The organism is Uliginosibacterium flavum (assembly GCF_040566545.1).
Classification (GTDB): Bacteria; Pseudomonadota; Gammaproteobacteria; order Burkholderiales; family Rhodocyclaceae; genus Uliginosibacterium; species Uliginosibacterium flavum.
Genome location: NZ_JBEWZI010000012.1, coordinates 56,540 through 112,488, shown reverse-complemented (window position 1 = coordinate 112,488; position 55,949 = coordinate 56,540). Strand labels below are relative to the sequence as shown.

Here is a 55,949-nt window from a genome sequence, read left to right as displayed (position 1 = left end):
CATGCCGATTTACTTCTTTTTCAGGCGTTGTTTGGCCGTCTTGGCTGCATCGCTGTTCGGATAGCTGGCGACCAGCTTTTCCAGCGTGGCTCGCTCGCTCTTGGCGGCGCCGGCTTCTTTTTCAGCATTCGCCTGTCCCAGCAAGGCATCCGGCGCGAGGCTGTCTTCCGGCCAGATGCTGACGAGCTTGGCGAAATATTCCTTGGCACCATCAAAATCCCGTGCCTGATTCAAGGCAGAAGCCGCCCAGAAATGCGCACCAGGCTGGAAGGCACTCTTCGGCCAGGTCTTGATGAACTGCTTGAAGGCCATGACGGCATCAACATGCTTGCCAGCGCGCAAGGTGTTGATCGCGGCTTCGTAATCCTTGGCCTCCTGTGCCGGATCAGCCGCTCGGGCTTCGCTTGGGGCGGATTGCGCAGCGACCGGCGCCTGACTCATTTGAGCCATCAGCGCTTCGAGTTTGCGCAGGCGAGTATCCAGATCGATATAGAAATCCTTCTGACGTTTCTGCGCCTGCTCACTGTCATTGGTGAGCAATTCCACCTGACCGCGCACTTGCGCCAAGTCCTGACGGGTGCGTTCGAGCTGGTTGTTCAATTCCAGTTGAGCGCGCGCGGTGGTCTCGCTTGCCGATTCAACTTTCTGGATGCGTACATCGGTTTCCTGCTTGTTTTGTTCAATGCGGCGCCGCGCCTCTTCATCATCAAACAAAGCGGCGTGAGCGGGGAGGGCCGAGCTGAGCAGCAAGGCGAGGAAGAGGGCATGCAGTTTCAAGATGAATCTCCCGAATGAGTTCATTTGCAGATCAATTCTGTCCTGATCGATTCCCGCTTGCAGAGGAAAGTTCGGGAACGCAATTTCACAACAGTATTGATCTGAAAACGCAATGTAAAAGCAGGCCCGTGATGGGCCCGCTTCATCAAACAAATGACAACAAAGACTTACTTGGCGCCGTAGACCAGATCAGCGCGGCGGTTCTCAGCCCAGGAAGCTTCGTCATGGCCAGTCGCCTTGGGCTTTTCTTCGCCCAGCGAAACGGCTTCGAGTTGCGCATCCTTGACGCCCAGCAGCTTCAGGTTGGTGAAGACGGCTTCGGCACGCTTCTGACCCAGGGCCAGATTGTATTCACGCGAACCGCGCTCGTCGGCATTGCCTTGAATCAGCACCTTGGCGGCCGGGTTAGCCTTCAGATACTTGGAGTGTGCTTCGATCACGGTCACGTAGTCCAACGCGATGTCGTACTTGTCGTATTCGAAGTAGATGCTGCGCTTTTGCAGCAGGGGAATGTTGCTCAGAGCAGCCGGATCCTTGAACGGATCAGCAGTTACCACAGCAGGCTTGACCGGGGTCTTGATGTCGGAAGTTGCTGACTGGGCGGTGCCCGGTACGCCGTTCTTAACGGGCGCCGGTTCATTCGGCGTGGTGGAGCAAGCGGCCAGCAGGCTGGCAAGAGTGGCGACAATAACAAGTGACTTCTTCATGATTTTTCCGGTTCCGAAGGTGATGGGTTAAAAAAGAGGAGGGTGAGCATTATTTTTCAAACGGCCCCCAAGCCGGCTCGCGAACATCGCCAGCCCGGTTGTTAAGCCGGTAGCGAGTGCGGCCGTCGGTGGAGACAACCGATAAAACGCCACGCCCGCCTACCTCGGTTGCATAGAGGATAGTGCGACCGTCAGGCGCAAAACTTGGAGATTCGTCCTTGGCAGAATCGGTGAGGACTTGCGTTTGCTGGCTGGCCAGATCCTGCATGGTGATCTGAAAACGGCCTTCATTGCGCGAGACGTACACCAGTGTCTTACCGTCAGGGGAAACCCGAGGGCTCACATTGTACGCTCCTGCAAAGCTCACGCGTTGTGCCGCACCACCATCAACCGAGACACGATAGATCTGCGGGCTGCCGCCACGATCCGAAGTAAAGTAGATCTGGCTGCCATCGGCCGAAAATCGCGGCTCGGTATCAATGCCGTTGGAACTGGTCAGACGACGCAATCCACTGCCATCGGCATTCACCACATACACCTGCGACAGGCCGTCCTTGGTCAAGGTCATGGCCAGACGGCGACCGTCGGGGGACCAGGACGGGGCAGAGTTGGAACCCTTGTAGTTGGCCAGCACGGAGGTGCGGATGCTGTCGAGCGCACGTACGTAGATGATCGGCTTCTTCTTGTCGAAGCTGACATAGGCCAGATATTTGCCATCCGGCGACCAGGCCGGCGACATGATCGGCTCGGCCGAAATCAGCGCGGGCACCGCGTTTTCACCATCAAAATCGGAAATCAGCAGCTGATAACGCGAGCCCTGTTTTTCTACGTAAGCGATCCGTGTCGAGAAAATACCGGGCTGGCCCGTCAGCTTCTCGAACACCTTGTTGGCAATGTGATGGCCCAGGGCGCGTTGCTGCTCTGGGCGCACCGAGACCTTGAGCACGAACAGCTCACTGCCACGCAACACGTCGTACAAGCGGAAGCGCACCTCGACCAGACCACCCTGACCCGGATTGACGCTACCCACCAGCAGCGCGTCGGCGCCGCGCCCTTTCCAGGCGTTGTGATCGGGCTGCACGCCTTCCACACCAAGCAGACCGCCCGGCTCGACCTGCTTGAACAGGCCGGATAACTCCAGATCCTTGCGCACCACATCGCTGACGCTGCCTTGCATCAAGGCCTCACCTGCGAAGTTGGGAGCGGCAATCGGGATGCGATTGGCGCCGGAGCCGGAGATCTCGACGGTAAGCTGAGCAGAGGCGAACTGGCTGGCAAACGCGAGTCCGGCAATCGCCAGAGCACATGCGACAAAACGATTCAGGTTTTTCATTTTCATAATCTGGTGTTGGTTACTCTTCCAGTGGTTTCACAAGCAGCCGGACTTTTCGTTCAAAGGCATCAGCCTTGGTTGGCATGGGCAAGGGGTCTGATTTCAGGATGGCGCGCTTTACCGCCTCATCCAGATTTGTATTGCCAGAGCCTTTGACCAGCTTGGGCTCACCAATGATGCTTGCACCAGTGCTGCCTGCTATCAGCTCTATTTCAAATTCAATAACGGGGTTCCCCGTCAGGCCGGGAGGTTTGACGATGTTCGTCTTGACCTTCGCACCAATCCTGTCACTCCATTCCGCACGGGCCTTGCCGGTTGAGGCGCCGCTCGCCGCCGCATCCAGCTTGGCACGCAAATCCGTCGATTCCTTGTTGAGCCGGTTCTGCGTATTGACCGCAGTAATCTTGTCGGACTCCTTATTCAACAAGCGCTCCATGTCGCTCAGCTTTGGCTCTGGCTTTTTGTCTGGCACCGGCTTCACTTCAGGCTTTTTCTCCGGTTTCACCTCAGGTTTGGGTGGCGGTGGCAGCGGTTTCGGCTCTTCCTTCTTGACCGGTTTTTTCTTCTCCGGCTCCTTCAAGGCAATATCCGGCTTGGCCAGCGGCGCCGGTTTCACTTCAACCGGCTTGATTTCCACCGGTTTAGGCGGAGGCGGCGCAGGTCTGTCTTCAACAGGCCGAGCCGCGTCCATCGGCGGCAGGCTGGCGACCAGCTCCACACTGATCGGCGCCGGCTCGCGGCGTTGCCACTGCACACCGTAATACAGCACCAGCACTAATCCCGCGTGCATGAGCAGGCTGAACACAGCCGAGGCCCACTTGCCGGTTTCAGGACGCTGCAGCGCGAATTCCATGAGCTTACGACCCTTGCTGCACCAGCAGCCCGACCTTGTTGATGTTGTTTCGTTTCAGCAAATCCATGACTTTCATGACTGCCTCGTACCGCACACTCTTGTCCGCTGCAATGACCACCGGCTTGTCCGGGTTATCTCCCTGCATATTCGTGACGTCTTGCAGCAGGTCCGCCTCTTTAACGGGCGAAGCGCTCTTTTGGGTCTGCCGATCCTCCACGCTCCAGCGATTATCACTCTTGATTGTGATGACTATCGGCGGAACCGGGGCCTGGGAGGCCTTGGCCACGCTCGGCAGGTCAACTGTGGCGTTGGGAATCATCGGCGCGGTGACCATGAAGATCACCAGCAATACCAGCATCACGTCGATGTAAGGCACGACGTTGATCTGGTTCATCAGGCGGCGCTGGCGCATGGCTTATCTCAGCTGACGCTGCAGAATGTTGGAGAACTCTTCGATGAAGCTCTCGAAGCGGATCGACAGGCGATCCACATCATGGATGTAGCGGTTATAGGCCACCACGGCCGGAATGGCTGCAAACAGGCCGATGGCCGTTGCCACCAGTGCCTCCGCAATCCCTGGCGCCACGTTGGCCAACGTGGCGGAACTGACATTGGACAGGCCCCGGAAGGAATTCATGATCCCCCACACCGTACCGAACAGACCCACATATGGGCTGACCGAACCGACCGAAGCGAGAAAGGCCAGATGCGCCTCGATGTCGTCCAGCTCACGCTGATAGGTCGCGCGCATGGCCCGACGTGCGCCATTGATGATGTCGGCAGCCTCCAGGGTTTTCTGACCGTGCAGTTTTGAGAATTCGCGGAAGCCTGATTCGAAGATGCGCGCCAACTGGCCAGCATTGTCGCGATCCTGCGACACATTGCGATAGAGCTGAACCAGATCGATGCCGCTCCAGAACATCTGTTCAAAATCCGCCGTGTGAGCGCGCGCGGCGCGGATCACCACCGCTTTGCGGAAAATCCAGTACCAGGACATGAAAGACACGCCGGCCAGAATGGCCATGACGAACTTGACGACCAGGCTGGCGTCGGCAATCAGGCTAAGGATCGATAGATCTTGATGGTTCATGCATCACTTTCAAAAATACTGCGCAGGGCATCCGGAATCCGCACGGCACGGCGGCGTTTCCAGTCGACACAGGCAATGGTGAAAAGGCCTTCGAACAGACGTTCTTCGCCGCGCATCACGCGCTGCTGGAAGCGCAAGGTGGCGGCGCCTATCGATATCACCGTTGAAATGACCGACAAGGCATCATCAAGTTCCGCGCCTTTCAAATAATCGGCTTCCACGCGACTGACGACGAATACGATATTCTGCTCCGCCAGCAATTGAGGTTGATCGACGCCCAGAGCGCGCAAGCGTTCGGTACGGGCGCGTTCACAAAACCGCAGATAGTTCGCATAGTAAACAACACCCCCCGCGTCGGTATCTTCGTAATAGACGCGGACGGGCCAGACCGACTGACGGGCGGCACCGGTATTGTGAATCGTGGACATCCTGCTATTGTACCGTCCCCGAGGCGCGACACCCCCAGAAGACGCAAGGATTGTGTAAAGTTAGGGGTAAAGGATCTGCGGCCTGTCTGCAGCATCAATCCGCGTAAATTGCATTTATATAACTGATGGAGGACTGTTTCCATGGCGCTGACTGAAGCCGAACTGCTGGCGATGCCCGAGTCGGAATACATGAATACTCAGCAGCTGGCCTTTTTCCGTGATCGCCTGACCTCCATGCGCACGGAACTGCAGCTGAAGGTAGACGAAACCGTCGAACACATGCGCGAACAGGAAACTGTGGCCGACCCGGCCGACCGCGCAACCGTGGAAGAAGAGCACGCACTGGAATTACGTACGCGTGATCGCGAACGGAAATTGCTTAAGAAAATTGACTCGACGCTACTGCGAATTGCTGACGGATCCTATGGTTTCTGTGAAGAGACCGGAGAACCCATCGGCTTGCCACGACTGCTGGCGCGCCCCACGGCGACCATGTCGGTCGAGGCTCAGGGCCGTCGTGAACGCATGCAAAAGATGTTTGCAGACTAGAATCAGGCTTTCCTGTCAGGAAACATCAATTGCCACGCCCGGACGGGAATGGCAGCAGCATGGATTCCCGGCTTGCACTAACTTGCTTCAAGTGATGCCCCGATCACTCCTTGGCCCTTTGGGCTGTGTCTGAACAATATGGCGCTACCTTTTTTCGGCAAGAAACCCGCCCCCGGCGAAAAGGCCGGTGATTCCTCACGCCCTGGAAAATCAGACAAGAGCGAGATGACCACCTCGCTGGAGTTCACTCACATCGGCGCAGGCGGCAATCGCGTACTGGCGACGATCGAAGTGCTGGAAGTTTCGGTTGATGACATTGCCGCCATCGAGGAAGCCGCAGTTCTGTACGCCAACGCCAATGACAGCGGCGCAAAGGCCGTACTGGAAGAGGCTGTGGCCGGTGTCAGCAAGCAGTCGGATCGACTGTGGCGCATGCTTTTCGATCTATATCGCCTGACCGGCGACAAGTCGGCTTTTGACAGCCACGGAGTGCTCTTCGCCCAGCTCTTCGAAAAATCCCCGCCGACCTGGGATGACGCTACTCCCGTAGCCAGCACCGCTGCCGTTACCAAGGACGCGGCCCCGGCCGTCAATCTCTCCGGCAATCTTTCCGGCAATGCACGTACCCAGTTCGAGCAACTGGTACGCATCGGCGCCAAAGTCGGCAAGCTGCGCATTGATCTGTCGCGTCTGCGCGGCATCGACGATGCCGGTTGCTCCTTGCTCAGCGATACGCTGGAAGGCCTCAAAAAAGGCAAAGTAAAAGTTGCCCTGATGGGGGCACAAACCGCGCTGAACCTGCTGGAGCCGAAGCTGAAGGTTGGCGAGCCGACCGATCGCATGTACTGGCTGGCCGCGCTGGCGATGATGCAACAATTGGGCGATCAGAACCGTTTCGAAGACATGGCAGTCAATTTCGCCATCACCTTCGAAGAATCTCCCCCGTCCTGGGATCCGCCAGAAGCCGTACTCAGCTCCGAGCCCATCGAGGAGCTGGTGCTCGAAGAGGCGCCCGCAGCGGCTCCGCGTGACGGATTCGTGCTGGAAGGTGTGGTCGCTGGTGCCCAGCCCGAAATCCTGCGCAAGCTGGCGGTTTACGGCTCTGACCGCAACGCCGTTGAAATCGACGCCAGCAAACTCAAACGTCTGGAATTCGTCAGCGCCGGCTCGCTGTTCAATCAACTCGCCCAGTTCCAGACCCAGGGTAAGCTGACCATGATCCATCATCCCAACGAGATGGTTGCGGCCTTGATGCGCGTGATGGGCATCGATCAGGTCGCCCAGATCGAACACAAGAAGTTTTAATCACAAGTCGCAAGTCGCAAGTCGCAAGTCGCAAGTCGGCGGGAAGTATCCTGCTTCTTTCATCTCACGCCTGACTCCCGCCGACAATGTTCGAGCGCATCATCTCCATCCTGTTTCCGGTCTTTGCCATCACGGCGATCGGCTACTTCGTGTCCCTGCGCCGCAAGCCGGACATGGCGCAAACCAATCAGCTGATCGCCGACGTGTTCGTGCCGGCGCTGGTCTTCGGGGCGCTGGCCGGGCGGGATTTTCACATTTACGAATACCGCTGGATCGCACTGGCGATGCTGCTGGTGACAATTGCTTGCGGGGCAGTCGGCTTCGTTCTGGCGCGGGCGCTCAAGGTCAGTCATCGCGTGCTGGTACCGCCGATGATGTTTTCCAACTCGGTCAATCTGGGCGTGCCAGTAGCGGTGCTGGCCTTTGGTGATCAAGCACTGCAGCCGGCCATCGTGCTCTTTCTGATTTCCAGCCTGCTGCATTATTCCTTCGGCCTGTGGCTGCTGGATCACAAGGCGCGTCTGTCGCAGATGTGGCGCGTGCCCTCGCTGCTTGCCATGCTCGCCGGCCTCGCCGTGTCGCTGCTGGGCATCCAGGTGTGGCAGCCGGCTGTGGCGGCTCTGCGCATGCTCGGCGATATCTGCATTCCGCTGATGCTCTTCGCACTGGGCGTTCGCATGACCGACATCAGCTTCAAGGGCTGGAGCATCGGCGTGATCAGTGGTCTGGTGCGCCCGGTCGCCGGCATGCTGCTGTCTTTCGGCGTAGCCGAATTGCTCGGCCTGACCGGTTTCGAAGAGGCCCTGCTGATCATCTACGGTGCGCTGCCGCCCGCCGTGATGAACTACATCTTTGCCGAACGCTACAACGCCGATCCGGATCGGGTCGCCTCCATCGTGCTGATCGGCAATCTGCTGTCACTGGTGATCCTGCCGGTAGCGCTGATATTGGCTTTGTAGGTCGGCATGCCGGAGAGCCGCACTGGGCTTGCATCTCTGGCATGGCAGGCTGAAAAGGCACGTCGGGAGGGGATCTTCAGGTCACCCCGTCTCAGCCCCCCACCGTCCTTACCCCCGGCAACTTGCTGTCGAGAATCGCCGCGCGCAGCAGATCGATGACCTTGGTGCGCGGGTAGGTGACGCGCCAGGCAATCGCCACGCGACGGCTCGGCTCGGGCGCGGCAAACGGCCGGATCGCGACCAGATCCTGCTTGTCCACCAGCGGATCCGCCGCCGAACTGGGCAGCACGGTAATCCCCAGACCGGAGGCGACCATGTAGCGGATGGTTTCCAGTGAGCTGCCTTCCATGGTTTTCTGCAGGCCGGTGCCATGCGCGCAACGCGGGCAGGCTTCAATCACCTGATCGCGGAAACAATTGCCAGCACCCAGCAGCAACAGCGGCTCTTCCTGCAGCAACAGGGAGGAAATCTCTTTTTCTTTGGTCCACGCATGGCTGGCAGGCAGCACCACGCGGAAGGGCTCGTCATACACCGGCTGGCTGACGATGCCCTGCTCGGTAAACGGCAGGGCGATGATCGCCACATCGATCTCGCCCTTCTTGAGCTGATCGGCCAGCCGATGCGTGTAATTTTCCTGAATCATCAACGGCATGCGCGGTGCGCGCTCGGCCAGTAATGGGATCAGTGCCGGCAGCAGATAGGGCGCGATGGTGTAGATCACGCCGATGCGCAGCGGGCCGCTCATCGCATCGCGCCCGGATTCGGCCAGATCACGAATCTGGCTGGCTTCGCGCATCACACGTTCGGCCTGCGCTACGATCAAACGGCCAATTTCAGTGACTTTTACATCCACTGCACTACGCTCAAAAAGTAGCACGCCGAGCTGTTCCTCAAGCTTCTTGACCGCTACTGACAGGGTCGGCTGGCTGACATGACATTTCTCGGCGGCACGCCCGAAATGGCGCTCCTGTGCAAGAGCGACGATATAACGCAGATCGGTAAGGGTCATCACGAGATCCCGGCCAACACCACCAGGCAAGAGTGCCCGGATAGGTTTTTGTAATTATAGACGCATGCATGCATAGTTATTTGATCCCGGTCGCCCCCACTTGAACTTGTGTACGGACTCCCCATCTTGCATACCTTGAGAGGAATTGGAACCTTGCGCACAAGATCCGGTCACACGCCAGCACAGTCGCAGGAGTTGTAAGCCGCACATAAGCTCCGATCCCCGCCTTATAGTTAGATCATGAGCAGTTCTCAAATGAGCAGCAGAAATGAAGAATATTTTTAACTTCAGGAGAAATGTATGAACCGGTCGTTGATCCGCGTTGCGCTACTTTCCAGCGTAGCCGCCTTTGCATTCACCGGCTGCCTGCAAGAGTCAGGCGTCAACTCATCTCATGCCAGCGGCGTGACGGCGGCGACTGCAGCCGCCGCCACGGCTCGCGTTGCGCTGCCAGACTTCAGTCCGCTGGTCGAGGCTATCGGCCCATCCGTGGTCAACATCAGCGTTACCAGCGTTGAAAAAAGCACCCAGCTGACGTCGCCGTTCGGTGACGAGGACGATCCCTTTGACTTCTTTCGCCGCTTCGGCATTCCCGTCCCCGGGCAAGGCGGCCAGGGCGGTCGCGTCCAGCCGCCGCAACCCCGCGTGCAACAAGGTGTTGGTTCAGGCTTCATCGTCAGTACCGACGGCTATATCCTGACCAATGCGCATGTCGTTGATGAGGCAACTGAAGTAACCGTCAAACTCATCGACAAGCGCGAATTCAAGGCTCGGGTGATTGGCACCGACAAGCGCACCGATGTGGCGCTGATCAAGATCGACGCCAAGGATCTGCCGGCCGTGAAGACAGGTAATCCGGATCTGGCCAAGACCGGTCAATGGGTGCTGGCAATGGGCTCGCCCTTCGGTCTGGAAAACACCGTCACCGCCGGCATCATCTCGGCCAAATCGCGCAAGCTGCCCGATGAAACCTATGTGCCTTTCATCCAGACCGACGTAGCAATCAATCCTGGCAATTCCGGTGGCCCCCTGATCAATCTGGATGGCGAAGTGATCGGCATCAACTCGCAGATCTACTCGCGTTCCGGCGGTTATATGGGCATCTCCTTCTCGATCCCGATCGACGTCGCGCTGAAGGTCAAGGATCAGCTGCAGAAGAGCGGCAAAGTCTCGCGTGGCAAACTCGGTGTGGTCATCCAGACCGTCGACAAGGATCTGGCCCAGTCTTTCGGCCTGGACAAGCCGGCCGGCGCGCTGATCAATTCGCTTGAGCCTGGCGGCCCCGCCGACAAGGCTGGCCTGCAGAATGGCGACATCATCCAGCAGGTAGATGGCGTAGCGGTGGCTGAATCGAGCGATCTGCCGCGCATCATCGGCGAACGCAGCCCCGGCGAGACAGTCAAACTGAAGATTTGGCGCGACAAGGCGCAGCGTGACATCTCCGTCAAGCTCGGCGAGCAGGCCAATGAGCGCGTCGCACTGGGCAAGAATGCCCCGGAAGCCAGCAACAGCGGCAAGCTCGGCCTCGACGTGCGGGCCATCGATGCACGCGAAGCCCGCAAACTCGGCATCAGCGCCGGGCTGGTCGTTGAACAATCCAGCGGCCCGGCAGCCAAGGCAGGCATCCGTCAGGGTGACGTGATTCTCGCTGTCAGCAACCAGCGCGTTACCTCCGTCGAGCAACTCACCAAGGCCGTGGAGGCCGCTGGCAAGACCGTCCCACTGCTGATCCAGCGCGGCGAGATCCAGCAATACGTGGTGGTGCGCATCAACTGAAACTGAATGTGTTTTAGTGTCTCCTCCCTCTTCCGGGCCGCCTTGCGCGGCCCTTTTTTTGTTTTGAATCTTGCCTGCCTGTACATCCGAACCCAGGGAGCCTCTGCTGCCTGCAAAGCAGGCTGCACATGTCCGCCCGCTGCGGGTCTTCAGGCAATGGCGCACAAAAACGCCCTGTCACCGGGGGCGGCGGCAGGGCGCAAGGTGCTACTGGAGGACGAATTCAGGAGGCGCTCTGCCCGCGCAGGATCGAGGCGGCCTTGATGCGATCGACATCGGCCTGTTCGCGGCCTTCGCGCGAACCACGCATGGCGCGGTACCACTGACTCATGGCGACGCGGGCGGCTTCGGGGTCGTTGGCCTGTTCCAGTGCGTCGATCACGTCGATGGCCATCACGCCCAGGGTTTCGCGAGCGCGCGTGGCCATGAAGCCGGAGGCGGATTCCCAGCCGTCCGGCAGGTCCGGATCGGCCGAGGTGTCCATGCGATCACCGTGAGGCACGGGCATCGGATGACTGCCATCTTCGAGCAGGCCGCGCTGGGTAAGATCGCTCAGATCAAGGGCCACATCACGATCCGGCATCATCTGCATCAGGGTGAAGACCGTGCGCTGGCCATCGGCCAGCAGCAACAGGCGGCGCAGGCCGGAGGGCAGGCTGGCGTCGTGACTGGCGATCAGGCGCGCGCCAAAAGACGTCTTGCGCGGCACGAAATCGAGGTTCTCAGAGCTTGGCATTTTTGGGTCCATCCGTAAAAAAGTGTGACGAAAGTCACTTAATTCTGCGGCTCCATGCTGCGATAGCGAATAGATAAATTCGATATGTGCTGCCACGCCCGATCAGTGGTTTAGTCATGCGTAAGGACTAAAGTAAGTCATTGATTTTGCGGAAACCAGACGGAAGGGCAGGTCGATTCAGGGACTGGCTTTGCCCGCCGTAGATCCGACACGCAGATATGAGTCTGGCGGCGGATGGCTGGGATAGAATCCGGCCTCACCTCCCGCCGTTTTCATCCATGCTCTCCCACCTGAACACCCCCCAGCGCGAAGCCGTGAAGTATCTGGACGGCCCCTGTCTGGTGCTGGCCGGCGCAGGCAGCGGCAAGACGCGCGTGATCACCCAGAAGATTGCCTACATGGTGCAGCAGTGCGGGCTGGAGGCGCGCAACATCGCGGCCATCACCTTCACCAACAAGGCCGCGCGCGAGATGGAAGAGCGCGTCAGCAAGCTGCTGGGCAAGGCGGAGGCCAAGGGCCTGACGGTGTGCACCTTTCACGCGCTGGGCGTGCGCATCGTGCGTCAGGAAGCGAAACTGGTCGGGCTCAAGCCGCAGTTTTCGATCCTCGATTCGGCCGACATCCTGCAGATCATCACCGAGCTGTCCGGCAACGCCGACAAGGCCACGGCCAAGGGTATCCAGTGGACGATTTCGGGCTGGAAGAACGCGCTGATCACGCCCGCCGAGGCCGAAAAGCTGGCCAATGACGAGGCCACCGCGCTCGCCGCGAAACTCTATCCGGCCTACGAGAAGACGCTGCGCGCCTATCAGGGCGTGGATTTCGACGATCTGATCGCCCTGCCGGTGCGCCTGTTCGACGCGCATCCGGAGGCGCGTGAGCGCTGGCAGAACAAGCTGCGCTACCTGCTGGTCGATGAATATCAGGACACCAACCGCGCGCAGTACAAGCTGCTCAAGCAGATCACCGGAGATCGTGGCGCCTTCACCGCCGTGGGCGACGATGATCAGGCCATCTACGCCTGGCGCGGCGCTGACGCGGAAAATCTGAACCTGCTGCAGAAGGATTTCCCGAAACTCAAGGTGATCAAGCTGGAGCAGAACTATCGTTCCTCCAACCGCATCCTGAACGCGGCCAACACCCTGATCGCCAACAACGAGAAGCTTTTCGAGAAGAGGCTGTGGAGCGATCACGGCCTCGGCGAACCGATCCACGTGGTGATGGCGCGCGACCCGGTGCACGAAGCCGAGCTGATCGCCATGAAACTTTCGGCGCACAAGTTCGAATACAAATCGCATTTTTCCGACTATGCCATCCTGTATCGCGGCAATCATCAGGCGCGCCTGTTCGAACAGCAGCTACGCAGCCACAACATTCCCTATGTCATTTCCGGCGGGCAGAGCTTTTTCGATCGTGCCGAGATCCGCGATCTGATGAGCTATCTGCGCCTGATTTCCAATGGCGACGACGATCTGGCCTTCATCCGTGCCGTCACCACGCCGCGTCGCGGCATCGGCGCGGCCACGCTGGAGGCGCTGGGTACCTACGCCGGCACGCGCAACGTCAGCCTGTTCGCGGTGTCGCAGGAAGAAGGCGTCGCCGAGCACGTCGCGGCGCGTCAGCTGGAGGGCGTGCGCAGCTTCGGCGCCTACATCACCGCGCTCGCGAATCGTGCCCACAAGGAGCCGGCTGGCGTGTTGCTCGAAGACCTGCTGCGCAGCATCGGCTACGAAGCCTGGCTGATGGAAACCTGCGAAGTGCGCGAGGCGCAGAGCCGCTGGCGCAATGTGCGCGACTTCGTCGACTGGCTTACGCGCAAGGGCGAGCAGGACAACAAGACCCTGCACGAACTGGTGCAGACCATCGCCCTGATCAACCTGCTCGACAAGGGCAACGAGGACGAAGCCGACGCGGTGCAGCTAGCCACCCTGCACGCCAGCAAAGGGCTGGAGTTCGGCCACGTCTTCCTGGTCGGCGTGGAGGAAGGCCTGCTGCCGCACCAGAGCAGCATCGATGCCGACACCATCGAAGAAGAGCGCCGCCTGATGTACGTGGGCGTCACGCGCGCCCAGCGCAGCCTGACCATCACCGCCTGCGAGCGGCGACGCAACGGCGGCGAAATCCGGATGGTGGATATTTCACGCTTCGTCGAAGAGCTGGGCGACGGCACCAAGCGCGTCGGCAAGGATGACGAGCCGATCAGCAAGGAAGAGGCGAAGAACAAGTTCGCCAATCTGCGCGCCATGTTGGGGCCGAAATAGATCAGGGGTCTGAAGAGCCGCACTCGACGGCCCTGTAGAAGCATGCCTGCCTGAAAGGACCGTTCAGCGCGGCTCTTCAGCATCCCAATCCCGCACGCGGGCCGGGTGTCTTGGAAATAACACTGATATGGCATAGCGGCCCCGGACCGGAGGTCGGCCCCTTCGACGGAGCTCAGTCCGACCTACGGGCTGTAGGAGCGAGATCCACGTCGATCCCACAGATCGTAGCGGCCTTGCCCGAAAATTTACGCCTCGGGCAACGGAGATTTACGTTACTTGAGAGGCAGGTGTTGAGAAATTCACTTCGCTGCCACAAATCCCGTTCGTGCTGAGCCTGTCGAAGCATGGGCGTGATTTCAAAACTTCAACTGAGGATTTCAGGCTGATATGCCGGCGCGCTGGATTGTGCTCTGCAATGCAAATCTCTGGCAGACTCTGCCGGGTGTTCCTTTGAACTTCAGTGCTGCTTTCAGACTCAGCCAACCATGAGCAATCAAATCCCCAGCGCCATCGCCCATCTGTCCCGCCTTGTTGACCGCCTCCGCCCCGAAGATCCGGAAGACGTGGCGGCCGCTGCGCGGGCGCTGCAGGCTGAAGCGGCGAGGCTGCGTGCGCAGCCCGAAGCGGCGCAGGCGCTGCGTGAAGCCTTGCGCGCCGTCCTCACCCAGGCGCATCAGATCGCGTTCTATGCCGAGACCGGCGTGCCCTCGGCCCTCGGCTTCTGGCTGGAGTTGAGCCGGCGCATCAATCAGCAGATTCTGCCGCCGGTCATCGATCCGGGCCAGTTGCGCGATCTGATGATGCTGATTTTCCACGCGCCGCAAGACTACCTGTGGGTCTGCGCGCTCAGCGACGAAGCCTGGATCGAACTGATCGCCGCCACCGGGCCGGTCGAGCCGCTGGCGCAGGTGAACAGCCGCGACATCAGCAGCCTGCTGAATGCGATCCGGGCGCTGTCCTATCGCCTGGCCGGCGTGGCACTGGATCGCGAACTGCTGCAGGCCGAGCCGGCGCTGGAGGAGCTCGAATCGCCCTTTCTGGCACAGAACGTCATGCTGATCCAGCTGCTGGAACGCATCCGCGAAGGCGGCTCGATGTTCGATGCCACCGAAGTGCGCGACATCGACGTGCTGCTCGATCAGTGCGACAAGGCTATCGACCGGATTCGCCGGCGGGCCCGTGACAATGGCATCAGCATCCGTCTGAGCTACCTGCTCTCACGCATGCAGCAATTGATTGCCCGTCAGCGCCAGCTGCTCGATCTGATTGCCGCGGAATCCTGTCTGACGCATGCGATCCCGCTGTTCAAGACCCTGCTGCTGGCCGAGCAGACCCATCGCCGCGTGCGCCCTTTCGTTGCCGAAAACGTTCGTCTGGTGGCGCGCAACATGACGGATTCCGCCAGCCGCCACGGCGAACACTACATCGCGGCGGATCGCGCCGAATGGTGGGCGATGGCCCGGGGCGCGGCCGGGGGCGGCGTGATCATCGCGGTGATGGCACTGCTGAAGATCCAGCTCGCCCTGCTGCATCTGCCTCCGCTGACCGAAGCCCTCGCCTTCAGCCTCAATTACGCGCTGGGCTTTGTCCTCATCCACGTGCTCGGCTTCACCGTCGCCACCAAGCAGCCGGCCATGACGGCGGCCTCTATCGCCGCCGTCGTCGAAGAATCCGGTCCGAAGGATCTCGCCAAGCTGTGCGCGCTGGTGCAGAGCGTCACCCGTAGCCAGTTCATCGCCGTGCTCGGCAACGTCGCCCTGGCGCTGCCCATTGCCTGCCTGATTGCCGTGCTGTGGCCGATGATTTTTGGCGCGCCGCTCGCGCCGCCCGCAAAGATTGCCTCCCTGCTCACTGACATTCACCCCACCCACAGCGCCGCTTTGCTGTTTGCTGCGGTGGCCGGCGTCGGCCTGTTCCTGTCGGGTCTGGTCGCGGGCTATTTCGACAACCGGGTGCGCTACCGCAATCTCGCCCCACGCATCGCCCAGGCGCCCGCCTTGCGCTGGCTCGGTGCGGCACGCACCGCCCGGCTTGGTGACTACCTCGACATCCATATTGGCGCCATCATTGGCAACCTGTTCTTCGGCTTCTATCTGGGCATGGCCGGCGCGGTCAGCGTGCTCACCGGTCTGCCCATCGACATCCGCCACGTCGCCTTCTCCAGCGCCAATCTCGGCACCGCCGTCACCACCCTGGGATTCGAGGCAACGCGGGCGATCCTGCCCTGGGCCATCAGCGGCGTGATCGCCATCGCCCTGGTCAATCTCTTCGTCAGTTTTTCGCTGGCGCTGTACGTCGCGATGAAATCCCGCCGCCTTGGCGCGCAGCAAATGCTGCAACTGGGCGGCAGCGTTTTGCGGCACTTCGTGCGCCACCCTTTCAGCTTCGTGGCGCCACCGCCGAAGGCGGTTCAGATTCCTGATGCGTAAATTCCAGCCTGGGTAAGCACCCGCCTGAAGAGCCTCACCCAGCGGACTTGTGCGGGCAGGCAGGCTGCACAGGTCCGTTCCGCGCGGCTTCGCAGGCATGTCTTGAAACTCCACCGCCCCGCCAGTTATCGGCCCACGCCTGACGTCGCGCGCCACACTGCGCTCTGCTGGCGCGAGTCACCTCACAATCACGCCCCAACGAGGCTGCGACACGCAGCCAATCAACCGGGGAATCGCCATGATCCGAAACACCGCCGCACTTGCGGCTTTTTGCCTGTGTCTGCTGAGTGCCTGTGGCGGCGGGGGTGGCGGCGGTGGAAGCTCGGACAGCAGTACAGCAGGCGCGGGCAGCTCCAGTTCCAGCTCATCCTCGTCCAGCAGTTCAGGTGGCCAAAGCTCTTCGTCCTCCAGCTCTTCCTCTTCTTCCAGCAGCTCCTCGTCGAGTTCGTCTTCGAGCTCTTCATCAAGCTCGTCCTCCAGCAGCTCAAGCTCGTCGAGCAGCTCCAGCAGTGGCGGCACAAGCGCCTGCTCCGCCACCAGCTTCATGGGCAAAACTTCGCTGCTGATCGGTGCGCAGATGGAAGACCTCACCGCCAATGTCGCGCCCTTCGACGTGCGCTATCGCTATCTGGCCGGCGGCATCCGCGATGCGGGCTCTTGCACCTCAAGCTGCGATGGCACTTGCGGCAGCTGGTGGGGATGCTGGCAGGATACGAGCAAGGCTCCCGGTCAGTACGTGCTGAGCCACCTGCAGACCACCGCCAGCGCCACCTGGCAGGGCGCTACGCGCGCACAGATCCCGGCCATCACCTATTACGAAATCCTGCATGGTTCCAAGACCAGCGAAGGTGCCGGCGAAGTCGCGGCGATCAACGATGCGGCCTTCCTCACGCGTTATCTGGCCGACTGGCGCTTCCTGTTGCAGACTATCGGCAACAACCCGGCGCTGCTGCACATCGAGCCGGATTTCTGGGGCTATGTGCGCCAAAGCAACGCCAGCCCGCACCTGGTGCCGGCCACGGTCAGCACGGCTAATCCCAGCGATTGCAGCAGCCAGGCCAACACCGCCACCGGCCTCGCCAAGTGCATGATTGCCATGGCGCGCAAATACGCCCCGAACGCCAAAGTCGGCCTGCACGCCTCGCCCTGGAATAGCGGCACGAGCGGTGACGGCGTTGCCACCGGCAATTTCATGGCGGCACTCGGCGCCGCCGATGGCGATTTCATCGTCACCGACCCCTCGGACCGCGATGCCGGCTATTACGACAGCATCGGCCAGAACCGCTGGTGGACCGACACCAGCGCCGCCGCCTATCTGGCCTGGAGCAAGTCCGTCAGCGACACCGTCGGCAAACCCGGCGTGATGTGGCAGATCCCGCTCGGCAACATGGCGCAGACCAACACCGTCAATCACTGGCAGGACAATCGCGTCGACTACCTCTTCGCGCATCTCGGCGAAGTCAGCAAAGCGAAGATCGTCGCCCTGCTCTTCGGCGCCGGCGAAGGCCAGCAAACCACGCCGGAAAGCGACGGCGGCAACCTGATCAGCAAGACCACCACCAACTGGCAAGCTGGCGGCACGGCCTTGTGCAAATGACGGCGGGCTGAAGAGGAGCGCGGGGCGGGCGTTTGCGGTGAGTGAGATCACAAGCGAGCGGTGTGACAGGCACCAAACGGCGCGGGCTAATCCAGCAAGCGCCGGCCCTTCCAGCGCCCGCCGGACAAGCGCGCCAGATATAGCCCGCTGCGCACCAGCCAGTCGGCAAACATGCCCAGCCACACGCCGACCACACCCCAGCCGAAGATCACGCCAAACACATAGCCCAGACACAGGCGGAACAGGCACAGGCCGATCAGCGTCGTGACCATCGCATAACGCGCATCGCCCGCGCCCTTGAGGCCATTCGGCAGGACGAAGGTCGTCGGGAAGGCGATCAGGAACAGACAGTTCAGACGCACCAGCGTCGCGCCCTGTGCCACAACCTCGGGGTCGGTCGAATACAGGCCAACGATCCAATGTGCCAAGGGCGCGCTGAGCAAGGCAATGCCCAACATCAGGAGGGTGGCGAGCTTGATGACGTACCACATGTCACGTTCGGCGTTGGCTTCGTCACCGCGTCCGATGGATTGCCCGACCAGCGTGGTCAGCGCCACGGCCAGTGCATTGGCGGGAACGTTGAGCAGCATCGAGATCGAGAAGCCGATGAAGTTCGCGGCAATCGCCACCGTGCCCATGCCGACCACCATCACCTGCACCAGCAGCTTGCCGCCGTTGAAGACCAGCGATTCCACGCTTGAGGGCAGGCCGATGGCGAACACCGGGCGCAGCAGCGCCAGATCGAAACGGAAGCCGGCGAACTTTACGGCCAGCAGATGAGCGTAGCGCCGCAGCATGGCAAACAGATAGATCACCCCGGCCAGCCGGGCCAGGCTGATCGCCAGCGCCGCACCCGCCACGCCGTGCCCTGCGATCTTCAAGTCGAACCATTCGGTGTGCAGCGCCACGCCATAAATCAGCACGTAGCTGAAGATCACATTGGCCACGTTCATCAGGGTGTTGGCCTGCATTGCCAGCCGCGTTTCGCCGGCCCCGCGCAGCGCACCGCTGAGCACCAGCGTCAGCGCCGTCAGCGGATAAGTCAGCGCCGTAATCAGCAGGTATTCATGCATGTAGCCCTGCACCGTGGCCCCGGGATTGCCGTAGAGCCAGGCCAGCAGCGGTTCGCGAAACAGCGCGCCCGCGGCGGCCAGCAGCAGCGCCAGCAATCCGCACGCCACCAGCGCCTGCGTCGCCGCCGCGCCCGCGCGTTCGCGCTGACCTGCGCCGATGCACTGCGCTACTACGACCGTCGCGCCAATCGCCAACGCCGAGAACAGTGAAGACACGATCAGATTGATCGAATCCACCATGCCGATGGCCGACACCGCATCGCGTCCGATGCGCGCCGCCATGATCGTATTCACCGTGCCGAGCAGGTTCACGAACAGCTGTTCGAAGAACACCGGCGTGGTCAGCGCCAGCACGTCGCGGCGGATGGGGAGTTTCATCGGCATTTAAAGGCAGGGTGGCTGAAGAACCGCGCGCAGCGGCGCTGTGCGGGCAGGTGTGCTGGAGAGGTCGGCTGAATGAGCCTCTTCAGGCAGATATGTCTAAAACACTTGATCAATGCGGACGAAAAGCCTGGGACCCTCCAGCGCCTGCGGACGTAACATAGCAAACATCGGAAGGCGGTGCGCTTCTCCGTGCAGCTCAAGTGAATAAGATTCACCGCTTGTGGTGACTCAATGGCTTCCTGAAGGATAAATATGCCCCAGTCCACGCGCGGTTTCACCCTGATCGAAATGATGGCCGTCGTCGCCGTCGTCGCCATTCTGGCGGCCATAGCGATCCCTTCGATGCAGGGCCGGATTGTGCGCCAGCAGATCGAGGCGGCGATGCCTTTGGCCGACATCGCGAAGAAGCCTGTCGCCGCGCAGTGGGCGACGGCGCAGCAATTCCCCGCTGATAATGCTGCGACGGGCCTGCCCAGCGCAGACAAGATCGTCAGCAACTATGTCAGCGCGGTCACGGTCAAGGATGGCGCGATTCACGTCAAATTCGGCAATCGCGCCAATGGCGCCATTCTGGGCAAGACGCTCACCCTGCGTCCGGCCGTGGTTGCCGATGCGCCCATCGTTCCGGTCACCTGGGTCTGCGGCAAAGCCGATGCGCCGGACAAGATGACACTGCAGGGCAGCGATGAAACCAGTATCGCCGATGAATACCTGCCGATGGATTGCCGCAAGCTCAAGCGTTAAGCCGGCAAGCAAACAAAACGCCCGGAACCAGTCCGGGCGTTTTTATATTGAACAATGCTTGCCTGAGAAGAGAAGCTCTGACTCAAGGCCAGATAAGCGGGGAAATATGGAAATGATTGATCTTGAGTCGTTCAAAAAGGTAGGTCACCTGTTCGTCCAGGAGTTTCGCCCGATAACGGCTTTGAAAGCCTCCTGCAAGGTTGCTCAGGAAAGTGTGTTCTCTCTCAAATACCGTCTGATTCGTGGTGAGTTGCACCAACTGTACTTTGCAGACAACTTGATGCAAATGGGGTGGTGAACTTCCTTGATCGGCGCCCGAAACCAGAGCCCGGTAAGGGGTAATGCGCAGTAGATAGGCGGATGCCGGTGAAACATCTGGTGGAGCTTGTACGCTTGGAGTCGAACCTTGCGGCAAGAAAATAACCTTTTTCCAAGACGGTAATGCCCGCATGAATGCAGCCTTGTAATCTTCCATCAAGACCGTAACTTTCTTGTTGAGCTCAACCGTTTCTGTGCGACTGATACCTTTGTTTTCAAGATCTAAAATTGTGGTCTCTTGTATTTGAATCGCCAGAAAGTTGATTGGGTCAGACACCGATACCACTTTTTCGCTTAACGATGCACAGGACGTCAGCAGGAGGGCAGCGAAAATTGGCAGAAGCAGAGTAAAAATACGTTTTGAAACCATCGTGCAATACCTTTTAAAAGGACGAAGGGAATCGGATGTGCTAACAAAAACGCCCGGAACCAGTCCGGGCGTTTTTGCATTCGGCAGCCGAAAATCAGGCGGCCTTGGTCACTTCGGCGTAAGCCCATTCCAGCCAGGGCAGCACGGCTTCCAGATCGGAAGTTTCGACCGTGGCGCCACACCAGAAGCGCAGGCCGCTCGGGGCGTCTTTGTAGGCGCCGATGTCATACGCAACGCCTTCCTTGTCGAGCAGCTTGATCAGGGCTTTGACCTGATCCGGCGTGGCGTCGAGCGAGAAGCACACCGAGGTATTCGAGCGGCTGGCTTCGTCCTTGGCGAGGAAGTGAATCCACGGCGTCTTGGCGACGAAGCGCTCGAACACGGCCAGGTTGTCGTTGCTGCGCTTGATCAATGCCGGCACGCCGCCGAGTGAATCGACCCATGCGAGGGCGTCCAGATAGTCTTCATTGGCGATCATCGACGGGGTGTTGATGGTGGCACCTTCGAAGATTTCGGCCATCAGTTCGCCGCCCTTGGCGATGCGGAAGATCTTCGGCAGCGGCCAGCTCGGCTTGTAGTCCTTCAGGCGCTGCACAGCGCGCGGCGACAGGATCAGCATGCCGTGGGCACCTTCACCGCCGAGCACTTTCTGCCAGGAGTAGGTCACCACGTCCAGCTTGTCCCAGGGCATTTCCATGGCGAACACGGCGCTGGTGGCATCGCACAGGGTCAGGCCTTCGCGGTCGGCGGGAATCCAGTCGCCGTTCGGCACTTTGACGCCGGAGGTGGTGCCGTTCCAGGTGAACACGATGTCGTTCTTGGCGTCCCACTGGGCGAAATCAGGCAGCTCGCCGTAAGGAGCGCTGAAATTGCGCACGTCTTTCAGCTTGAGCTGCTTGACGATGTCGGTGACCCAGCCTTCGCCGAAGGATTCCCAGGCAAAGGTATCGACCGGACGCGCACCGAGCAGGTTCCACATTGCCAGCTCGAAAGCGCCAGTATCGGAAGCCGGCAGGATGCCGACGTGGTAATCAGCCGGAATGCCCAGCAGGCGCTTGGTCTCGGTGATCGATTTGGCCAGACGTGCCTTGCCCAGCGAGCTGCGGTGCGAGCGGCCGAGGATGTCCTTCGGCAGATTGGCCAGCGAATAGCCGGGGCGCTTGGCGCAGGGGCCAGAAGAGAAATTCGGTGAATTGGGCTTGAGGGTGGGTTTCACGGTGAGCTCCAGATGGGCAAGGAAAATTTCGAACCGGCATTGTAGCGCGGACAAGCGCGGTGAGTCCGGGATCGTCGCAAGCCGGGTCACTATGGCGACGCAAGCCCTGCGTGTGCCTGCCCGCAGAGGGGCGCGCAGCTTGCCTCTTCAGGCAGGTCGTCGCATCAGCCCCCGCAACCCCCACCACAGCCACCCCCCCCGCAACCACCACCGCCGCCCGAATCACTTCCGCTGCTTCCGCTGTCGCTGCTGCTGGAGCTGGGCGGCGGACGCGGGAACAGACGATCACAGAACGGGAAAACCGTGGCTGGCAGCGCGTGCAGGCCGAACACGGCGGCGAGCAGCACGGCATCCGTGCTCGCTCCGCCGGCCTTGATGCGCCAGGGCTGCGAGTGCAGGCGCTCGAACAACTTCTCCAGATGGGCCAGCGTATCTGTGCCATAGGCGGTGAGTCGCTTGGCAATTGGCGCGCGCATTGTAAACACGGCGATCCCCGTCAGGATGATCAGAAACCAGACGTTGCTGCGGCCCTGGATGAAGGCGTTGGCGAGGCGCAAACCAGCGACGACGACCAGCGTGCCGATGGCGAAGCCGGCCAGGTGTGTGCGCCGGGCGATGCATTCCGTGTCGGGCAGCAAGCCGAGGCCCAGCAGTTCCCGCTGGTAGTCGCGTGCGGCGCGATTTACTTGCGCGTCCAGGAAAACTGCGTTGACGGTCGAATTCGTCACGCAACAATCGAGAATGGCTTGCTCCAGCGGGCGCCGTGCATGCCCGGTAAGTTCGCCGGCAGTGCCGAGCAGCCCATCGAATTCCTGCAGCAGGCCGCGATCAATCAGCGAAAAGATGGCGAGCTTGATTGCCGCGTCGGGGCCATCGCGCAGGGCGGCGATCCGCAGCGGGTCCTGGGCAAAGCGCACCGAGATGCGCGGCCGGACTTCGCCTGCCCGGATGCGCCAGCGCAGCCAGAGATTTGCCGCCAGCATCAGGCCAATAAACAGCAGCAGAAACTGCGGGCCACTCATGCCACAGGCTCCGCCGCGTTCAGGCCGGCCAGCAGATAAGTCGCCAGTGCCGACAAGTGCAGCAGTGCCGGGCCGGCTTGGCCGGGCGCCAGCACCAGGTCCTCACGCGCCAGCGGCAGAGCCGTGACGGCGCTGACAAACTCGGCTTTAGCGGATTCAGCGGCGACCTTCACCAGCGCCTCGCGCGGGCTCAGCGCGCCGGCTTCGCCGCGCATTTCGAGCAGGGCCAAGGCGGCGGCACGCAGCGGTGAACTGGCTTCGGTAATTACCGCGACCAGTTGCTCTTCGCGCAGACTCAGCAGGGCATAGCGTTCACGCAGACGGATGCTCAGATCGAGCAGCACTTCGCGCGTGCGGCGGCGCAGTTCGGCCTTGTCGATGAGCAGATCGGCGAAAGGATCTGTTCCGTACAGCAAGCGGTGGCGCGCCTTGATGTCGTTGAATTTGACGGCGAAAAGGCGCGCCGCTTCGGGCAGCTCATCGCGCAGCAGGAACATGACCGAGGCGCGGATCGCCGAATGACAGGCACGCAAGGCGCCCCGGAATTCATCCACGCGCGTCGCATCGAATTGCTCCAGACAGAGCAGCAGATTCACATTCGACATCGGCCGCAGCCGCCCTTCGGCCGCCGAACCGAAGAGGATCACGGCCTGCAGATCGGGGCCGAAGGCCTGCTGCGCCTCCTGCACGAAATCGTCCAGGACCAGATTCAGGGTTTCTGTCGCGAGGGTTTCCATACGTGCTCCGGGGTCGATGTCCGGCAGCCATCATAAAGGCTGTCAGCGCCCGGCGGAACGGCCTGGATGGTCGGATGGGCAAAAGCTCGCCTCAGCCGGCCGCAAGTTGCAGCAGCGTTTCGGCCAGTTCCGGATTATTGTCACGGGCGATCACGCGCGGGCGCTTGGAAGCGTCCACGGCCACGTAGCTGAAAGTCGCCTCGGTGACGCAATAGCGTTCGCCGATCGGCTCACTGGTGACCTTCTTGACCCACACCTCAACTTTGATCTTGATCGAGGTGCGGCCTACATAGACGCATTCGCCATAGCAGCAAACCACATCGCCGACCGCCACCGGCAGGTGAAAATTCATGCCGTCGACCGCTACGGTCACGACGCGGCCACGGCTCAGCTCCTTGGCCATGATGGCGCCGCCCAAGTCCATCTGCGCCATCAGCCAGCCGCCGAAGATATCGCCGCTGGGATTGGTATCGGCCGGCATGGCCAGGGTGCGTAGCTGCAGCACGCCACGTGGATTGCGGATCTGTTCGTTCATGAAGAGGCTTTCGGATATTGGGGGAATGGCGTAATTATCCACGGCTTGGCACTGATGCCCAGCAAACAGATCAAAATGGGGTATCTGAAGAGGCTTATGGCAAGGGCCTGCACGGGCAGGCATGCTGCACAGCCAAGTCAGGAGCGGCTCTTCAGGCACCATGTTGCGGCTCACCCACCGGCTCCGTCGCATATCTGGGCAAGGCCGGATCCATCAGATCCCAGCGCCGGGCGCTGCGCGTCCACAAATCCGCCACCGGGTGGAAAAGCTCCGGATCATCCAGACAGCCAGCCATCAGTGCGATGTATGCAGGCAGCGCTGCCGTCACCACGAACAAGGCCGAGCCGCATTCCGCGCAGAAGCCACGCCGCACCGTGTTGCCGCTTTGCGCCACGCTCAGGAAATACTTCGGCTCGCCCTGCATCAGGCAGAAATGATCGGCGGTCACCACCACCAGTGGGGCGTAGGCGCTGCCACTGAAATGCTGACAATCGTGGCAATGACAATTGAGCATGACCACAGGCCGGGTTTCACACTCATAACGGATTGCGCCACAGGCGCACCCTCCGGTCAGAACAATCGTCATGGCAGGCTCCCGGCTGATTCAAATCGCGCAGCGATGTATCGATGCGCCATCCGGCCATTGGAGGACAGAAAGCGTCGACGCCAAAGCTTCACTATAGCCAGCGTGCTGCCCGCCGCTGCGTGTCCTGCACCTTGGGCCACGCTTACATTTACTTGCACTTGCTTGCAAATCCAAAACAGTAAAGTCGGGTCCCAACACTAATCTGCGGGTGTGGCGAAGCTCGCCGCAACACAAACCCAAGCCACCTCAGGAGACCATCATGCGCATCGCCACCTTGTTCACCGCCCTCGCCCTTGCCATCAGCGCCACTGCGGCTGTGGCCCAACCCGTCGTCACCCCTGCTGAACGCGCCGAGCTGCGCCGCGACCAGCGTGAAATCCGTCAGGACAAGCGCGAGATTCATCGGGACCGCATCGAAACCCGGCAAGACCGACGCGAGCTGCGCGACGAACGCCGTGAGGGCGATGTGGCCGGGGTTGCCGCAGCACGTCAGGAGCTGCGTCAGGATCATCGCGAGACGCGCCAGGACAAGCGTGAGCTGAAGCGGGATCGCGTGGAACGCAATCGCGACGTGCGTCAGACGCGGCGCTCATAATTTAAATGCCTGCCTGTAGAGCCGCACCCAGCGTGCCTGTGCGGGCAGGCATGGCGGAGAGCCAATCCCGAAGCGCCTCTTCAAACACAGTAAAACAAAACGGCCCCCCCCCCGGATGGCCGTTTTTCTGCTCTGAAAGCGTCGGTCCTTCAACCAACACTCCAACCAGAGTGGCTCAGTTGCACACGTAAATCGGACCGTCCTTGCCCGCCACCGTGGTGGTGAAGTTGTAGCAGACTTGGCCATAAACCGAGTTGTAAACCGTTACGCCATCCGGGCGGGCATAGCGCATGGTGAAGAAGCGATAACCTGCATAATCGCCTGCCGCAACGTTTGGTGAAGGTGCTGCGGTAAAGCTGCGGAAGGCTTTGGATACCCAAGGAAGATAGCTCGGACAACGGCCGTCAGCCAAACAGGTATTGACGGTATCGAGCGTGACCGAGGTTTGCATCGGCAGAATCGCCGGTTGCACAAATTGCATGGCAACGTCGATATCCTGAGTCGATTTGTTGGTGTTGTTCCACGCCAAGATTTGGCCGCTTGCCTGAACATTCGAAACTACCGGAGCGAACGTATTGTTGGTCCACTTGATGGTGACGGCGTTCTGGCTCTCGGCCTTGGCATTACCCCAAAGCAGATAGTCCAGTGTGTCCTGCGCATAGCTGGGCAAGGGCAGAGCTGCGGAAGCCGTCATGCTCAATGGCTTGCTCAGCAGACGTAGCTTTTGCACGCTGACCAATTGTCCTGCGGTGTCGAAGAACTCGAACTGGTAACACGGCATCGCTTCAAACAGGCTCAGATCAACCTCTGTGCGCGCTGTGCGGCGATACACATAAGTAGCAGGTACCGCCGTGCTACCGGTTGCTGTTTTGGTTTCGACGGTGGCATAACCAATGGTCGAGCTGATGAAACCCTTCGTGGTGTCAGTCGCCGCCGCCGCGTATTGGGCTTCAGTCCATGTATAGCCACCCCACCAGGTACCCTGACGCGAACCATCTACACCCACGGAGGTCATTGCCAGACGGTACAGGTTGCCACTGGCCCAGGCATTGGTCGGCACAGCCTTGTTCATCAACAGGCTGGAAACCTCGCCCCAATTGTTATTGATCAGGAAGGTCGTTGCCGAGCCAGAAGGATCGGGCACATACACCAGGCCTTTGTCCGGCAAGCCAGCGCCCGTAATACGCACAGCTTTCAGGTTAGCCCCAACCACATCCTTGTTGCTGATGTAGAAGCGGATGCCAGAGCTCAGAGAGCGGCTTTCTGCGATATTGGCGTTACGGTTGTGCTCGACGCTGGCATTTGCGGTGACGCGGTACTTGAACTGGTTACCCAGCAACTTCCACTTGCCACCCACGTAAGTGAGGGTTTCAACAAAGCTGCGCGTCACAGCGCTGCCATCAGCATTCGGTACCGACACCTGGAAGCGCACACCAACGCGCTCGGGCAAGGCCACACCGTTAAGCGTTTCCTTCGGATCGACATACAAGGTCTGCGTTGCGATGACCGTGCCATTGTTGTAATTGGCGGCCGTGTCTGCGGTATCGAGCATTGCGGCGTACTGAACACTGAAGCTCTTGCCGTCGTTCAAGTAGCTGCCATCGGCCTGGGCCGCAAAGTCCTTGCAGCTTGCTGCGGAGCTGCGCGGTACGGCATTGGCGAGGCACTTGCTCAGGATAGCGCCGATAGCCTTGCTTTCGGCTGCCAAGCTGGACGTGGAATCCTCCTTGATGACGGTAACCGGGGGCAAAACGTCCGAGCCGTCGGTGGAAGGCTTGCTGCCGTCCGTTGCAGGCGTGATGGTGATCGTGTAGTTCTTGCCCTTGATCTGGGTGGTGATAACGGCGCTGACCTTGCCTGCTTCGTCGACAATCACTTGTACTTGGGTCAGATCCAGCACCTTGTCGAGCCCGGAACCATCGGTCTTCATTGGCGTGGTGATCGGGTTGAAGCCGGTCAGTCCGGCAGCCTGAGCCAGATTGCCCAAGACCACCGACATGACATCAACGATATCGGAAATGGCTTGCTTGGTAACCTTGCTCTTCACTACCGCCATGTTATTCAGATCATTGACTTTGCCAGCAACCAAAGTGCGTGCAATTGCATCGGTCAGTGGATTAATGTTGACCGTCATGGCCTTGCCGGGCTCCGGCTGGTCAGCTGACACCGACACCAGAGGCTGAGCATCCGGATTGCTGCTGTCGGAAATGGTCACGACAAACGGGGCCGTAGAGCTCAGCGGCAATATGCATTTGTAAATACCGTCAGCAGCTGTTGTGCCGCAATCGTATGCTTTATCGCTAGCGTCGCGCAGCGACACCTTGCCGCGAATCGCTGCACCCGTGGCGGCAACACCTTCAATTTGCAATTGGGTAGCAACACCGCCCGAAGAAGATGAGCTGCTGGATGAGGATGAGCCGCTTGAGCCAGACGTGCTTGAACCGCCGCCGCTACCACCGCCACCACACCCCTGAAGCGCCAGAAAGCCGGCTGCAGCCAGGCTCATGGCGAGCAAAGAAAGACTCTTGTTCATGTATTTCCCCGGATTTGTTTGCAGATGTTGTTTGGGCTGCATCTGCTAGGTCTTGTTTCGATGCGCCAGACTTTGGGCACGGATCACGGCGGACAGATTACTGGCTTATAAGACGGATTTCTACACAACTAAAGTCGTAAAGTTGTGAAAAAAGTCACAAAAAAGTATAAATTTAATGAAATTGAAGTATTTTACAGCCGGAGCAAGCATGCCTGAAGACCCTCACTCTGCTTGGTTGTGCGAGCATGTCTCGCGGAGAGGTATGCTCAGAGCAGCTCTACAGATAGTTTTCTTTTGAATACAAAAATGAAACGGCCACCCCGCGGGGTGGCCGTTTTGTATTGCGCGAGGCAGGATCGATCAGGCCTCGAACATCACCCGGCCTTCGACCAGGGTGTGCTTGACCAGCCCCGGCAGCGGCAGGCCGAGGAAGGGCGTGTTCTTGCCCAGACTCTTCAGCCGCTCGCGGCTCAGCACCTGCTCGGCGTCCGCGTCGAAAATCACCACGTCAGCACGGGCGCCCACGCCCAGATGGCCGCCCTTGGTGATGCCCATGATGGCGGCGGAGTTGGCGGTGACACGAGCCAGCGCGTCGGCCAGCGACACCTTGTCTTCCTGCGCCCACTTCAGGACCAGCGGCAGCAGCAATTCGAGGCCGGTCATGCCCGGCTCGGCTTCGGCAAACGGCATCTGCTTGCCGTCGTCATCGACCGGCGTGTGATCGGAACACACGGCGTTGATCTTGCCACTGGCCAGACCGGCGCGCAGCGCCGTGCGGTCGCGCTGGCCACGCAGCGGCGGGATCACGTAGCACTGCGGATTGAAGTAGCCGATATCCATGTCCGACAGATGCAGGTGATGCGCGGCCACGTCGCAGCTCACATCGAGCCCGCCAGCACGGGCGCGCTCGATGGCGTCCAGCGCGGCAGCTGAGGAAATGCGCGTGATGTGCAGCTTCACGCCGGTCAGCTTGGCGAGGCTCAGATAGGTTTCCAGTGCGACGGTTTCGGCCTCCACCGGGATGCCGGTCAGGCCCATGCGCGAGGCAACTTCGCCATCGTGCGCCACGCCATCCTTGCCCAGATACGCGTCGATGGGTTGCAGCCAGACGCGGAAACCGAAGGTTGCGGCGTATTGCATTGCGCGCATCAGCACCTGCGTATCCACCAGCGGTGTATTCACCTGGGTGAAGGCCACACAGCCGGCCTCGACCAGCTCGGCCATCTCGGTGATGCGCTTGCCTTCGAGCTTCACCGTCAGCGCGCCGACCGGATAGACGTGGGCGCAGTGCAGCTTCTTGGCGCGGAAACACAGCATCTCGACAAGACCCGGCTCGTCCAGCACCGGATCGGTATCCGGCGGGCAAGCCAGGCTGGTGATGCCGCCCGCCATCGCGGCCTGCATCTCGGATTCCAGCGTGGCGCGGTATTCGAAGCCCGGCTCGCGCAGGCGCGCCGACAAGTCGACGAGGCCGGGAGCGACGATCAGGCCTTTGGCGTCAATCACCTTGTTGGCAACGAAACCAGCCGGCGGGGCTCCGATAGCGGCAATCTTGCCTTCGGCGATGAATACGTCGAGCTTGGCATCGATCTGGTTGGCCGGGTCGATCACGCGGCCGTTCTGGATGTGGATTTTCATAGCGGCGAAAGTCCTTGAAAGAGAGTTTTTGCAATAAAACAGAGGAGCAGCGAAACATCGAGGGCGCGACACGCGTTCATGTTTTGCTGCCCTTGCGTGGTTTCTGGGTGGCCGAAGACGGCAGAATTGTCTTCGCTTTTTTCTCAGGCCTGTCTGCTTCAACAGCGGCAGTGGACAAAAAGTTGGTGGGGCTCAACACCGGCTTGCCACTTTTCGCTTCAAGATCCTTGCGGGCGTTGCCAGCGACAGTACCGCCTTCTTTCGCCGCATCTCGGTTGTCATTGAATCCCTGCGCATCCTTGCGGCGGGCAATTTCCGTCGTGCTGGCCTCGCCGAGCATGGTGAAAATAAGCTCCAGATCCGTCATGTGATCGCGCAGATTATTACCGGTCTTCACCTTGTCCAGCCCCTTGAGGCGGCTGTGCGCACCGGGCGTTACGCCGAAGGTAGCCCGTGCAATCTCGGCGGTCAGGATCGCGTACTCCTTGCCTTCGGCCACTCCCCGCGTCTTCCATTCATCCGTTAACTCACCACGTACGCTAATCGAGCGCAGGCGCTTCTCGATCCACGCCTGCGGATAGCCCTTGGCCTGATACAGCTCACGGGCACGCGCACTGGCAAGCTCCGGGTTCTCGATTTCCTTGACGCGCTCGTAACCTACCAGTGCCAACCAACGCTTGAACGGCTCGGCGCGGGGTGAAGGGATGGACTGAATGATGCGGAACAAACCTTCGGTGTTGGCGCAATTTACGCGCTGCACACCGCCCTCCGTCTCAATCCGCAGGGGGGTGGCAATTTGCCCCCACCCCTTGGCTAACTCCTTGTCGCGACGACGCAAATCTTTGACATAACCATCCGGCTGAACGGAATCAGTCAAGACCGCCACCACGTCGACTATCGCAAACCACCACTCGTTGTCATGCCAGGTACGGCGAACCGCCTTCTCCTGAAAAATCGCAATGTGATTCCCGGATTCAAAGTTCTGGTCTTTCTGGATCATGTCAGCAAGGCTCCAGACGACAATCTTTCCGTTTTTGCAACGGCTTGTTGCAAAAATCCCGGGCAGCCATAGGCCAAGAGCTGTTCGACGGTCTTGAGTTTGATGAGAGGCACCAGATTGTGCCTCCAGGGCAATTGTCCGACAGCCTGTTGGACAACTTCAGCATCCGGTCGGACTACGTAGTCGAAGGACGAAGGGACGATCTCAGGCATGAACACCTCTTGCCATTTGTGCAACAGCCTGTTGCACAAATGCGGGGATGCGCTGCTTGATCTCGCTGAGCAAGCCGGGGTACTGAGCGGTCAGGGCGGTATGGTTCACGCGGCGGTGGCCTCAGCGATCCTGCTGCTCAAGCAGCAGGATGGTCAGTGCTTCAGTACGCTGCTGGAGGCGGCGCGTAGCGACGTAAAAACAGGCGATGGTCGCGAAAAAACTCACGGATAAAATCAATGGACCAAGCCAAGCGGGATCTTTCGGCGCAAAGCACAGGAAGCTCGTGAAAAGAGTCGCAGGCAACCACCAGGCATTCATCGCCCATTCAGCCTGAGGCTTCCTCAATTCGGCCATCTGCTTCGCCCTTTGCAGAGCCAGTGTGGCAATTGCCCTCACTTCAGCATCCCTTGCGTCCATCTTGATCCCCTTAAAGAGCTCAACCCGCTGCCAGCATGCTCATCACCGCCATGCGCACGGCGATGCCGAAGGTGACCTGCGGCAGGATCACGGCGTTGACGCCGTCGGCCACGGCAGAGTCGATTTCCACGCCGCGGTTCATCGGCCCCGGATGCAGGACGATGGCATCCTTGGCGGCCAGCGCCAGCTTCTCTTCGGTGAGGCCGTAAAACTTGAAATATTCGCCGCTGGAGGGCAGCAGCGCACCGCTCATGCGCTCGTTCTGCAGGCGCAGCATCATCACCACATCGACGCCCTTGAGGCCTTCCTTCATGTCGTGGAAAACGCGTACGCCCATGCGCTCGACATCGGTCGGCAGCAGGGTCTTCGGCGCGATCACGCGTACTTCGGGCACGCCCAATGTGGTCAATGCGGCGATCTCGGAGCGGGCCACGCGCGAGTGCAGCACATCACCCACGATGGCGACCGTGAGCTTGGTGAAATCCTGCTTGTAGTGGCGGATGGTGTACATGTCGAGCAGGCCTTGCGTGGGGTGCGCATGGCGGCCATCGCCGGCATTGACCACGCTGATGTGATCGCGGCCGGTGGCGCGCAGGTGCTGGGCCAAGAGATACGGCGCGCCGCTGGAGGCGTGGCGCATCACGAACATGTCGGCGCCCATGGCGCAAAGGTTGTCGACGGTATCGAGCAGGGTTTCGCCCTTGCTGGTGGAGCTGGTCGACACGTTCAGGTTGATCACATCGGCCGACAGGCGCTTGGCGGCGATCTCGAAGGTGGTGCGGGTGCGCGTGCTGTTCTCGAAGAACACGTTGAACACGCTTTTGCCACGCAAGAGCGGCAGCTTCTTGACCTCGCGCTCGGCGACTTCCGAGAAGGGTGCGGCGATGTCGAGGATCTCGGTCAGGATGGCCTTGGGCAGGCCGTCCAGAGTCAGCAGATGGCGCAGGCGCCCATCCTTGGTGAGCTGAGGATTAAGCACTTTTCACCTCCAGAGAAAGATTGCCGTGATCGTCGCGGCGCAGGCTCAGCTTGCTGCCAGCGGGCAGGGGCTCGGCCAGGGTGTGGGCGCAGAAGCGGGCGGCGATGGGCAGCTGGCGCTCGCCGCGATCGACCAGCACGGCCAGATCGACGCGTGCCGGGCGGCCGTAGTCGAAGAGTTCATTGAGCGCAGCGCGGGTGGTGCGACCGGAGTAGAGCACGTCATCGACGAGGATGATGTGGCGATCCGCCACATCGAACGGGATGCCGGAGCGCTGCGGCTTGCCGTGCAGGCCGCGCGAGTTGTAGTCGTCGCGGTAGAAAGCCACATCGATGCTGCCCAGAGGCTGGCTGATGCCAAGCAGGGTATGCAGACGTTCTGCTACCCACACGCCGCCGGTGTGAATGCCGACCAGCGCGGTCTCGGGCGTGAGCTGGGGCCGGATCTGCTCGGCCAGCGTGGCAAGGAGTTGTTTGACCTCAGGCACTGTCATTGTTGTCACCCATGTCGAGAAAGCTTTGCAGGATGCGCTGAGCGGCCAGCGCATCCAGATGTTGTTTGCGCTCGCGCCAGCGATGCGTCACTTCGCGCAGCAGCTCTTCGGCCTCGGCGGAACTGAGGCGTTCGTCCACCAGTGCGACAGGCAGGCCGAAGCGGCCCTTGAGCTGATTGGCGAAGCGCGTGCAGCGCGCGGTCATGTCGGTGGCTTCGCCATCCATCGAGGTCGGCAGGCCCACGATCAGTTTGACCGGGCGCCATTCCTTGATCAGTTTTTCGATCTCGGCGAAGCGATGATCATTGGCCTCGCCGTGAATCACGCTGAGCGCCTGCGCCATGCGGGTTTCGGTTTCGCCGGTGGCCACGCCGATGCGGGCCGTGCCGAAGTCGAAGCCGAGGAGGGTGCCCATCCCTCAGGCGTGCCCGGCCACGTCAGACAGATTCGCGAAGTCGATGCCCAGCAGGTGAATCGCAGCCTCCAGCCGGTCGCCCGCCTCCACGTCGAAAATGATGCGCGGATCGGCCTCGACGGTGAGCCAGCCGTTCTGTGCCAGCTCTTCTTCCAGCTGACCGGCGCCCCAGCCGGCGTAGCCCAGCGAGATCAGCACATCCTTGGGCTGCCCGGTTTCGGCCAGCGACTGCAGGATGTCCCTGGAACTGGTCAGCGCAATCTCGGGCGTGACCTGGAGGCTGGACTGCCACTCGCCCAGCGGGCGATGCAGCACGAAGCCGCGATCCGTCTGCACCGGGCCGCCGAAGAACACCGGCGCGGCGTCGAAGCCGGCGTCAGTCTGCGGCGGGATTTCCACGCGCTCCAGCAGATCCTTGACGGACAGTTCCAGCGGGCGATTGATGATGATGCCCAGCGCACCGTCTTCGTTGTGTTCGGCAACGTAGACCAGCGAGCGGGCGAAATTGTCATCCGTCATGGCCGGCATGGCGATGAGGAAGTGATGGGTGAAGTTAGCGTTTTCCACTCTTCCATTTTAACCTGTTTGGCTGGAAACGCTGGCAGCCTTCTGGTCGGTACGGCGGCGAAGGCCACTGGTTTTTGTTTTAAAGGGCCTCTACCTGAAGAGCCGCACCCCGCTTGCCTGTGCCAGCATGCCTCGCGCTCAGCCTTGCTGAGTGCGGCTTTCCAGCCATGCCTTGACGCCCAGCCCGGCTGCGCGCCCGCTGGCAAAACAGCCGGTGAGCAGATAGCCGCCGGTAGGCGCTTCCCAATCCAGCATTTCGCCCGCCGCAAACACGCCGGGCAAGGCGCGCAGCATCAGGTTCGTGTCCAGCGCCTCGATGCGCACGCCGCCGGCCGTGCTGATCACCTCGGCAATCGGCCGGGGCGCGACCAGTTGCACTGGCAGCGCTTTGATCGCGGCAGCCAGTTGCGCCGGATCGTTGAAGGCTTCCTTGCTCAGGCATTCATGCAGCAGGCCGACCTTCACGCCCTTCAGGCCGAGACGGCTGTTCAGATGGGTCGACAAGGAACGCGCCCCGCGCGGATGGGCAACTTCGGCGGTCACCCATTCAGCCGAACGACCCGGCAGCAGATCCAGATAAAGCGTCGCGCTGCCACTGGCCAGCAAGCCCTCGCGCAGCGGTGCCGACAGGGCGTAAATCAAACCACCTTCCAGGCCTGTCGCGCTGATCATGCATTCACCGGGGCGCTGCCAAGTCCGGCCATCCGGGCCAATGCAACTTGCAGCAATGGTCTTGAGGGCTTCGCCGGCATAGCGGCTGTGGAAATGTTCGGACCAGCCCACATCAAAACCGCAATTAGCCGGGCGCAGCGCCGCGATATCGACCCCACGTGCCGCCAGCAGTGGCAGCCAGGCCGCATCCGAACCGAGCTGTGGCCAGCTCGCCCCGCCCAGCGCCAGCACTACGGCGTCGGCTTGAACGCTGATCTCGCCCTGCTGCGTGGCAAAGCGCAGCGCGCCCTGATCGTCCCAGCCCAGCCAGCGATGGTGCACATGAAACTTCACGCCCGCCTCGCGCAACCGATGCAGCCAGGCGCGCAGCAGCGGCGCGGCTTTCATGTCGGTAGGAAACACTCGACCGGAACTGCCCACGAAGGTCTCTACGCCCAAGTCGTGAATCCACGCACGCAAGACCTCAGGCCCGAATGCGTCAAGCAGCGGGGCGATCCACTCCGCCCGAGCGCCGTAGCGCGCCACAAAAGCCTCGGCCGGCTCGGAATGGGTGATGTTCATGCCGCCCTTGCCAGCCATCAGGAACTTGCGCCCCAGCGAGGGCATGGCATCGAACACATCCACCGCCAACCCGGCCGCGCTCAGCACTTCGGTCGCCATCAGCCCGGAAGGGCCGCCGCCGATGACGACGATGCGTGGAGAAACTGTGGGGTGAGCGGACATGGCAGGGGCTAAGGGCTAAGCGAAGTAGGGGATTCTACTGCCCCGTCCTTCAGTCCATGCCAGCTACGCCGAAAGGGGTATATGGTCTAGCCTGCTTACACGCCCCTGCCCTCTTGGAGTTGCCGCATGCCGCAGCAGAAATTCTGGAAACTGGTTTTGCCCGCGCTCTTGCTGCTGGCGGGTGCGGTGCAGGCGGCCGAGAGTTCGCCCGAGCTGCTCGCCAAGGTGGCCAAGGCGAATGCCGAGTGCCTTGCCTGCCATTCGGCCGCCGGCCTGAAAGCCCCGCCCAGAGCCGGCCTTGATCTGGCCAAACTGGGCAAGCTGCTGGTGGACGACGCCCACTTTGATGCCTCCAACCACACCGGCATGGAATGCACGCAGTGCCACGGCAAGAACGTCTCGGCTTACCCGCACCCCGCCGACACCCGCGAGAGCATCGCGCCCTGTGAGCAATGCCACGCCGCCAAGGTGATGCGCGTCGAGAAGCAGATCGCTGGCTCGGTGCATGGCGGCGAAATGCAAGAGCCCTTCACCTGCCTGACTTGCCATAACCCGCACCGGGGGGCGATTGCCAGCCGCCTGAAAGACGCGCGCACGGCGGCGGCGCAAGACAACAAGATCTGCCTCGATTGCCATCAGTCCGGTCGTGAAATGGCGCGGGTCAGCGGCGATGCCAAGGCCCGCCCCGATGTGGATGAGACGCACGCCTGGCTGCCCAACACGCGCTTGCACTGGAAAGCCGTGCGCTGCCTAGAATGCCATACCGCCTCGGACAAGAAGCCGCACGAAATTGTCGACAAGGACAAGGCCGAGCGCAAGTGTGCGACCTGCCATAGCGCCGATAGCGTGCTGCAAACCCGTTTGTATCGCCATCAGGCCGTGGCCGAGCAGGAAAGGCTGGGCTTCCTCAATAGTGCCGTGCTCAGTTCGGCCTATGTGGTGGGCGCCACCCGTCACCCACTGCTGGATAAAGCCCTCATCGGCATGGCGCTTCTGACGGTGCTGGGCATTCTGGGGCATGGCACGCTGCGCATCCTGATGGCGCTGTGGCGGCGCAAACAAAAAACCGCAGGCAAGGGGAATGGTCATGACTGAGCGCGTCTTCCTCCTCGCCTTGTGGATTCGCGTTTGGCACTTGAGCAACGCCGTGCTGATCCTCGTGCTTAGCGCCACCGGCATCAGCCTGCATTTCTCGGACCCGGCCCTGCCGCTGATTGAGTTCTCGCGCGCCGCGCAAATCCACAACATTGCCGGCGTGCTGCTGGCAGCGTGTTACGCCTTCTTCGTGATCGCCAACATCGTCAGCGGCAACTGGTGGCAATACGTACCCAAGCCACCGGGAATCCTGCAGCGCTGTCTGGTGCAGACGCGTTACTACGTGTGGGGCATTTTTCGCGGCGATCCGCACCCCTATCCGCCCACGCCCGAGGTGAATTTCAACGCCCTGCAGGCCGTTATTTACTGGGTGATGATGTATCTGGTGATGCCCACGCTGGTCCTCACCGGCCTGATCTTCCTCTACCCGCAATTCGCGCCGGATCAGCTTTTCGGGCTCGACGGCTTGTTGCCCATCGCTTTGCTGCACACCCTGGCCGCCAGCACTATCGTGCTGTTCATGTTGGGGCACATTTATCTCGGGACTACGGGCCACCGTGTCAGCACCCTGTTCAGGATGATGATTACCGGCTGGCACGAGCACTGAGCGTTTTTTCAAACACCCCACCGAAGGAGAGATCAGCATGAGCCGTTCCATCAAGCCTTACCTTGCCAGCACCCTGTCCATCCTGCTCGCCGCGAGCTTTGCAGCACCGGCAAGCGCGCAGGACAAACCCAAGTCCTACAAGCCTGCAGCGGTCACCGCCACCAAAACCACAGCGACCCCCAAGCTGGACGGCGTCGCCGATGATGCTGCCTGGAAAACTGCCCCCGTCTACAAATTCAAAGCCATCAAGGGCGTGAACTTCAAGGACGGCAAGGGCGAGACCGAAGGCACGTTGCAACTGGCTTACACCACCGACTCGATCTATCTGTTGATCACTTACGCCGATCCGACCATGTCAGTGCAGCGCAGTCCCTTCGTGAAACAGGCCGATGGCAGCTGGAAAAAACTCAGCGATCCGGATGACAAGGGCGGCGACAACAACAAGTTCTATGAAGACAAGATGGCCATCATCTGGAACATGGACAACAGCATTTTTGGTTTTAACGAGCGTTTCTCCTGCGGTGCCCTGTGCCATGCCGGCGAGCCGGGCAAGGCCTATGGCAACAAGTACAGCGGTGAAGAAGGCGAGATCGGCGACATCTGGCACATGAAATACGTGCGTACCGGCGTGATCGGCCAGACCGATGACCAGTATGTCGACCACACCCAGTACGACAAGGAAAAGTCACCGGAAGCGGGCCGCAAATCCGACGCCAAAACCGGCGGTGGTTATAACGATGTGAAGCTGGTCGATGGCAAGCCGGAATTCATGAGCAAGGATGGCAAGGCGGCCAACAAGGGCGGCACTTACTGGATCCGCGAAGAAGACAAAGTCGCCTTTGACGACAGCAAGTTCAAGGCTGGCGATGAAGTGGCCTCGATCCGCGTCGCCCTGTTCACTGGCGACCGGGGCGACATCGCCACCGCCGCCAAGTGGGCGAATGGCAAATGGACCATCGAGATGAGCCGCAAACTGGTCACCGGCTCGAAGACCGACGTGAATTTCAGCGATTTGGCGAAGACTTACGGCTTCGGCATTGCGTTCTTCGACAATGCGCAGGTGCGTCACGCCATGATCCAAGAGCCGCTGATTCTGAGTTTCGCCAAGTAATTGACTTGGCTGGATCGAACGGCCTGTCTGCGGACAGGCCGTTTGTATTTCAGGACGCCTATTACGAATGACCTATAGGCGGCCGTCTGGTTCAGATCAAACCTTGATCAGATTGACTGGAAGAAGCCCCAAGGACGCACTAACATGGCTAGGCTTTTGTGAATTTTGCGGCGTTGCAGCAAAATTCAGCCTGAAAATAATAAACTCCCCCTTTTGGTGTCTTTTGGTAGAAGAAACATGCAAACCTTTTTCCTTGCTCCGACCCGACAAAATGTAGGTCTTACCTCTGTTGCCCTTGGTGTGGTGCGTGCGCTGCAACGTCAGGGCCTGCGCGTCGGCTTTGCCAAGCCGGTGACCCAGGACGATACGGCCAATGAACGTTCCGTGCATTTCGCACGCGAGATCTGCAAGATCGATTGCCCGAATGCGCTGACCACCGCCCAAGTCGTGTCGCGTATCTCTGAAGGCCAGATCGACGAGCTGCTCGAAGACATCGTCAGCCTGTGCATGAGCGCAGCCAAAGACGCAGATGTGCTGATCATCGAAGGCCTGCACACTGATCCCAGCTTCTCCTACACCACGCGTCTGAACGTAGATATCGCACGCACCCTGCACGCCGAAATGGTGCTGGTCACCAGTGCGCAGGATGTCAGCGCCGTGATGGAGGTCAAACTCAGCGCAGCCCAGTTGCTGTCGGCAGGCTGCACCATCGCCGGTACGATTTTCAACAAGGCGGCTCCCGATTTTGATGCAGCTGCCGCGGCTTTCGCACTGGAAGATCTACCTCTGTGGGGCGTGATCCGCAACAATCCGGCCCTGCTGGCACCACGCACGCTGGACGTTGCGCGTCACCTGAATGCCGAAATCGTAGTGCCAGGCGAAATCTCCAAGCGTCGCGTGCTGGAAACCGTGATTGCCGGCCGCTCGGCTGCCGAAGTGATCATGCGTCTGAACCCCTGCTCGCTGATTGTCAGTTCCGGTGACCGTGATGACGTGATGCTTGCCACCGCGCTGGCTGCCTCGCGTGGCATCCAGCTCGCTGGCCTGCTGCTGACCCACTCCTCCTCGATAGACCAGCGCATTCTCGATCTGGCTGCGCAGGCGCTGGACAACGGCATGCCGATCCTGCGTGTGGACAGCGATACTTACGTCACCGCTACCAGCATCAGCCGCATTTCCCCATCGGTAGCCGCTGACGATTACGAGCGCATGGAATCCGTACTCGACGGCGTGGCCGAGGAACTCAATACCGACGCCATCCTCGCCAGCGTCAAGCTGCCGAGCACCACGCACATGAGCCCGCCGGCCTTCCGTTACCAGCTGATCCAGAAAGCCCGTGCTGCCAACAAGCGCATCGTCCTGCCTGAAGGCGACGAGCCCCGTACCATTAAGGCTGCAGTCATCTGCGAAGAGAAGGGCATCGCCCGCTGCGTGCTGCTCGGCAAACCGGATGTCATCAAGTCCGTGGCTGCTGCTCAAGGCGTGACGCTGCCGGCTACGCTGGAAATTCTTGATCCGGACACGATCCGCGAAAAATATGTCGCCCCGATGGCCGAACTGCGCAAGAGTAAAGGCCTTACCGAAGGTCAGGCGCGCGACCAGTTGCAAGATACGGTCGTGCTCGGCACCATGATGCTGGCCACCAATGACGTGGACGGGCTGGTTTCCGGTGCCGTGCATACCACCGCCAGCACCGTGCGCCCCGCACTGCAATTGATCAAGACCGCGCCGGGCAACTCCATCGTGTCCTCCGTGTTCTTCATGCTGATGCCCGATCAGGTGCTGGTGTATGGCGACTGCGCCATCAACCCGGATCCGAACGCCGCCGAACTGGCCGAAATCGCCCTGCAGAGCGCGCATTCTGCCAAGGCCTTCGGCGTCGAGCCCCGCGTCGCCATGATCAGTTACTCGACCGGTACTTCGGGCGCTGGCGCCGATGTGGTAAAGGTCGCCGAAGCCACGGCAATCGCCAAGGAAAGGGCTCCCGATCTGTTGCTTGACGGCCCGCTGCAATACGATGCCGCCTCGGTCATGGATGTCGCCGCCTCCAAGGCGCCGAACTCCAAAGTCGCTGGCAAGGCCACCGTGTTCATCTTCCCCGATCTGAACACCGGCAACACCACCTACAAGGCCGTGCAGCGCAGCGCCAACGTCGTCTCCGTCGGCCCGATGCTGCAAGGCCTGCGCAAGCCGGTGAATGACTTGTCGCGTGGCGCACTGGTGGATGACATCGTGTTCACCATCGCCCTCACCGCGATTCAGGCGGACGCCAGCAAGGTCTGAGCAATAGCCTGCAGAAGCACAACGAACGGCCCTCTTCGGAGGGCCGCTTGTTTTTTATCCCGCCACCGCCTGAGCTGTAGAGTCGCACCGCACCTCGCTGTACAGCTAGCCTGTCTGAAGAGCAAGGCAGGGCGCGGCTCTGCGAAGAGTCCTCAGGCTTCCCGTAGAATGCGCCCATCCTCAATCGTCCCGCGCGCCGCCATGCCCACCACCTTCTACTGGCACGACTACGAAACCTTCGGCATCAACACCCGGCGTGATCGCCCGGCGCAGTTTGCCGGCATTCGCACCGATGCCGATCTGAACGAGATCGGCGCGCCGCTGATGATCTATTGCCAGCCCGCGCCGGATTACCTGCCCGATCCCGAGTCCTGCCTGCTCACCGGCATCCTGCCGCAAACCTGTGTCGAGCAAGGCCTGCCCGAGCACCAGTTCGCCGCTGCCATCGAAGCCGCGCTGGCGGAACCCGGTACGGTCGGCGTCGGCTACAACACCATCCGCTTCGACGACGAAGTCACGCGCTTCATGTTCTGGCGCAACCTGATCGACCCGTATGCGCGCGAGTGGCAGAACGAGTGCGGGCGCTGGGATCTGCTTGACGTGGTGCGCACCACCTGGGCGCTGCGCCCCGAGGGCATCGAATGGCCCAAGCATGAAGACGGCCGCCCCTCCTTCAAGCTCGAACACCTCACCAAGGCCAACGGCCTCGCCCACGAAGCTGCGCACGATGCGCTCTCCGACGTACACGCCACCATCGCGCTGGCCCGGCTGATCAAGTTGAAGCAGCCCAAGCTGTGGGATTTCTGTCTGGCGCTGCGCAAGAAGGATGCCGTGCTCAAGGAAATCGACCTGATCAACCCCAAGCCGCTGCTGCACATCTCCGGCATGTTCGGCCCGGAACGCGGCTGCATGGCCATCGTCTGGCCGCTGGCCCAGCATCCGACGAACAAGAACGAAATCATCGTCTGGGATCTGGCTTTCGACCCAAGCGAGCTCACCACGCTATCGGCCGACGAGATCCGCCTGCGCATGTTCAGCAAGGCCGCCGATCTGCCCGAAGGCGTCAGCCGACTCCCGGTGAAGACCATCCACATCAACAAGTCGCCGATTGTGGTCAGCAATCTGAAGATCCTCAGCCCCGAGGTGATTGCGCGTTGGGCCATCGACATCCCTCAGGCGCTGGCACACGCCGAGATTGCCCGCAGCCGCCCGGCCCTGACGGCCAAATGGGCCGTCGTGTTCCTGCGCCCGGCAGGCGAAGGAAGCGCTGACGTCGATGAAGATTTGTACGGCGGCTTTGTCGGCAACGGCGACCGGCGCACCCTGAACCAGTTGCGCGGCTTGAGCCCGGAAAAACTCGGCAAGGAGCGCGTCAGTTTTCAGGATGCGCGCCTCGAAGAACTCCTCTTCCGCTATCGTGCGCGCAACTTCCCGGCCAGCCTGAGCGAGACCGAACAGGCACGCTGGCAAGCCCATCGCAGCGCCTGTCTGCACGAAGGCGTGAGCGGCGCGCGTTCGCTGGCGGCCTTCTTCGAGCAGATCGACACCCTCAGCGAAACCGCGGATGAACGCGGCGAGGCAATTCTCGGCGCGCTCTACGACTACGCCGAGGCGATTGCACCGCCGCTGGACTGATGCCTGAAGAACCGCATCGGTCGGGCCTCTTCAGACTTGTGTGCTGAAGAGCAAGGCAGGGTGCGGCTCTGCAGCCTTCACGTCTGCGGATGAGCGCCGCAAATGTCCAAAGTCTGCCGCTCGAACAAATGGCCGCACCGGCGGGCGGCGTCTCAGCTTGTCCGATGGCGGCTGGCTTTAGACTGCGCCACCGCTCAAAGCCCCGCGTGCCCCGATGAAAAACCTTCCAAGCCTTGCTCCTGGTATCGTCTCAAGCCTGAACCTGCTGGCTTCGCTATTGCTGCTGACGGCCTGTGGCGGCGGAGGTGGTGGTGGCGAAAACGGCGCTTCGTCCTCAAGCAACGCATCTACCAGCTCAAGCTCGTCAAGCTCCAGCTCCAGCTCCAGCAGCAGTTCCGGTGGCGGCAGTAGCTCCGGTTTGACGGCCTTGAACGTACGCGTGCAAGGTCTGGCGCTGGGGGCGCAAGTCAAGCTGACACATGGCGCCAGCACGCTGATCGCCACGCTCAATCAGCCCTACACTTTCACCCCTCAAGTGGCGGCGAGCGCTCCACTTGATTTGCGCATCACAGCACAACCCTCGGGTCAGGTTTGCGCGGTATCGGATGCAGTCAACACAGTGCCGGCCGATGGCAGCCCGGTGTTTGTGCGTTGTGTGACGCAAAGTTCGGCGCGGCACGGTGCGCTTCACCCCCGCCAGCGAGGGCAGCTACGTACTGACGCTTGAGATCCGCGACAGCGGTGCCACGCAGAAGATGCTGGAGCAGAGCTTCATGATCGAGTCTGCAGCCTCTCGCTTCCTCTTAGTGGCACTCAACGGCAACGACGCCGCAGGGGGCGGCACCCTGGCGGCACCCTACAAAACCCTGGCCTATGCGCTGGCCAGCTCCAGCCCCAATCAAGCCATCGTTTTGCGCAAGGGGACCTACCTGCCCGGCAACATCAAGGTCTACGACACCAAGGCCAAGCAGTTTCTCGCCTACCCGGACGAGGTGGTCACGCTGAACCTCAACAAGGCCGCCAATATCGTCGTCAGCAGCAACACCGCCCCTGCCGCGCGTATCGAGGGTTTCGACATCACGGGCGTCACGCAGTGGGGCATCATCAGCGATCCGAGCAAGGCCGGCTTGGTGATCCGCAACGTGCGGTTTCTGGATGGCCAATCCACCAACAACAGTGAGAACCCTGCGTTCATCCATGGCTGGGGAGACACCAGCTCGGCCTGGCGACACAAGTTCCTGATCCAGGAGAACGATTTCGGCACCTACATCGGCAACGGCTACGCCACCACCTGGTTCGATGCGGGCGAATCGCTGCTCGAGAACAACCAGCTGAACCTGGGCAAGGTGAACGGTGGATTCCACGACAAGGACAACTCGCAGTACAACACCTACCGCGAGAACTACATTGCCTTCTCGGACACCAACCGCAATCCCATGGGCATACAGGTTTCCGCCCAGGACAACTCGGCCAACGTGCACATCCACCACAACCTGCTCGTCAACGCAGGCATCCATCTGGGCGTGCAGTGCTTTCAGGCGACCTGCTCCATGCGCAACCACGATGTGCACCACAATACTGTCGTCAAGCACCGCATCGGCCTGGGCTGGGGGCCTTTCCAACCCAACAGCGCGGGGACACGCATCAGCCACAACATCATCAGCAACGGCAGTCTGAGTCCATATGGCGGTCTTTCCTGCCAAAGTCGCCCCGCTGGACTGGCCACCCAGCTTGCGGTGGCAGCCAACTTCATCGAGAGCAGCAACAGCCTCGCCTTCAAGGATAGCGAGTGCAGCGGCAACGACATGAGCTGGGCGGTCTGGCAGGGCACGTATGGATTCGATGCGGCCGCCTCGGGCAGCACCATCAGCGCGAGCAGCGCGCTGACGGGCAGCGGTCCCCTCACGGGCTTGCCCGCGGGCGATGCACTGCGTGGCACGCGCGGTTACCAGTTGCCTTGAGTCCGTTTCTTTCAGCGAGTGTCACCATGTCCCATTCTGCTCCGGCCCATCTGTTTCCCTGCCTGCTGTCGCTCTGTGTGCTGGTCGCCTGTGGGGGTGGAGGTGGCGGTGGCACCGGACAGGAGGCCGCCGTCAGTGCCTCCTCAAGCAGCTCATCCTCCAGCTCCTCCAGTGGTGCAGGCGCCGGCCTGGCCATCAGCGCGGCAAGCGTGAGTGCGAACAGCGTGACCGTCACGGGCACTGGTTTTGGCAGCCGGACGCAAACCGCGCCACTGAAGTTCGAAGACTTCGATGGCCGCACAACAGGGGCCGCCCCTGCGAGCTTCGGCTATCACAACTACGGCGGCTTTGGCGGCACGACGACGGTAGATGCCTCGGCGGCATTCAGCGGCAGCAAGTCCCTGCTGCACCAGTCACATGCGGGGCCAGCCTCGCCGGAGGGTTCGGTCGAGGAATCCTTCCCGCATATCGCGGTACGTGGCTTCAGCAGCCAGGAGCTGTACCTCAGCTACCGCATCAAGTTCCGCAGCAATGGTGGGCGCATCGCGCAGCTCAAGTTCAACCGCAGCGGCATGGAAGTGAGTGGCGACTGCTATGGCGGCAGCCCGAAGTTCTATTCGAGCTATTACCCGATGGGCCCGAGCGCCAATCGTTATGACAGCGACAAGACGCTGGCCGGTGGCGTGCAGGGCGGCATCTTGCGCCGTGACGGAACGCGCGACGAAGGCTGGGCGGGCGAGGCTCACATGGGCAGCGGCACAGTGCTTCCGCTCAAGGAGGACACTTGGTTCCAGGTCGAGGAGTACTACCGCCTCAACGACATCGGCCAGAGCAATGGTCAGCACCTCACCTGGGTGAATGGCAATCTGCAGATCAACCGCACGGCCTTGCAGGTGCGCAGCGATGCCACGCATGTGCTGAACTGCAGCTACCTCGTGATCGGCATGGACTACTGGCTCAACCCGGGCAGCACGAATGGCGTGAGCGTCTGGTACGACGATCATTACCTCGATACCAGCCGTGCGCGCCTCGTGCTGGCTAATGCCGCGAGCTGGTCCGCCAGCACCCAACGCATCCCCCTGCCAGCCAGCGCCTGGTCCGGCAACAGCATTACCGCCCCCTTGCTGCGCAGCGGCTTGGCTGCAGGGGCGGCTTGGCTCTACGTGGTCGACGCGAGCGGCGCGGTGTCGAATGCTTGGCCGATCACCCTGCCCTGATGAAGACGAAAAACACCATTCATGCCCACGATGACCACACAGCATCACTCCCGTACTGACCGGCCAAATGGCGCGCAGTTGCGCCTTTTGGCGGCAGGCCTACTGTGCAGCCTGCTGCAAGCCTGCGGTGGTGGTGGCGGTGGCACCGCCGCCAGCGGCTCTTCAAGCGGGGCGTCCTCCAGTGCGAACAGCGGCGCGGTGGCGCCCTCGGTGCTGTATGACTTTACGGCGGGCGACACCCTCGCCGCCAAGAACGGGTGGCGCTTTCACGAGAACTGGGCACTGGCCGCCGTGCCGGGCAGCCAGGCCGTTGGCCTGCCCTTCGCCTATCAGGCCACGGCGGATGGCGTGTACCCCAATAACGCCGAGATGCGATTCGACATGCCGCCTCAGGATGCGCTGTGGTTGCGCGTGCGCCTGCATCAGCCCGCCAATTACGAAATGCGCCATAACACCCAGATCGCTGTTGCCAACGCGGCTGCAGCAGGCTGGAAGGTAGGCGACACGGTCGTGGCGCACGACGGGGTGTCGACAGGGCTGATTTCTTCCATCGCCAGCAACCATGTCTTCGTGCGTTGGGCCGAGAAGTCGGCGTATGACATCTGGGGGAGCAGCAGTGCACTACGCACTATCCGGAACACCGTCAACAACACTACGCTGCCCAGCACCGGCAAAACGGTGTGGGGTGGCGACAAAATCATGGCACTGTGGGTCGACCAGTACTCACAGAATGGCTCGGGGCCCACAGTGATCCTCGGCGCACTATCGGACTGGACCTTCGGTAACAGCAAGGATGCTGTGCTCACCGCAGGCTATCGGAACTCCGGCTCACCTTCGGATACGACGCGCACCAACATCGGCGGGATACCCGGCGGCAAGCTCTTCACCCAGGCTCATCGAGGCAGATATCTGGATCTGGCCGTGCATGTGCGTTACGCCTCCCAAGCTGGCGCCAAGGATGGTTTGCTGCAAACCTGGGTTCGCTACGAGGGCGAGTCATCCTTCACGCTGCGCCATGACATCCGTAACGCAGACCTCGACCGCCCGACCAACCTGGCAGGTGACCAGCAAAAATGGCAGCGCGGCTATCTGATGGGCTACTCCAACACCGGTTACGACACGCCGACTACTTTCCACATCAGTCGGCTCGAGTTGTTTGCCAGCAAACCTGCTGACCTGCCTTGATTCACAAATCACTCAGCAGAGACCAGAGCAGATGCAGACGCCTTCCCGCAAACCAACATCGGGCCGTCATGGTCCCCGCTACTTGCCGGCACGTTGGGTAAGGTGCTTTCCCTGAGGCTTGATGCTGACTGCGAGCCTCGCAGCCTGCGGCGGCGCGGGCGGCGGTAATGGACGTGAGGGTAGTATTGGGGAAGGAGTCACAAGCAGCAGCACGGCATCTGTCGCCACTTCCAGCAATGCGTCCGCCAGCTCGGGCGGCAGTGCAGTTGCTTCCGTGGTGTGTTATGACTTCAGTGCAGGCGATACGCTGAACGCCAGGAATGGCTGGGCGTTCGCCAGCACTCGCTGGCCGCTTGCGGCTATCCCGGGTGGAACGGGCAGCGGATTGCCATTCACCTACTCGGGCGTGGTTCCGGGCGATTGCGCCGCCGCTGGACTGATACCTGAAGAGCCGCTCCTGTAGGACTTCTTCAGGCAGGCATGCTGAAGAGCCAAGCGGGGAAAGGGTCTTCAGGCAGGTGCCTGAGATAACGCTTTCGCCCTCTCAGGGCAACACAAAGAAGCGATACAGCTTGGGCAGGCTCTCCCGCAGCAGGATCGGCCCGCTTGGCGTGCTGCGGGCCAGCGAGGGTTCGCGCGTATATACCTGCACCTTGGCCGAAGGCTGGGTGAGCAGGGAATTCGCATCGCACAGAACGGCGCCACCGCTTTGCTGACGAGCGCTGCAGCCCTGTAGCCACTCCGGCTCGTTACGCGGCGGGCTGACAGCAGTCGGTTTTTTCGTGGCCTGACGTGAGGGCGGGGTGCGCACTGGCGACGGCTCTTCGGCCCGCGGCACAAACTCCTCATTGCCTGCTTCGGCTGAAGCAGTTGGCTTCACCTCTGGACGGCTCTGAGCTGGCCTGGCGGGCTTTGTCGTGGCGGCGGTGGGCGGCTTCGCAACAGGCCTGGGCGCCGCTTGTGGCAAGGGGCGGTAAGGCAAATCATCACCCGGCTGGCGCACCGGAGCAGGTGCGGGCGCTGCCTGCGGCGGCGGTGCCGGAGCAGGCTTTTCTTCAAGCAGGCTACAGGCGGCAACGACCTGCAGGGCAGCAAAGGCAAATGAAAGACGAATCCAGTGCATGTGTGAGCCTGAGAGCGAAGAGTGAATAAGAAGCTAACGACACGGCCGCGTATGAGCTGAAGCGCGGGTGACGAAAGGCCAGGCTACTGATTGCATTCGGGCAGCGAATGCCTGTCAGTAGCCCGCTGGTTGCCTCGGGCGACGGATTTCAGTATGGTGCAACGATTCGCTGGGGGTCTATTGGTGGGAATACCAATAGTGAGAAACACCCATGGAACCTGATCCGGGTCATGCCGGCGTAGGGAAGGCGACGCAGGCAGACGCCTGCGCCCTTCCTCGCGCTCAACCCGCCCCACAAGAGGAAGTTGTCACCATGAACGCCAAAGACCAATTCATCGCTTCAGACGCACTCGTCGACGCCGCCGCCATCGCGCCGCTGCCCAACTCGCGCAAGGTTTTTTTCACCGGCTCGCGTGAAGACATCCGCGTGCCGATGCGCGAGATCACGCAATCTGACACGCCCACCGGGATGGGTGGCGAGAAGAACCCACCGATCTACGTGTATGACTGTTCCGGCCCCTACACCGACCCGAGCGTGAAGATCGACGTGCGCGATGGTCTGGCCGGCGTGCGTTCCAAGTGGATCGAAGAACGCAACGACACCGAACAGCTCGACGGCATGAGCAGCGAATACGGCCGTGCCCGCGAAGCCGACAGCAAGCTCGACGAGCTGCGCTTCAACCTGCAACGCAAGCCGCGCAAAGCCAAGCCCGGCCACAATGTCAGCCAGATGCACTACGCGCGCAAAGGCATCATCACGCCGGAGATGGAATACATCGCCATCCGCGAGAACCTGAACCGCGCCGCCTACATCGAATCGCTGAAGGCCACCGGCCCCACCGGCGAGAAGATGGCCGCCTTCATGGGCCGCCGCCATCCGGGGCAGAGCTTCGGTGCCGCCATTCCGGAGGTGATCACGCCGGAATTCGTGCGCGACGAAGTCGCCCGTGGCCGCGCCATCATCCCGAACAACATCAATCACCCTGAGTCCGAGCCGATGATCATCGGCCGCAACTTCCTCACCAAGATCAACGCCAACATCGGCAACAGCGCCGTGTCCTCGTCGATTCAGGAAGAAGTCGACAAGCTGACCTGGTCGATCCGCTGGGGTGGTGACACCGTCATGGATCTGTCGACCGGCAAGAACATTCACGAGACCCGTGAATGGATCCTGCGCAATAGCCCGGTGCCAATCGGCACCGTGCCGATCTATCAGGCGCTGGAAAAGGTGAATGGCAAGGCCGAAGACCTGACCTGGGAAATCTTCCGCGACACGTTGATCGAGCAGGCCGAGCAGGGCGTGGACTACTTCACCATCCATGCCGGCGTGCTATTGAAATACGTGCCGATGACCGCCAACCGCATGACGGGCATCGTCTCGCGTGGTGGCTCGATCATGGCCAAATGGTGCCTCGCGCACCATCAGGAAAACTTCACCTACACGCACTTCGAAGAGATCTGCGAAATCATGAAGGCCTATGACGTGGCCTTCTCGCTCGGCGACGGCCTGCGCCCCGGCTCGATCTGGGACGCGAACGATGAAGCCCAGTTGGGTGAGTTGAAGACCCTCGGCGAGCTGACCCAGATCGCCTGGAAGCACGACGTGCAGGTCATGATCGAAGGCCCCGGTCACGTGCCGCAGCAGCTGATCAAGGAGAACATGGACCTGCAGCTCGAATGGTGTGACGAAGCGCCCTTCTACACGCTGGGCCCGCTGACCACCGACATCGCCCCCGGCTACGACCACATCACCAGCGCCATCGGCGCGGCGCAGATCGGCTGGTACGGCTGTGCCATGCTCTGTTACGTGACGCCGAAGGAACACCTGGGCCTGCCGGACAAGGACGATGTGAAGGTCGGCATCATTTCCTACAAGATCGCCGCTCACGCCGCCGATCTGGCCAAGGGCCACCCGGCCAGCCAGATTCGCGACAACGCGATGAGCAAGGCGCGCTTCGAGTTCCGCTGGGAAGACCAGTTCAATCTGGGCCTCGACCCGGATACCGCGCGCAGCTATCACGACGAAACCCTGCCCGCCGAAGGCGCCAAGGTCGCCCACTTCTGCTCGATGTGCGGCCCGCACTTCTGCTCGATGAAAATCTCGCAAGACGTGCGCGACTTCGCCGCCGCGCAAGGCATCAGCGAAATCGACGCCTTGAAGAAGGGCATGGAAAGCAAATCCGTCGAGTTCGTCAAAAAAGGCGCCGAGGTTTATCACAAGGTCTGACATGAATCCTGAAATCGAAAATCCGGGTGACGCCGACGACGCAGTCGCCCAACTCCTCGCCCATCTCGAATCCGTCGAGCCGCGCGAGCTTTGGGCGTCGCTGCGCGAGAAGTTGCAGAATCCCGGCGACGGCTTTCCCTATGAAGCCATCGGCTTTTCGCTGCTCGCGCAGGACCGGCTCGCCCCTCTGTGGCTCGAAGAGCTGCAAGCCTTCGCCGCCGACCATGCGCTGATCAGCGAAACCGGCACCACGCTGCACTTGCACCTGATCACCCTGCTGGCCATCCGCCACGATCCGCAAGCCTTCCAGCCCATGCTCGCCTTGAGCCGGCTGGATGAAGCCGAATGTGAAGAATTGCTGGGCGATTTCGCCAGCGCGGTGATGGGCCGCGCCCTCGCCGCTGTCGCCGAAGGCCAGATCCCCGCCCTGCTCGAACTGGCTGGGGACGCCAAAGTCTCCATCTGGCTACGCAGCGGCGCGCTCGAAGCGCTGGCCGTGCGCGCCATGGAGGGCGAGGAAGATCGCGCCGAAATGGCCAGGTTGCTGATGCTGGCCGGTGAGCAGGAAGCCGCACGCTTGTTGGCCGGCCAGGATGGCTCGGCCGAACTCCTCAGCATGCTCGTGGGTTATCTGTGCGATGTCTGCTGCACCGAGGCCGACGCCCTGATCACCCAGTGGTGTGCCGACGATCTGCTGGACGAATCCTTCGCCGGTGATCTGGACGCCATCCGCAGCGAGCTGCAGCGCGACTTCACCGAGGTCAGCAGCGAAATGCGCGACAACGGCCTGCTCTACATCACCGATGCCGCCGCCGAACTCGATAACTGGGCGGTATTCAGCGAAGAAGACGGCGCCGACAGCATGGCCCAGCTGGTGAATCGCGCAGAGCCCAAGACCGGCCGCAACGATCCCTGCCCCTGTGGCAGCGGCAAGAAGTTCAAGAAGTGCTGCGGGGCCTGATTCAAGTCAGCAAAGCCACGAGTCAAAAACTCGCGGCACCAGTGCTTTTGTCGGGCGAATAAGCGCAGCGCATCCAGGCGTCAAGGTCCTCCGCCGCTGTTCGCCCGATTCCCGGAGGTGAATGTGCCTCTGCAAATCCACCCTGCGTTTTCCTGCACTAACCCACACCCATTCAGGAATGCTGCTTGAGCGCGTTCTTGAAGAATCGCTCCAGCCGTACATCGGCGGCATACGCCACGTTCAGCCGCAGCCAGGGCGAGGCTTGTGATTGGGGGCGAAACAGCGTGCCGGGGGCGAGGATGATGCCTTCGCGTGCGGCGCTGGCGGCCAGTTCGACGGCATCGTCCACGCCCGGAATTCGCGCCCAGATGAACACGCCGCCTTGCGGGGCGATGAAGGGTTCCAGGCCGATGCGCTCCAGCATGCGTAGCGCGCGCGCGCTGGCCTCGCCGAGTCGCGTGCGCATGCGCTCCAGAAACTTGCGGTAGTGGCCCTCGGTGAGCATGCGATAGACCATGTCTTCGGCCGCTTCCGGCGTGGATATGCTGATCAGCACCTTGATATCGGTCAGCGCCTCGGCGATGTCCGGTCGCGCCGCGACGAAGCCCACGCGCAGATTGCCCGACAGGGTCTTGGAGAAACTGCTGATGTAAATCACGCGATGCAAATGGTCCAGCGCCGCCAGCCGCGTGGTCACGCCCGGATGAAAATCGCTGTAGGTATCGTCTTCGACGATATGGAAATCGTGCCGCTCGGCGCACTGCAGGATGCGATAGGCATTGGCCGGCGACAGGCAGGCGCCGGTCGGGTTGTGCAGAACGGATTGCGTGAAGTAAATCTTGGGCTTGTGCTCGGCCGCCAGTTTCTCCAGTGCGACCGCATCAGGGCCTTCTGGGGTCCACGGCACGCCGATCAGGCGGGCGCCATGCAGGCGCAGACAGCCGAATAGCGAGAAGTAACCCGGATCATCGACCAGCACGGTGTCGCCGCGCCGCACGAAATGGTGAATCGCCATGTCCAGCGCCTGGGTGGCGCCATGGGTCAGCACGATCTGGCCGGGCTGGGCGGCAATGCCCAGTTCGCCAAGCTTGAAAGGCAGGTGCTGGCGCAGCGGCAGATAGCCTTGCGGGCGGCCGTAGTCACTGAGATTGGTGTTGGCATTGCGCAGCATGCCGCGCAGCTGGCGCCGCACGCCGTCTTCATCCAGCCAGCTGCGCGGCAGCCAGCCGGCACTGGCGCGCAGGCCTTCAGCGCCGGCATCCAGCGCCTGACGCATCAGCCAGGCCGCATCCACGGCGCCTCGCTCCATCGGCGCCGCCGCCGTTTGCGGCGCGACTTCCGGCAGGCTGCGATTGGCGACGTAAAAACCGGAGCCGCGCCGCGATTGCAGATAGCCCTGCGCCACCAGACGGTCATAGGCTTCGACCACTGTGAAACGACTCACACCATGGGCTTCGGCAAACTGGCGGATTGCCGGCAGGCGCGCACCGGGACGCAGCACGCGATCTTCGGCCTGGCCGCGAATCGCGGTGACGATCTGATCCACCAGCGGAATGCCGTTCTGCGGTGCGAGGCTGATCTGCAACATGTGACTTCTCCCGGAGCCGGTCTGGCTTGGTGCCTTGACCGATACAGTGCGATGGATTGGCTGAGAAAGTGTATCGGTTTCAGAGCAAAAGTGTCAGGTATTGTCTTGTTGCGCCGCACACAAAGGAGCCGCCCATGTTCACCCGACTCAGTTCCATCCGTTTGCCGATTGCTGCCGCTCTCGCCCTGCTGGCACTCGTCACGCTGGCCGCCCGGCATGCACCGGCCACGCCGGACACAAGGCCACAGGCTTTCGACGCCAGTCGCCAGTTGCTGTTTGTGGCCCATGCGGGTGATGGTGCCGTGCGCGTGCTCAACCTGCGCAACACCATCGGCGAGATCGGCACGCTGCGCGCACCCGCCCGTCATCAGGTGCATGAATTGAAGCTGGATACCAACGGACGCCAGCTATGGGTGCTGGGCGACGATGCCGTCTATTGTCATGACGCCGTCAGCCTGCGGATGATCAGCCGCACGCCCTTGCCGGCCGGCCATGCCCAGCGTTTTGCGCGAGTCGGTGTGAACGAGTTCAGCCTCGCGGCGCCCGTGTTGAGTGCCGCGTCAAGCGTGCCGCATCTTGAGTAATCAACGAGCTGGCTGAAGAGCCGCACCCAGCCTGGCTGTCAGGCGGCATTGCCTGCAGAGTCAATACAGGTGCGGCTCTGCAGGGATGTCGTACTCAGCACTCAGTCGCAGGCGGAAAGCGCCTCCGCGAGCCCGCCCACGACGATCTGCGCAGGCACGGCGAGCATCAGGTTCAGCGCCAGACCGAAGTCTTCGACGATCAGGCCATCGCGGTCGATTAGCCGGCCATCGACACATTCCAGCGCAGATCCCTGCCAGCGCGCCACGCGTTCGGTGGTCAGGCCAGCTTCGGCCACGTAGCCGATCACGCGCTTGCCCAGCGCGACGGCGAAGCCGATCTCGAAGCTGGTGCCGGAGTCCGGCTCGGCGCCGCGAAAGGCATTCAGATTGGCGATTACCACATCGGCCGCGCGGATCATGGCGATATTCTGGAAGTAGATACCTTCCGCGTTCATTGCCTCGCCATCCAGCGGAATCAGCGCCTCGATCCCGTGCGCCCGGCACAAGGCGCGGGCCTGCGCCGCCCATTCAAGGGCGTCGAGGCGAAACACATCAGGGCCGGCGAGATAGGCTTTCATTTATCGCTTCGCGAAGTGCTGAGTGCTGAGTGCTGAGTGCGCGGGCAGTGTGTCCTGAGAGCCTCGTCCGTAAAGCGTCTTCAGCACACCCGCCCGAAGACGCTTGCTGCGCGCGGCTCTACAAGCATGCCCACTCAGCCCTCAGCACTCATTGCCCAGTCCTGCGCCGCAGGCGGTCAGATCGTCTTGACTTCCCCACCCAGCGCGTCGAGCAAGGCCGGGATCAGCTTGCGCAGCTCGCCGGTCATCAGGGCGAAGTCGGCGTCGAACTGTTCTTCACGGCTCTTGGCATCGCTTTCGCCGCCACTGTCGGTTAGCGTGTCCAGCGGCTGGATACGCTTGATTTCGAACTTGTCGGTGAGGATGAAGGACACCCGATCGTCGAAGGTCAGCGCCAGTTTGGAGACTTGCTTGCCAGCCGCGATATGCTCGCGGATTTCGTCGCCTTCGAGGCTGTGGCGTACGTAACGCACGGCACTGGCTTCGTCGGTGACGGCGCGCAGTTCGCAATCTTGGTCAATGGTGAAGGCGCCATCCGCTTCGCCACCCGCCAGCCAGCCGGTCATCGCCGCGCCGGGGCTGTTTTCGGTATTCACCAGTTTCAGCGGCAGCTCGTCCAAAGCCTTGTGCAGGGCTTCGACCAGCGGCTCGGCCGAATTGCGGCTGGACGCATCGATGGCCAGATAGCCGGCCTGCGGATCAATCCAGGCGAAGACCTTGCGGCGGCGTGTGAAGGCGCGCGGCAGCAGCTCCATCGTGACGGCTTCCTTGAGTTCCTTCAGCTGCTTGCGGCCGGGCTTGAAGCCTTGTTGTGCCTCCATTTCCTCGGCACGGTCGTCACAGACCTGCTTGACTACAGAGGAGGGCAGCAGACGCTGTTCGACGCCCAAGGCGATCATCCACTGGCCGCCGATGCTGTGCACCAGGCTGTCATGCATCACCGGCGCCCAGCCCTGGGTGGCCATGTCCTGGCTGCCGCAAGGCTGGAAGAGCAGGCGGGCGAGTTGTTCGGAAAGCCGATCAGCGGTCATATCCCACTGTTCGGGCAGGCGGTAAAGTTGAACGTTACGAAACCACATAATTTGGGTGCTTTGGCAAAGGTGGGCGAAAGAGGACGGGAATGATACGTCCTCAACCGGCCGCGCGCTTGCCGACTTTTGGCCGAATTAGATTGAAACGGAGTAGGTCCATGAAAACACTGAAAATCCTTTTTCCAGGTCTTGCCTGTATCCTGTTGGCCGCCTGCGGCCTTAGCGAAACGGCAAGCACGACAGCCGCCATCGCAGCAGCCAAGGCCAGGGAAATCGAGCAAGGCAAGCAGCAGATGGAGCAAGTCAAACAGCAGATCGATGCGGCCAATCAACAGGCCGAAGCACAGCGCAAGGCGATCGAATCGGTCGCGCAATAAAGGAGAAAGACCATGAAACTCAAGGCAGCACGCCCGCGTAACCCGCTGGTGCAACTGATGCGTCAGCGCAATGGCGAAGGCATGCATCAGAAAACCTCCAAGGCCCTGCGCCAAGCGGCCAAACGGCAACTGCGCCGCCTCAAGGACGAAGCGGGTTTTGCCCAGCGCACCAAGCCGGCGCGCTGAGCAAAACCCGTTTCCGACTACACACATGGCCTTCCCTTTCCAGACAGACGTTTCCCTTCAGCCCTTCAACAGCTTCGGCCTGCCCGGCACGGCGACGCGCTACGCCGAGATCCATTCCGCCAGCCAGCTCGTCAAGATGGCGCGTGCCGGTGAACTCAACGGCCAGCGCACCGTGATCCTCGGCGGCGGCAGCAATGTGCTGCTCTCCGGCGACATTGACGGCATCGTGCTGCACATCCGCATTCCGGGGCGCGAGCTGATTGGCAGCGACGACGACTATCACTTCGTGCGCGCCGGCGCCGGCGAAAACTGGCACGAATTCGTGCGCTGGACGCTGGAAATGGGCTGGCCGGGGCTGGAGAACCTGTCGCTGATTCCCGGCACGGTGGGCGCTGCGCCGGTGCAGAACATCGGCGCTTATGGACTGGAAATCTGCGAGCGTTTCATGGTGCTGGAAACCGTGGACCTGAAAAGTGGTTCGCTGGTCAGCTTCGATTTCAAGGATTGCGGTTTCGACTATCGCGACAGCATCTTCAAGCGCGAAGCCGCCGGGCGTTTCGCGATTACCTCGGTGACCTTCCGCCTGCCCAAACGCTGGTCCGCGCTGACGCGCTACGTCGACGTCGCCCGCGAACTGGCCACGCGCAGCATCATTGATCCGAAACCGCTGGATGTGTCCGACGCCATCATCGCGCTACGCAGCCGCAAGCTGCCCGATCCGGCACAGGTCGGCAATGCCGGCAGTTTCTTCAAGAATCCCGTGGTCAGCGCCAAGCACTACGCCGAACTGCTCGCGGCCTTTCCTGAACTCCCGAGCTACAAGCAGATTGATGGTCAGGTCAAACTGGCGGCGGGCTGGCTGATTGATCAAGCCGGCTGGCGCGGCCGCAATCAGGGCCAGGTCGGCATGTACGAACATCAGGCGCTGGTGATGGTCAATCATGGCGGCGCCAGCGGGCAAGATGTGCTGCGCCTGGCAGCGGCGGTGCGGCGCGATGTGAATGACCGTTTCGGGGTGAGTCTGGAGATGGAGCCGGTGCTGATCTGAGTTGCTAGTCGCGAGTCGCGAGTCGCAAGTCGCGAGTCGAAAAAGCCAAGCCGTCCGTGACTCCACGACTTGCGATTTCGCTGTGCTGTGTGCCGGGCTATGGGATTTGCAGC

At 61.3% G+C, this 55,949-nt stretch carries 56 protein-coding genes and 1 riboswitch (1 of these 57 cut by a window edge); of the genes, 24 read left to right on the top strand and 32 right to left on the bottom strand.

Translation table 11 applies throughout. The features are described 5' to 3' along the window. From queE to ybgC, 8 genes are all read right to left on the bottom strand, one after another. On the bottom strand, window positions 1-3 hold the 5' end (the start) of the coding sequence (queE, locus tag ABXR19_RS12530; RefSeq protein WP_354601483.1) for a 7-carboxy-7-deazaguanine synthase QueE. The gene continues 651 nt to the left of window position 1, outside the view; only the first 3 of its 654 coding nucleotides appear in the window; its start codon is at window positions 1-3; its stop codon lies off the left edge, out of view. 6 nt (window positions 4-9) lie between these two features. After that, on the bottom strand, window positions 10-777 hold the full coding sequence (ybgF, locus tag ABXR19_RS12525) for a tol-pal system protein YbgF (protein WP_354601482.1): 768 nt from the start codon (window positions 775-777) through the stop codon (window positions 10-12). 167 nt (window positions 778-944) lie between these two features. Further along, a complete protein-coding gene (pal, locus tag ABXR19_RS12520; protein ID WP_354601481.1) occupies window positions 945-1,484 on the bottom strand; it encodes a peptidoglycan-associated lipoprotein Pal in 540 nt (179 codons plus the stop codon). 49 nt (window positions 1,485-1,533) lie between these two features. Further along, complete coding sequence (tolB, locus tag ABXR19_RS12515) at window positions 1,534-2,817, bottom strand: Tol-Pal system beta propeller repeat protein TolB (RefSeq protein ID WP_354601480.1); 1,284 nt, start codon at window positions 2,815-2,817, stop codon at window positions 1,534-1,536. 19 nt (window positions 2,818-2,836) lie between these two features. Further along, window positions 2,837-3,535: an energy transducer TonB gene (locus ABXR19_RS12510; protein WP_354601479.1), complete on the bottom strand. Its 699-nt coding sequence runs from the start codon at window positions 3,533-3,535 to the stop codon at window positions 2,837-2,839. A gap of 139 nt (window positions 3,536-3,674) precedes the next feature. Further along, window positions 3,675-4,082, bottom strand: coding sequence for a protein TolR (gene tolR / locus ABXR19_RS12505; protein WP_354601478.1), 408 nt, complete (start codon window positions 4,080-4,082; stop codon window positions 3,675-3,677). A gap of 3 nt (window positions 4,083-4,085) precedes the next feature. Then, complete coding sequence (gene tolQ / locus ABXR19_RS12500; protein ID WP_354601477.1) at window positions 4,086-4,760, bottom strand: protein TolQ; 675 nt, start codon at window positions 4,758-4,760, stop codon at window positions 4,086-4,088. Further along, window positions 4,757-5,188 (bottom strand): tol-pal system-associated acyl-CoA thioesterase, encoded by a 432-nt coding sequence (gene ybgC / locus ABXR19_RS12495; RefSeq protein ID WP_354601476.1) that lies wholly within the window; start codon window positions 5,186-5,188, stop codon window positions 4,757-4,759. Before ybgC ends, tolQ begins: the two co-directional genes overlap by 4 nt. A 141-nt stretch (window positions 5,189-5,329) precedes the next feature. On the opposite strand from ybgC, the gene dksA reads away from it, so the two are divergent. From dksA to ABXR19_RS12480, 3 genes are all read left to right on the top strand, one after another. Next, on the top strand, window positions 5,330-5,737 hold the full coding sequence (dksA, locus tag ABXR19_RS12490) for an RNA polymerase-binding protein DksA (protein WP_354601475.1): 408 nt from the start codon (window positions 5,330-5,332) through the stop codon (window positions 5,735-5,737). 138 nt (window positions 5,738-5,875) lie between these two features. Continuing rightward, window positions 5,876-7,042 (top strand): sulfate transporter, encoded by a 1,167-nt coding sequence (locus ABXR19_RS12485; RefSeq protein WP_354601474.1) that lies wholly within the window; start codon window positions 5,876-5,878, stop codon window positions 7,040-7,042. An 86-nt stretch (window positions 7,043-7,128) separates the two neighbouring features. Further along, window positions 7,129-8,001, top strand: coding sequence for an AEC family transporter (locus ABXR19_RS12480; RefSeq protein ID WP_354601473.1), 873 nt, complete (start codon window positions 7,129-7,131; stop codon window positions 7,999-8,001). Between the two features lie 91 nt (window positions 8,002-8,092). On the opposite strand, the gene ABXR19_RS12475 is transcribed toward ABXR19_RS12480, so the two are convergent. Then, window positions 8,093-9,010, bottom strand: coding sequence for a LysR substrate-binding domain-containing protein (locus tag ABXR19_RS12475; RefSeq protein WP_354601472.1), 918 nt, complete (start codon window positions 9,008-9,010; stop codon window positions 8,093-8,095). A 300-nt stretch (window positions 9,011-9,310) separates the two neighbouring features. Here ABXR19_RS12475 and ABXR19_RS12470 point away from each other — a divergent pair, with 300 nt between their 5' ends. Further along, entirely contained in the window at window positions 9,311-10,786 is a 1,476-nt protein-coding gene (locus ABXR19_RS12470) for a DegQ family serine endoprotease (protein WP_354601471.1), read from the top strand. A 223-nt stretch (window positions 10,787-11,009) separates the two neighbouring features. On the opposite strand, the gene ABXR19_RS12465 is transcribed toward ABXR19_RS12470, so the two are convergent. Next, entirely contained in the window at window positions 11,010-11,522 is a 513-nt protein-coding gene (locus ABXR19_RS12465) for a hypothetical protein (protein WP_354601470.1), read from the bottom strand. Between the two features lie 278 nt (window positions 11,523-11,800). Here ABXR19_RS12465 and ABXR19_RS12460 point away from each other — a divergent pair, with 278 nt between their 5' ends. Both ABXR19_RS12460 and ABXR19_RS12455 read left to right on the top strand, forming a co-directional pair. After that, window positions 11,801-13,783, top strand: a complete 1,983-nt coding sequence (locus ABXR19_RS12460; protein WP_354601469.1) for a UvrD-helicase domain-containing protein — start codon at window positions 11,801-11,803, stop codon at window positions 13,781-13,783. 485 nt (window positions 13,784-14,268) lie between these two features. Further along, window positions 14,269-16,212, top strand: a complete 1,944-nt coding sequence (locus tag ABXR19_RS12455; RefSeq protein WP_354601468.1) for a transporter-like protein — start codon at window positions 14,269-14,271, stop codon at window positions 16,210-16,212. 177 nt (window positions 16,213-16,389) lie between these two features. Here ABXR19_RS12455 and ABXR19_RS12450 read toward each other — a convergent pair whose 3' ends face one another. Next, window positions 16,390-16,758, bottom strand: a complete 369-nt coding sequence (locus ABXR19_RS12450) for a hypothetical protein (RefSeq protein ID WP_354601467.1) — start codon at window positions 16,756-16,758, stop codon at window positions 16,390-16,392. Here ABXR19_RS12450 and ABXR19_RS12445 point away from each other — a divergent pair. Then, on the top strand, window positions 16,757-17,809 hold the full coding sequence (locus ABXR19_RS12445) for a hypothetical protein (protein WP_354601466.1): 1,053 nt from the start codon (window positions 16,757-16,759) through the stop codon (window positions 17,807-17,809). The genes ABXR19_RS12450 and ABXR19_RS12445 overlap by 2 nt on opposite strands. Before the next feature lie 86 nt (window positions 17,810-17,895). On the opposite strand, the gene ABXR19_RS12440 is transcribed toward ABXR19_RS12445, so the two are convergent. Continuing rightward, window positions 17,896-19,260 carry an MATE family efflux transporter gene (locus ABXR19_RS12440; RefSeq protein ID WP_354601465.1) on the bottom strand — a complete coding sequence of 455 codons (1,365 nt, stop codon included), beginning with the start codon at window positions 19,258-19,260 and terminating at the stop codon, window positions 17,896-17,898. 258 nt (window positions 19,261-19,518) lie between these two features. Here ABXR19_RS12440 and ABXR19_RS12435 point away from each other — a divergent pair, with 258 nt between their 5' ends. After that, window positions 19,519-20,010, top strand: coding sequence for a pilin (locus tag ABXR19_RS12435; protein WP_354601464.1), 492 nt, complete (start codon window positions 19,519-19,521; stop codon window positions 20,008-20,010). 82 nt (window positions 20,011-20,092) lie between these two features. Here ABXR19_RS12435 and ABXR19_RS12430 read toward each other — a convergent pair whose 3' ends face one another. The 6 genes from ABXR19_RS12430 to ABXR19_RS12405 form a co-directional block, all read right to left on the bottom strand. After that, window positions 20,093-20,698, bottom strand: coding sequence for a hypothetical protein (locus ABXR19_RS12430; protein WP_354601463.1), 606 nt, complete (start codon window positions 20,696-20,698; stop codon window positions 20,093-20,095). Between the two features lie 94 nt (window positions 20,699-20,792). Then, window positions 20,793-21,914 carry a phosphoserine transaminase gene (locus tag ABXR19_RS12425; RefSeq protein ID WP_354601462.1) on the bottom strand — a complete coding sequence of 374 codons (1,122 nt, stop codon included), beginning with the start codon at window positions 21,912-21,914 and terminating at the stop codon, window positions 20,793-20,795. A gap of 164 nt (window positions 21,915-22,078) precedes the next feature. Continuing rightward, a complete protein-coding gene (locus ABXR19_RS12420; RefSeq protein ID WP_354601461.1) occupies window positions 22,079-22,936 on the bottom strand; it encodes a TIGR04222 domain-containing membrane protein in 858 nt (285 codons plus the stop codon). Then, window positions 22,933-23,673 carry a hypothetical protein gene (locus ABXR19_RS12415; RefSeq protein ID WP_354601460.1) on the bottom strand — a complete coding sequence of 247 codons (741 nt, stop codon included), beginning with the start codon at window positions 23,671-23,673 and terminating at the stop codon, window positions 22,933-22,935. Before ABXR19_RS12415 ends, ABXR19_RS12420 begins: the two co-directional genes overlap by 4 nt. Before the next feature lie 91 nt (window positions 23,674-23,764). After that, window positions 23,765-24,208 carry an acyl-CoA thioester hydrolase YciA gene (gene yciA / locus ABXR19_RS12410; protein WP_354601459.1) on the bottom strand — a complete coding sequence of 148 codons (444 nt, stop codon included), beginning with the start codon at window positions 24,206-24,208 and terminating at the stop codon, window positions 23,765-23,767. Window positions 24,209-24,359: 151 nt separating this feature from the next. Next, window positions 24,360-24,794 (bottom strand): GFA family protein, encoded by a 435-nt coding sequence (locus ABXR19_RS12405; RefSeq protein ID WP_354601458.1) that lies wholly within the window; start codon window positions 24,792-24,794, stop codon window positions 24,360-24,362. Between the two features lie 259 nt (window positions 24,795-25,053). On the opposite strand from ABXR19_RS12405, the gene ABXR19_RS12400 reads away from it, so the two are divergent. After that, on the top strand, window positions 25,054-25,389 hold the full coding sequence (locus ABXR19_RS12400) for a hypothetical protein (protein WP_354601457.1): 336 nt from the start codon (window positions 25,054-25,056) through the stop codon (window positions 25,387-25,389). Between the two features lie 175 nt (window positions 25,390-25,564). Here ABXR19_RS12400 and ABXR19_RS12395 read toward each other — a convergent pair whose 3' ends face one another. From ABXR19_RS12395 to ABXR19_RS12350, 10 genes are all read right to left on the bottom strand, one after another. Further along, window positions 25,565-27,922, bottom strand: coding sequence for a hypothetical protein (locus tag ABXR19_RS12395; RefSeq protein ID WP_354601456.1), 2,358 nt, complete (start codon window positions 27,920-27,922; stop codon window positions 25,565-25,567). 360 nt (window positions 27,923-28,282) lie between these two features. Beyond that, window positions 28,283-29,560 (bottom strand): dihydroorotase, encoded by a 1,278-nt coding sequence (locus ABXR19_RS12390; RefSeq protein WP_354601455.1) that lies wholly within the window; start codon window positions 29,558-29,560, stop codon window positions 28,283-28,285. 76 nt (window positions 29,561-29,636) lie between these two features. Further along, a complete protein-coding gene (locus ABXR19_RS12385) occupies window positions 29,637-30,560 on the bottom strand; it encodes a BRO-N domain-containing protein (RefSeq protein ID WP_354601454.1) in 924 nt (307 codons plus the stop codon). Continuing rightward, window positions 30,557-30,772, bottom strand: a complete 216-nt coding sequence (locus ABXR19_RS12380) for a DUF1016 N-terminal domain-containing protein (RefSeq protein ID WP_354601453.1) — start codon at window positions 30,770-30,772, stop codon at window positions 30,557-30,559. The genes ABXR19_RS12385 and ABXR19_RS12380 overlap by 4 nt, the downstream gene beginning before the upstream one ends. 121 nt (window positions 30,773-30,893) lie before the next feature. After that, window positions 30,894-31,190 (bottom strand): hypothetical protein, encoded by a 297-nt coding sequence (locus tag ABXR19_RS12375; RefSeq protein ID WP_354601452.1) that lies wholly within the window; start codon window positions 31,188-31,190, stop codon window positions 30,894-30,896. Between the two features lie 19 nt (window positions 31,191-31,209). Beyond that, window positions 31,210-32,169 (bottom strand): aspartate carbamoyltransferase catalytic subunit, encoded by a 960-nt coding sequence (locus ABXR19_RS12370; protein ID WP_354601451.1) that lies wholly within the window; start codon window positions 32,167-32,169, stop codon window positions 31,210-31,212. Next, window positions 32,162-32,662: a bifunctional pyr operon transcriptional regulator/uracil phosphoribosyltransferase PyrR gene (gene pyrR / locus ABXR19_RS12365; protein WP_354601450.1), complete on the bottom strand. Its 501-nt coding sequence runs from the start codon at window positions 32,660-32,662 to the stop codon at window positions 32,162-32,164. Before pyrR ends, ABXR19_RS12370 begins: the two co-directional genes overlap by 8 nt. Beyond that, complete coding sequence (gene ruvX, locus ABXR19_RS12360) at window positions 32,649-33,077, bottom strand: Holliday junction resolvase RuvX (RefSeq protein WP_354601449.1); 429 nt, start codon at window positions 33,075-33,077, stop codon at window positions 32,649-32,651. Before ruvX ends, pyrR begins: the two co-directional genes overlap by 14 nt. A 3-nt stretch (window positions 33,078-33,080) precedes the next feature. Then, window positions 33,081-33,644: a YqgE/AlgH family protein gene (locus tag ABXR19_RS12355; protein ID WP_354601448.1), complete on the bottom strand. Its 564-nt coding sequence runs from the start codon at window positions 33,642-33,644 to the stop codon at window positions 33,081-33,083. 138 nt (window positions 33,645-33,782) lie between these two features. Next, window positions 33,783-35,039: a TIGR03862 family flavoprotein gene (locus ABXR19_RS12350; RefSeq protein ID WP_354601447.1), complete on the bottom strand. Its 1,257-nt coding sequence runs from the start codon at window positions 35,037-35,039 to the stop codon at window positions 33,783-33,785. Between the two features lie 126 nt (window positions 35,040-35,165). Here ABXR19_RS12350 and ABXR19_RS12345 point away from each other — a divergent pair, with 126 nt between their 5' ends. The 9 genes from ABXR19_RS12345 to ABXR19_RS12305 all read left to right on the top strand — a co-directional run bounded on the left by ABXR19_RS12345 (window position 35,166) and on the right by ABXR19_RS12305 (window position 46,133). After that, window positions 35,166-36,134 carry a cytochrome c3 family protein gene (locus ABXR19_RS12345; protein WP_354601446.1) on the top strand — a complete coding sequence of 323 codons (969 nt, stop codon included), beginning with the start codon at window positions 35,166-35,168 and terminating at the stop codon, window positions 36,132-36,134. Then, the gene (locus tag ABXR19_RS12340) at window positions 36,127-36,741 is read left to right on the top strand and encodes a cytochrome b/b6 domain-containing protein (protein WP_354601445.1); all 615 of its coding nucleotides are present in this window, start codon (window positions 36,127-36,129) and stop codon (window positions 36,739-36,741) included. The genes ABXR19_RS12345 and ABXR19_RS12340 overlap by 8 nt, the downstream gene beginning before the upstream one ends. 37 nt (window positions 36,742-36,778) lie before the next feature. Next, entirely contained in the window at window positions 36,779-37,852 is a 1,074-nt protein-coding gene (locus tag ABXR19_RS12335; RefSeq protein ID WP_354601444.1) for an ethylbenzene dehydrogenase-related protein, read from the top strand. 237 nt (window positions 37,853-38,089) lie between these two features. Continuing rightward, a complete protein-coding gene (pta, locus tag ABXR19_RS12330) occupies window positions 38,090-40,135 on the top strand; it encodes a phosphate acetyltransferase (protein WP_354601443.1) in 2,046 nt (681 codons plus the stop codon). A gap of 168 nt (window positions 40,136-40,303) precedes the next feature. Next, a complete protein-coding gene (gene sbcB / locus ABXR19_RS12325; protein ID WP_354601442.1) occupies window positions 40,304-41,770 on the top strand; it encodes an exodeoxyribonuclease I in 1,467 nt (488 codons plus the stop codon). Window positions 41,771-41,984: 214 nt separating this feature from the next. Beyond that, window positions 41,985-42,497, top strand: coding sequence for a hypothetical protein (locus ABXR19_RS12320; RefSeq protein ID WP_354601441.1), 513 nt, complete (start codon window positions 41,985-41,987; stop codon window positions 42,495-42,497). After that, window positions 42,451-43,731 (top strand): right-handed parallel beta-helix repeat-containing protein, encoded by a 1,281-nt coding sequence (locus ABXR19_RS12315; protein ID WP_354601440.1) that lies wholly within the window; start codon window positions 42,451-42,453, stop codon window positions 43,729-43,731. The genes ABXR19_RS12320 and ABXR19_RS12315 overlap by 47 nt, the downstream gene beginning before the upstream one ends. A 26-nt stretch (window positions 43,732-43,757) precedes the next feature. Next, complete coding sequence (locus ABXR19_RS12310; RefSeq protein ID WP_354601439.1) at window positions 43,758-44,948, top strand: hypothetical protein; 1,191 nt, start codon at window positions 43,758-43,760, stop codon at window positions 44,946-44,948. A 21-nt stretch (window positions 44,949-44,969) separates the two neighbouring features. Beyond that, window positions 44,970-46,133, top strand: a complete 1,164-nt coding sequence (locus ABXR19_RS12305; protein ID WP_354601438.1) for a hypothetical protein — start codon at window positions 44,970-44,972, stop codon at window positions 46,131-46,133. Window positions 46,134-46,677: 544 nt separating this feature from the next. Here the strand turns inward: ABXR19_RS12305 and ABXR19_RS12300 are convergent. Further along, the gene (locus ABXR19_RS12300; RefSeq protein WP_354601437.1) at window positions 46,678-47,256 is read right to left on the bottom strand and encodes a hypothetical protein; all 579 of its coding nucleotides are present in this window, start codon (window positions 47,254-47,256) and stop codon (window positions 46,678-46,680) included. A 161-nt stretch (window positions 47,257-47,417) separates the two neighbouring features. After that, window positions 47,418-47,519: riboswitch (TPP riboswitch) on the top strand. A gap of 50 nt (window positions 47,520-47,569) precedes the next feature. On the opposite strand from ABXR19_RS12300, the gene thiC reads away from it, so the two are divergent. Beyond that, the gene (gene thiC, locus ABXR19_RS12295) at window positions 47,570-49,483 is read left to right on the top strand and encodes a phosphomethylpyrimidine synthase ThiC (protein ID WP_354601436.1); all 1,914 of its coding nucleotides are present in this window, start codon (window positions 47,570-47,572) and stop codon (window positions 49,481-49,483) included. Between the two features lies 1 nt (window position 49,484). Continuing rightward, a complete protein-coding gene (locus tag ABXR19_RS12290; RefSeq protein ID WP_354601435.1) occupies window positions 49,485-50,444 on the top strand; it encodes a DUF1186 domain-containing protein in 960 nt (319 codons plus the stop codon). 172 nt (window positions 50,445-50,616) lie between these two features. On the opposite strand, the gene ABXR19_RS12285 is transcribed toward ABXR19_RS12290, so the two are convergent. After that, complete coding sequence (locus ABXR19_RS12285; RefSeq protein WP_354601434.1) at window positions 50,617-52,032, bottom strand: aminotransferase-like domain-containing protein; 1,416 nt, start codon at window positions 52,030-52,032, stop codon at window positions 50,617-50,619. Between the two features lie 134 nt (window positions 52,033-52,166). Between ABXR19_RS12285 and ABXR19_RS12280 the strand changes: the two genes are divergently transcribed. Further along, a complete protein-coding gene (locus ABXR19_RS12280) occupies window positions 52,167-52,616 on the top strand; it encodes a lactonase family protein (RefSeq protein ID WP_354601433.1) in 450 nt (149 codons plus the stop codon). Between the two features lie 101 nt (window positions 52,617-52,717). On the opposite strand, the gene ABXR19_RS12275 is transcribed toward ABXR19_RS12280, so the two are convergent. Together ABXR19_RS12275 and ABXR19_RS12270 are read right to left on the bottom strand one after the other, a co-directional pair. Further along, window positions 52,718-53,194, bottom strand: a complete 477-nt coding sequence (locus ABXR19_RS12275; RefSeq protein ID WP_354601432.1) for a nucleoside 2-deoxyribosyltransferase — start codon at window positions 53,192-53,194, stop codon at window positions 52,718-52,720. A gap of 176 nt (window positions 53,195-53,370) precedes the next feature. Continuing rightward, on the bottom strand, window positions 53,371-54,273 hold the full coding sequence (locus ABXR19_RS12270) for a recombination-associated protein RdgC (protein ID WP_354601431.1): 903 nt from the start codon (window positions 54,271-54,273) through the stop codon (window positions 53,371-53,373). 110 nt (window positions 54,274-54,383) lie between these two features. On the opposite strand from ABXR19_RS12270, the gene ABXR19_RS12265 reads away from it, so the two are divergent. From ABXR19_RS12265 to murB, 3 genes are read left to right on the top strand one after another with little or no spacing between them, the layout of a single operon-like run. Further along, entirely contained in the window at window positions 54,384-54,602 is a 219-nt protein-coding gene (locus ABXR19_RS12265) for a hypothetical protein (protein ID WP_354601430.1), read from the top strand. A 12-nt stretch (window positions 54,603-54,614) separates the two neighbouring features. Continuing rightward, complete coding sequence (locus tag ABXR19_RS12260; RefSeq protein ID WP_354601429.1) at window positions 54,615-54,788, top strand: hypothetical protein; 174 nt, start codon at window positions 54,615-54,617, stop codon at window positions 54,786-54,788. Window positions 54,789-54,813: 25 nt separating this feature from the next. After that, window positions 54,814-55,836 carry a UDP-N-acetylmuramate dehydrogenase gene (murB, locus tag ABXR19_RS12255; protein ID WP_354601428.1) on the top strand — a complete coding sequence of 341 codons (1,023 nt, stop codon included), beginning with the start codon at window positions 54,814-54,816 and terminating at the stop codon, window positions 55,834-55,836. Window positions 55,837-55,949: the final 113 nt, after the last annotated feature.

Coding starts and splice junctions, on each gene's coding strand:
- ABXR19_RS12260 (WP_354601429.1), top strand. CDS start 54,615: ATGAAACTCAAGGCAGCACGCCCGCGTAACCCGCTGGTGCAACTGATG.
- ABXR19_RS12430 (WP_354601463.1), bottom strand. CDS start 20,698: ATGGTTTCAAAACGTATTTTTACTCTGCTTCTGCCAATTTTCGCTGCC.
- ABXR19_RS12265 (WP_354601430.1), top strand. CDS start 54,384: ATGAAAACACTGAAAATCCTTTTTCCAGGTCTTGCCTGTATCCTGTTG.
- ruvX (WP_354601449.1), bottom strand. CDS start 33,077: ATGGGCACCCTCCTCGGCTTCGACTTCGGCACGGCCCGCATCGGCGTG.
- ABXR19_RS12450 (WP_354601467.1), bottom strand. CDS start 16,758: ATGAAGCTGGTGGCGGAGCAGGCGCTTGTGCCGCCACTGCTGGAGCTG.
- ABXR19_RS12435 (WP_354601464.1), top strand. CDS start 19,519: ATGCCCCAGTCCACGCGCGGTTTCACCCTGATCGAAATGATGGCCGTC.
- murB (WP_354601428.1), top strand. CDS start 54,814: ATGGCCTTCCCTTTCCAGACAGACGTTTCCCTTCAGCCCTTCAACAGC.
- ABXR19_RS12350 (WP_354601447.1), bottom strand. CDS start 35,039: ATGTCCGCTCACCCCACAGTTTCTCCACGCATCGTCGTCATCGGCGGC.
- ABXR19_RS12275 (WP_354601432.1), bottom strand. CDS start 53,194: ATGAAAGCCTATCTCGCCGGCCCTGATGTGTTTCGCCTCGACGCCCTT.
- ABXR19_RS12280 (WP_354601433.1), top strand. CDS start 52,167: ATGTTCACCCGACTCAGTTCCATCCGTTTGCCGATTGCTGCCGCTCTC.
- dksA (WP_354601475.1), top strand. CDS start 5,330: ATGGCGCTGACTGAAGCCGAACTGCTGGCGATGCCCGAGTCGGAATAC.
- ABXR19_RS12445 (WP_354601466.1), top strand. CDS start 16,757: ATGGGCAAAACTTCGCTGCTGATCGGTGCGCAGATGGAAGACCTCACC.
- tolQ (WP_354601477.1), bottom strand. CDS start 4,760: ATGAACCATCAAGATCTATCGATCCTTAGCCTGATTGCCGACGCCAGC.
- pal (WP_354601481.1), bottom strand. CDS start 1,484: ATGAAGAAGTCACTTGTTATTGTCGCCACTCTTGCCAGCCTGCTGGCC.
- ABXR19_RS12480 (WP_354601473.1), top strand. CDS start 7,129: ATGTTCGAGCGCATCATCTCCATCCTGTTTCCGGTCTTTGCCATCACG.
- ABXR19_RS12320 (WP_354601441.1), top strand. CDS start 41,985: ATGAAAAACCTTCCAAGCCTTGCTCCTGGTATCGTCTCAAGCCTGAAC.
- ABXR19_RS12285 (WP_354601434.1), bottom strand. CDS start 52,032: ATGTTGCAGATCAGCCTCGCACCGCAGAACGGCATTCCGCTGGTGGAT.
- ABXR19_RS12345 (WP_354601446.1), top strand. CDS start 35,166: ATGCCGCAGCAGAAATTCTGGAAACTGGTTTTGCCCGCGCTCTTGCTG.
- ABXR19_RS12340 (WP_354601445.1), top strand. CDS start 36,127: ATGACTGAGCGCGTCTTCCTCCTCGCCTTGTGGATTCGCGTTTGGCAC.
- ABXR19_RS12470 (WP_354601471.1), top strand. CDS start 9,311: ATGAACCGGTCGTTGATCCGCGTTGCGCTACTTTCCAGCGTAGCCGCC.
- pyrR (WP_354601450.1), bottom strand. CDS start 32,662: ATGACAGTGCCTGAGGTCAAACAACTCCTTGCCACGCTGGCCGAGCAG.
- ABXR19_RS12465 (WP_354601470.1), bottom strand. CDS start 11,522: ATGCCAAGCTCTGAGAACCTCGATTTCGTGCCGCGCAAGACGTCTTTT.
- ABXR19_RS12300 (WP_354601437.1), bottom strand. CDS start 47,256: ATGCACTGGATTCGTCTTTCATTTGCCTTTGCTGCCCTGCAGGTCGTT.
- pta (WP_354601443.1), top strand. CDS start 38,090: ATGCAAACCTTTTTCCTTGCTCCGACCCGACAAAATGTAGGTCTTACC.
- ABXR19_RS12375 (WP_354601452.1), bottom strand. CDS start 31,190: ATGGACGCAAGGGATGCTGAAGTGAGGGCAATTGCCACACTGGCTCTG.
- yciA (WP_354601459.1), bottom strand. CDS start 24,208: ATGAACGAACAGATCCGCAATCCACGTGGCGTGCTGCAGCTACGCACC.
- tolR (WP_354601478.1), bottom strand. CDS start 4,082: ATGCGCCAGCGCCGCCTGATGAACCAGATCAACGTCGTGCCTTACATC.
- ABXR19_RS12405 (WP_354601458.1), bottom strand. CDS start 24,794: ATGACGATTGTTCTGACCGGAGGGTGCGCCTGTGGCGCAATCCGTTAT.
- ABXR19_RS12390 (WP_354601455.1), bottom strand. CDS start 29,560: ATGAAAATCCACATCCAGAACGGCCGCGTGATCGACCCGGCCAACCAG.
- ABXR19_RS12380 (WP_354601453.1), bottom strand. CDS start 30,772: ATGCCTGAGATCGTCCCTTCGTCCTTCGACTACGTAGTCCGACCGGAT.
- ABXR19_RS12305 (WP_354601438.1), top strand. CDS start 44,970: ATGCCCACGATGACCACACAGCATCACTCCCGTACTGACCGGCCAAAT.
- ABXR19_RS12455 (WP_354601468.1), top strand. CDS start 14,269: ATGAGCAATCAAATCCCCAGCGCCATCGCCCATCTGTCCCGCCTTGTT.
- ABXR19_RS12290 (WP_354601435.1), top strand. CDS start 49,485: ATGAATCCTGAAATCGAAAATCCGGGTGACGCCGACGACGCAGTCGCC.
- ABXR19_RS12485 (WP_354601474.1), top strand. CDS start 5,876: ATGGCGCTACCTTTTTTCGGCAAGAAACCCGCCCCCGGCGAAAAGGCC.
- ABXR19_RS12475 (WP_354601472.1), bottom strand. CDS start 9,010: ATGACCCTTACCGATCTGCGTTATATCGTCGCTCTTGCACAGGAGCGC.
- sbcB (WP_354601442.1), top strand. CDS start 40,304: ATGCGCCCATCCTCAATCGTCCCGCGCGCCGCCATGCCCACCACCTTC.
- ABXR19_RS12400 (WP_354601457.1), top strand. CDS start 25,054: ATGCGCATCGCCACCTTGTTCACCGCCCTCGCCCTTGCCATCAGCGCC.
- ABXR19_RS12385 (WP_354601454.1), bottom strand. CDS start 30,560: ATGATCCAGAAAGACCAGAACTTTGAATCCGGGAATCACATTGCGATT.
- ABXR19_RS12415 (WP_354601460.1), bottom strand. CDS start 23,673: ATGGAAACCCTCGCGACAGAAACCCTGAATCTGGTCCTGGACGATTTC.
- thiC (WP_354601436.1), top strand. CDS start 47,570: ATGAACGCCAAAGACCAATTCATCGCTTCAGACGCACTCGTCGACGCC.
- ABXR19_RS12395 (WP_354601456.1), bottom strand. CDS start 27,922: ATGAACAAGAGTCTTTCTTTGCTCGCCATGAGCCTGGCTGCAGCCGGC.
- ABXR19_RS12270 (WP_354601431.1), bottom strand. CDS start 54,273: ATGTGGTTTCGTAACGTTCAACTTTACCGCCTGCCCGAACAGTGGGAT.
- ABXR19_RS12310 (WP_354601439.1), top strand. CDS start 43,758: ATGTCCCATTCTGCTCCGGCCCATCTGTTTCCCTGCCTGCTGTCGCTC.
- ABXR19_RS12440 (WP_354601465.1), bottom strand. CDS start 19,260: ATGAAACTCCCCATCCGCCGCGACGTGCTGGCGCTGACCACGCCGGTG.
- ABXR19_RS12460 (WP_354601469.1), top strand. CDS start 11,801: ATGCTCTCCCACCTGAACACCCCCCAGCGCGAAGCCGTGAAGTATCTG.
- tolB (WP_354601480.1), bottom strand. CDS start 2,817: ATGAAAAACCTGAATCGTTTTGTCGCATGTGCTCTGGCGATTGCCGGA.
- ABXR19_RS12335 (WP_354601444.1), top strand. CDS start 36,779: ATGAGCCGTTCCATCAAGCCTTACCTTGCCAGCACCCTGTCCATCCTG.
- ybgC (WP_354601476.1), bottom strand. CDS start 5,188: ATGTCCACGATTCACAATACCGGTGCCGCCCGTCAGTCGGTCTGGCCC.
- ABXR19_RS12420 (WP_354601461.1), bottom strand. CDS start 22,936: ATGAGTGGCCCGCAGTTTCTGCTGCTGTTTATTGGCCTGATGCTGGCG.